This window comes from Falsiroseomonas sp. E2-1-a4, assembly GCF_051433165.1.
Taxonomy (GTDB): Bacteria; Pseudomonadota; Alphaproteobacteria; order Acetobacterales; family Acetobacteraceae; genus Falsiroseomonas.
In genome coordinates, this window is record NZ_JBHMFS010000027.1 from 1 (window position 1) to 54,975 (window position 54,975).

The 54,975-nt window shown below is 70.6% G+C and carries 47 protein-coding genes and 1 pseudogene; 21 read left to right on the forward strand and 27 right to left on the reverse strand.

Translation table 11 applies throughout. The features are described from left to right. The 6 genes from ACFHNC_RS21635 to ACFHNC_RS21660 all read right to left on the reverse strand — a co-directional run. A partial coding sequence (locus ACFHNC_RS21635; RefSeq protein WP_437171320.1) for a HAMP domain-containing protein occupies positions 1 to 1,216 on the reverse strand: 1,216 nt, incomplete at its 3' end. Positions 1,217 to 1,219: 3 nt separating this feature from the next. Then, positions 1,220 to 2,200, reverse strand: a complete 981-nt coding sequence (locus ACFHNC_RS21640) for an ABC transporter substrate binding protein (protein ID WP_437171321.1) — start codon at positions 2,198 to 2,200, stop codon at positions 1,220 to 1,222. Further along, positions 2,200 to 4,227, reverse strand: a complete 2,028-nt coding sequence (locus tag ACFHNC_RS21645) for an MFS transporter (protein WP_437171322.1) — start codon at positions 4,225 to 4,227, stop codon at positions 2,200 to 2,202. Before ACFHNC_RS21645 ends, ACFHNC_RS21640 begins: the two co-directional genes overlap by 1 nt. Then, complete coding sequence (locus tag ACFHNC_RS21650; protein ID WP_437171323.1) at positions 4,224 to 5,003, reverse strand: hypothetical protein; 780 nt, start codon at positions 5,001 to 5,003, stop codon at positions 4,224 to 4,226. Before ACFHNC_RS21650 ends, ACFHNC_RS21645 begins: the two co-directional genes overlap by 4 nt. Continuing rightward, complete coding sequence (locus ACFHNC_RS21655; protein WP_437171324.1) at positions 5,000 to 5,788, reverse strand: formyltransferase family protein; 789 nt, start codon at positions 5,786 to 5,788, stop codon at positions 5,000 to 5,002. Before ACFHNC_RS21655 ends, ACFHNC_RS21650 begins: the two co-directional genes overlap by 4 nt. A 130-nt stretch (positions 5,789 to 5,918) precedes the next feature. Next, complete coding sequence (locus ACFHNC_RS21660; RefSeq protein ID WP_437171325.1) at positions 5,919 to 7,163, reverse strand: amidohydrolase family protein; 1,245 nt, start codon at positions 7,161 to 7,163, stop codon at positions 5,919 to 5,921. A 126-nt stretch (positions 7,164 to 7,289) separates the two neighbouring features. Between ACFHNC_RS21660 and ACFHNC_RS21665 the strand changes: the two genes are divergently transcribed. Further along, positions 7,290 to 8,279: a Bug family tripartite tricarboxylate transporter substrate binding protein gene (locus ACFHNC_RS21665; RefSeq protein ID WP_437171326.1), complete on the forward strand. Its 990-nt coding sequence runs from the start codon at positions 7,290 to 7,292 to the stop codon at positions 8,277 to 8,279. On the opposite strand, the gene ACFHNC_RS21670 is transcribed toward ACFHNC_RS21665, so the two are convergent. Together ACFHNC_RS21670 and ACFHNC_RS21675 are read right to left on the reverse strand one after the other, a co-directional pair. Further along, positions 8,276 to 9,460, reverse strand: a complete 1,185-nt coding sequence (locus ACFHNC_RS21670) for a CaiB/BaiF CoA transferase family protein (protein WP_437171327.1) — start codon at positions 9,458 to 9,460, stop codon at positions 8,276 to 8,278. The two genes, ACFHNC_RS21665 and ACFHNC_RS21670, sit on opposite strands and share 4 nt — an antisense overlap. Next, positions 9,457 to 10,362 (reverse strand): SMP-30/gluconolactonase/LRE family protein, encoded by a 906-nt coding sequence (locus ACFHNC_RS21675; protein ID WP_437171328.1) that lies wholly within the window; start codon positions 10,360 to 10,362, stop codon positions 9,457 to 9,459. The genes ACFHNC_RS21670 and ACFHNC_RS21675 overlap by 4 nt, the downstream gene beginning before the upstream one ends. Positions 10,363 to 10,417: 55 nt before the next feature. On the opposite strand from ACFHNC_RS21675, the gene leuC reads away from it, so the two are divergent. From leuC to ACFHNC_RS21700, 5 genes are all read left to right on the forward strand, one after another. Beyond that, complete coding sequence (gene leuC / locus ACFHNC_RS21680; RefSeq protein ID WP_437171329.1) at positions 10,418 to 11,788, forward strand: 3-isopropylmalate dehydratase large subunit; 1,371 nt, start codon at positions 10,418 to 10,420, stop codon at positions 11,786 to 11,788. Next, the gene (leuD, locus tag ACFHNC_RS21685; RefSeq protein ID WP_437171330.1) at positions 11,788 to 12,381 is read left to right on the forward strand and encodes a 3-isopropylmalate dehydratase small subunit; all 594 of its coding nucleotides are present in this window, start codon (positions 11,788 to 11,790) and stop codon (positions 12,379 to 12,381) included. Before leuC ends, leuD begins: the two co-directional genes overlap by 1 nt. Positions 12,382 to 12,451: 70 nt before the next feature. Further along, on the forward strand, positions 12,452 to 13,639 hold the full coding sequence (locus ACFHNC_RS21690; protein ID WP_437171331.1) for an efflux RND transporter periplasmic adaptor subunit: 1,188 nt from the start codon (positions 12,452 to 12,454) through the stop codon (positions 13,637 to 13,639). A 6-nt stretch (positions 13,640 to 13,645) separates the two neighbouring features. Continuing rightward, complete coding sequence (locus ACFHNC_RS21695; RefSeq protein ID WP_437171332.1) at positions 13,646 to 16,801, forward strand: efflux RND transporter permease subunit; 3,156 nt, start codon at positions 13,646 to 13,648, stop codon at positions 16,799 to 16,801. A 73-nt stretch (positions 16,802 to 16,874) separates the two neighbouring features. Beyond that, positions 16,875 to 19,196 (forward strand): xanthine dehydrogenase family protein molybdopterin-binding subunit, encoded by a 2,322-nt coding sequence (locus tag ACFHNC_RS21700; protein ID WP_437171333.1) that lies wholly within the window; start codon positions 16,875 to 16,877, stop codon positions 19,194 to 19,196. Between the two features lie 28 nt (positions 19,197 to 19,224). Here the strand turns inward: ACFHNC_RS21700 and ACFHNC_RS21705 are convergent, their stop codons facing one another. From ACFHNC_RS21705 to ACFHNC_RS21715, 3 genes are all read right to left on the reverse strand, one after another. Continuing rightward, a complete protein-coding gene (locus tag ACFHNC_RS21705; RefSeq protein WP_437171334.1) occupies positions 19,225 to 20,001 on the reverse strand; it encodes an FkbM family methyltransferase in 777 nt (258 codons plus the stop codon). A gap of 37 nt (positions 20,002 to 20,038) precedes the next feature. Further along, complete coding sequence (locus tag ACFHNC_RS21710; RefSeq protein ID WP_437171335.1) at positions 20,039 to 20,707, reverse strand: hypothetical protein; 669 nt, start codon at positions 20,705 to 20,707, stop codon at positions 20,039 to 20,041. 72 nt (positions 20,708 to 20,779) lie between these two features. Further along, positions 20,780 to 21,520: a Crp/Fnr family transcriptional regulator gene (locus tag ACFHNC_RS21715; protein WP_437171336.1), complete on the reverse strand. Its 741-nt coding sequence runs from the start codon at positions 21,518 to 21,520 to the stop codon at positions 20,780 to 20,782. Positions 21,521 to 21,699: 179 nt separating this feature from the next. Here ACFHNC_RS21715 and ACFHNC_RS21720 point away from each other — a divergent pair, with 179 nt between their 5' ends. Genes ACFHNC_RS21720 through ACFHNC_RS21730 form a run of 3 tightly spaced genes read left to right on the forward strand, consistent with a single transcriptional unit; the run spans position 21,700 to position 24,520 of the window. Continuing rightward, positions 21,700 to 22,686: an MBL fold metallo-hydrolase gene (locus ACFHNC_RS21720; RefSeq protein WP_437171337.1), complete on the forward strand. Its 987-nt coding sequence runs from the start codon at positions 21,700 to 21,702 to the stop codon at positions 22,684 to 22,686. A gap of 5 nt (positions 22,687 to 22,691) precedes the next feature. Further along, positions 22,692 to 24,314, forward strand: coding sequence for an FAD-dependent oxidoreductase (locus tag ACFHNC_RS21725; protein ID WP_437171338.1), 1,623 nt, complete (start codon positions 22,692 to 22,694; stop codon positions 24,312 to 24,314). Further along, positions 24,311 to 24,520 carry a DUF2783 domain-containing protein gene (locus tag ACFHNC_RS21730; protein ID WP_437171339.1) on the forward strand — a complete coding sequence of 70 codons (210 nt, stop codon included), beginning with the start codon at positions 24,311 to 24,313 and terminating at the stop codon, positions 24,518 to 24,520. The genes ACFHNC_RS21725 and ACFHNC_RS21730 overlap by 4 nt, the downstream gene beginning before the upstream one ends. Here the strand turns inward: ACFHNC_RS21730 and ACFHNC_RS21735 are convergent. The 11 genes from ACFHNC_RS21735 to ACFHNC_RS21785 all read right to left on the reverse strand — a co-directional run bounded on the left by ACFHNC_RS21735 (position 24,512) and on the right by ACFHNC_RS21785 (position 35,431). Then, on the reverse strand, positions 24,512 to 25,195 hold the full coding sequence (locus tag ACFHNC_RS21735; protein ID WP_437171340.1) for a DUF2939 domain-containing protein: 684 nt from the start codon (positions 25,193 to 25,195) through the stop codon (positions 24,512 to 24,514). The genes ACFHNC_RS21730 and ACFHNC_RS21735 overlap by 9 nt on opposite strands. Before the next feature lie 446 nt (positions 25,196 to 25,641). After that, a complete protein-coding gene (locus ACFHNC_RS21740) occupies positions 25,642 to 26,244 on the reverse strand; it encodes an ABC-type transport auxiliary lipoprotein family protein (protein WP_437171341.1) in 603 nt (200 codons plus the stop codon). After that, positions 26,241 to 27,257: an MlaD family protein gene (locus ACFHNC_RS21745; RefSeq protein WP_437171342.1), complete on the reverse strand. Its 1,017-nt coding sequence runs from the start codon at positions 27,255 to 27,257 to the stop codon at positions 26,241 to 26,243. The genes ACFHNC_RS21740 and ACFHNC_RS21745 overlap by 4 nt, the downstream gene beginning before the upstream one ends. After that, entirely contained in the window at positions 27,257 to 28,042 is a 786-nt protein-coding gene (locus ACFHNC_RS21750; protein ID WP_437171343.1) for an ABC transporter ATP-binding protein, read from the reverse strand. The genes ACFHNC_RS21745 and ACFHNC_RS21750 overlap by 1 nt, the downstream gene beginning before the upstream one ends. Then, positions 28,039 to 29,124 (reverse strand): ABC transporter permease, encoded by a 1,086-nt coding sequence (locus ACFHNC_RS21755; protein ID WP_437171344.1) that lies wholly within the window; start codon positions 29,122 to 29,124, stop codon positions 28,039 to 28,041. The genes ACFHNC_RS21750 and ACFHNC_RS21755 overlap by 4 nt, the downstream gene beginning before the upstream one ends. Positions 29,125 to 29,170: 46 nt before the next feature. Next, on the reverse strand, positions 29,171 to 30,421 hold the full coding sequence (locus tag ACFHNC_RS21760; RefSeq protein ID WP_437171345.1) for a flavin monoamine oxidase family protein: 1,251 nt from the start codon (positions 30,419 to 30,421) through the stop codon (positions 29,171 to 29,173). Between the two features lie 15 nt (positions 30,422 to 30,436). After that, entirely contained in the window at positions 30,437 to 31,183 is a 747-nt protein-coding gene (locus ACFHNC_RS21765) for a TrmH family RNA methyltransferase (RefSeq protein ID WP_437171346.1), read from the reverse strand. A gap of 44 nt (positions 31,184 to 31,227) precedes the next feature. Then, the gene (locus ACFHNC_RS21770) at positions 31,228 to 32,379 is read right to left on the reverse strand and encodes a 2OG-Fe(II) oxygenase (protein WP_437171347.1); all 1,152 of its coding nucleotides are present in this window, start codon (positions 32,377 to 32,379) and stop codon (positions 31,228 to 31,230) included. Between the two features lie 46 nt (positions 32,380 to 32,425). Beyond that, positions 32,426 to 33,445 carry an Ldh family oxidoreductase gene (locus ACFHNC_RS21775; protein ID WP_437171348.1) on the reverse strand — a complete coding sequence of 340 codons (1,020 nt, stop codon included), beginning with the start codon at positions 33,443 to 33,445 and terminating at the stop codon, positions 32,426 to 32,428. A gap of 23 nt (positions 33,446 to 33,468) precedes the next feature. Further along, complete coding sequence (locus tag ACFHNC_RS21780) at positions 33,469 to 34,449, reverse strand: Bug family tripartite tricarboxylate transporter substrate binding protein (protein WP_437171349.1); 981 nt, start codon at positions 34,447 to 34,449, stop codon at positions 33,469 to 33,471. A 79-nt stretch (positions 34,450 to 34,528) separates the two neighbouring features. Continuing rightward, complete coding sequence (locus tag ACFHNC_RS21785; protein WP_437171350.1) at positions 34,529 to 35,431, reverse strand: methyltransferase domain-containing protein; 903 nt, start codon at positions 35,429 to 35,431, stop codon at positions 34,529 to 34,531. Between the two features lie 174 nt (positions 35,432 to 35,605). Between ACFHNC_RS21785 and ACFHNC_RS21790 the strand changes: the two genes are divergently transcribed. Next, entirely contained in the window at positions 35,606 to 37,495 is a 1,890-nt protein-coding gene (locus tag ACFHNC_RS21790; RefSeq protein WP_437171351.1) for an AI-2E family transporter, read from the forward strand. Between the two features lie 6 nt (positions 37,496 to 37,501). On the opposite strand, the gene ACFHNC_RS21795 is transcribed toward ACFHNC_RS21790, so the two are convergent. Continuing rightward, positions 37,502 to 38,539 carry a YeiH family protein gene (locus ACFHNC_RS21795; protein WP_437171352.1) on the reverse strand — a complete coding sequence of 346 codons (1,038 nt, stop codon included), beginning with the start codon at positions 38,537 to 38,539 and terminating at the stop codon, positions 37,502 to 37,504. A 180-nt stretch (positions 38,540 to 38,719) separates the two neighbouring features. Here ACFHNC_RS21795 and ACFHNC_RS21800 point away from each other — a divergent pair, with 180 nt between their 5' ends. Continuing rightward, a complete protein-coding gene (locus ACFHNC_RS21800) occupies positions 38,720 to 39,907 on the forward strand; it encodes an MFS transporter (RefSeq protein WP_437171353.1) in 1,188 nt (395 codons plus the stop codon). Here ACFHNC_RS21800 and ACFHNC_RS21805 read toward each other — a convergent pair. Continuing rightward, positions 39,897 to 40,772 carry a substrate-binding domain-containing protein gene (locus ACFHNC_RS21805; protein ID WP_437171354.1) on the reverse strand — a complete coding sequence of 292 codons (876 nt, stop codon included), beginning with the start codon at positions 40,770 to 40,772 and terminating at the stop codon, positions 39,897 to 39,899. The two genes, ACFHNC_RS21800 and ACFHNC_RS21805, sit on opposite strands and share 11 nt — an antisense overlap. An 85-nt stretch (positions 40,773 to 40,857) precedes the next feature. Here ACFHNC_RS21805 and ACFHNC_RS21810 point away from each other — a divergent pair, with 85 nt between their 5' ends. The 6 genes from ACFHNC_RS21810 (at position 40,858) to ACFHNC_RS21835 (ending at position 45,172) form a co-directional block, all read left to right on the forward strand. Next, positions 40,858 to 41,559, forward strand: coding sequence for an ABC transporter permease (locus ACFHNC_RS21810; protein WP_437171355.1), 702 nt, complete (start codon positions 40,858 to 40,860; stop codon positions 41,557 to 41,559). After that, on the forward strand, positions 41,559 to 42,281 hold the full coding sequence (locus tag ACFHNC_RS21815; protein ID WP_437171356.1) for an ATP-binding cassette domain-containing protein: 723 nt from the start codon (positions 41,559 to 41,561) through the stop codon (positions 42,279 to 42,281). Before ACFHNC_RS21810 ends, ACFHNC_RS21815 begins: the two co-directional genes overlap by 1 nt. Positions 42,282 to 42,297: 16 nt before the next feature. After that, positions 42,298 to 43,122: a substrate-binding domain-containing protein gene (locus tag ACFHNC_RS21820; protein ID WP_437171357.1), complete on the forward strand. Its 825-nt coding sequence runs from the start codon at positions 42,298 to 42,300 to the stop codon at positions 43,120 to 43,122. A gap of 37 nt (positions 43,123 to 43,159) precedes the next feature. Continuing rightward, a complete protein-coding gene (locus tag ACFHNC_RS21825) occupies positions 43,160 to 43,810 on the forward strand; it encodes an HAD family hydrolase (RefSeq protein ID WP_437171358.1) in 651 nt (216 codons plus the stop codon). 66 nt (positions 43,811 to 43,876) lie between these two features. Next, entirely contained in the window at positions 43,877 to 44,239 is a 363-nt protein-coding gene (locus ACFHNC_RS21830) for a DUF423 domain-containing protein (protein WP_305672293.1), read from the forward strand. Between the two features lie 9 nt (positions 44,240 to 44,248). Beyond that, complete coding sequence (locus ACFHNC_RS21835; RefSeq protein ID WP_437171359.1) at positions 44,249 to 45,172, forward strand: SAM-dependent methyltransferase; 924 nt, start codon at positions 44,249 to 44,251, stop codon at positions 45,170 to 45,172. Between the two features lie 99 nt (positions 45,173 to 45,271). Here the strand turns inward: ACFHNC_RS21835 and ACFHNC_RS21840 are convergent, their stop codons facing one another. Continuing rightward, entirely contained in the window at positions 45,272 to 46,708 is a 1,437-nt protein-coding gene (locus tag ACFHNC_RS21840) for a DHA2 family efflux MFS transporter permease subunit (RefSeq protein WP_437171360.1), read from the reverse strand. After that, positions 46,705 to 48,189: an AMP-binding protein gene (locus ACFHNC_RS21845; protein WP_437171361.1), complete on the reverse strand. Its 1,485-nt coding sequence runs from the start codon at positions 48,187 to 48,189 to the stop codon at positions 46,705 to 46,707. The genes ACFHNC_RS21840 and ACFHNC_RS21845 overlap by 4 nt, the downstream gene beginning before the upstream one ends. A 98-nt stretch (positions 48,190 to 48,287) precedes the next feature. Here ACFHNC_RS21845 and ACFHNC_RS21850 point away from each other — a divergent pair, with 98 nt between their 5' ends. The 4 genes from ACFHNC_RS21850 (at position 48,288) to ACFHNC_RS21865 (ending at position 54,840) form a co-directional block, all read left to right on the forward strand. Continuing rightward, positions 48,288 to 49,931: a hydantoinase B/oxoprolinase family protein gene (locus ACFHNC_RS21850; protein WP_437171362.1), complete on the forward strand. Its 1,644-nt coding sequence runs from the start codon at positions 48,288 to 48,290 to the stop codon at positions 49,929 to 49,931. A 140-nt stretch (positions 49,932 to 50,071) separates the two neighbouring features. Then, a complete protein-coding gene (locus tag ACFHNC_RS21855) occupies positions 50,072 to 52,126 on the forward strand; it encodes a hydantoinase/oxoprolinase family protein (protein ID WP_437171363.1) in 2,055 nt (684 codons plus the stop codon). 71 nt (positions 52,127 to 52,197) lie between these two features. Continuing rightward, positions 52,198 to 54,015 carry an ABC transporter ATP-binding protein/permease gene (locus tag ACFHNC_RS21860; protein WP_437171364.1) on the forward strand — a complete coding sequence of 606 codons (1,818 nt, stop codon included), beginning with the start codon at positions 52,198 to 52,200 and terminating at the stop codon, positions 54,013 to 54,015. 528 nt (positions 54,016 to 54,543) lie between these two features. Continuing rightward, positions 54,544 to 54,840 carry a helix-turn-helix domain-containing protein gene (locus ACFHNC_RS21865; RefSeq protein WP_437171365.1) on the forward strand — a complete coding sequence of 99 codons (297 nt, stop codon included), beginning with the start codon at positions 54,544 to 54,546 and terminating at the stop codon, positions 54,838 to 54,840. Here ACFHNC_RS21865 and ACFHNC_RS21870 read toward each other — a convergent pair. Further along, a pseudogene (locus ACFHNC_RS21870) lies at positions 54,834 to 54,917 on the reverse strand (hypothetical protein); the annotation flags it as partial. The gene ACFHNC_RS21865 and the pseudogene ACFHNC_RS21870 overlap by 7 nt on opposite strands. Positions 54,918 to 54,975: the final 58 nt, after the last annotated feature.

The following is a 54,975-nucleotide window of genomic DNA, read 5'->3' on the forward strand; positions in this document are numbered from 1 at the left end:
CCCGCGTGCGTTCCGCCAGCAGCTCCGCCATCGCGCGATGCTGCTGCACCACATGGCCGGACAGCCGCGCGAAGGCCGGGCCGAGCGTTGCGCCCTCGCCTTCCAGAAGCCCGAGAATCTCCCGCCGCGCCGGGCCTTCCAGCACCGCGGTCAGCCGCGCGATTTCCTGCGCGATCAGCGCGCGTTCGCGCAGGCCCGCCAGGCGGTTGCCGGTCTGCAACCGATCCAACGCCAGCGTGTTGCTACGCAGCGCCTCCAGCGCCTCCCCGATCGCGCCCACCTCATCGCCGCGGCGGCCGATGGCGGCGGAGGCGAAGATATCGCCGCCGGCCACCGCCTGAAGCGCGCGCGCCAGTTCCGTCAGCGGATCCAGCGCATCGCGGATCACGCCATACAGCGCGCGGCAGGTGACGGTGGCGGCGACCACCAGCAGCGCGAAGGCCACCAGCAGCAACAGGCGGCGGGACTGGATTTCCGCGGTAGCGTCCGCCAGCACGAGAATCTCACCAACCACCGCCCCCGCGGAATTTTCCGATTGTGTCGCCTCTAGCCGGAACAGGCGGCCACCCATCTCCACCGTCTCACCCGCCCGCAGCGCGCCGGCATCTGCCCGCAGCGCCGGCGTGCTGGCGAACAGGGTTGCGCCGCCGCGGTCGCGCATCAGCAGATCGGCGCCGAGATGCCGCGTGATCTGCCCCAGCGCCGCTTCCGCCGGCACGCCGAGCGACAGCAGGTCGCCCTGCGCCAGGCGCAGGCTGGCCACCAGCAGAACCTCGCCTTCCGCCGCTTCGAAGCCGGCATGCACCTGGCCCGGGACGAGGTCGCGCTGCAAGGCCGTGGCGCCACTGGCCAGCGGGTCCGCCGCCGCCGGCGCCGCCGCCAGAAGCTGTCCCTGCCCGCCCACCACATCCAGGCGCCCATCCAGGCCGAGCGAATCGCGCAAGGCCGCCAACCGCTGGCGCAGTGCGGATTCATCCTGCGCGGCGCGCGCCGCGACCAGCGCCTCATCCAATGCGGCACCGCGCAGCGCGGCAACCAGCGGCGCGGCGGCGCGGTCCACCGCCTCACGCAGCGTGGCGGAGTGCAGGCTGGCGCGCAGCGTCGCGGCGCGGTCCTGCCCATCGCGCAGCACCAGCCAGGCCGGCAGCGCGACGGAGGCGGCGACCAGCAACGTGGCCAGGGCGAACAGCAGCAGGATGCGGGATCGGAGGAGCATGGCTCAGACGGTCTCCGCAACGCGCAGCAGCCCGACGGGCGGAAAGATCTGCAGGCGCCGCGCGCTTTCCATGCGGATCAGGAAGGACAGGCGCGTCAGCGTCTCCACCGGAATGCTCTCCGGCGCGCGGCCGCCACGCAGGATCTGCTCGGCCTTGTAGCCGGTGAAGGCGCCGACGCTGTAGTAGCGGCTGACCAGCCCGGCGAGACCCTCGGCGAATTGCACGAAGCGCTCACTGGCGGAAAAGCAGGGCAGCCCTTCATCGAGCGCCGCGCGGGTCAGCACCGCGCGGTTGTTGTTCAGGAAGGTGTCGGGTGGAATGTAGAGCCATTCCGCACCCGCGCGCCGGGCCGCCGCCACCACGCCCGGGATCGACTCCGGCACGGGCCGCCGCGCCGCATCCAGCGCCACCGGCAATTCCACCACGCCATCGCTCAGCAGCGCGCGCATTTGCGCCACCACGGACAGCGAGTTGCGCTCATTCGGATTGAAGGTGGTCGCGACGCGGGTGAAGGCGCGGTAGCGCGCCATGGCCCGCACCTGCACCTCGACCGGCGCGATATACTCCGTGCCGGTCACCGCGCGGCCCGGGTCGGTGTGGGACCGGATGATGCGGTTGCCGACAGGATCCGTGATGATGTTGAACACCACCGGCACGCCGGTGATGTGCTTCGCCGGGTCCACCGCATCCCACGGCCCGAGGGCTGCCATCGCCAGCGAGGTGCCCCAGACATAGATGAGGTCCGGCTTCACCTGCCGCACCTCCTCCACCAGGTCCGGCACGCGGCGCAGATCCTGCGCGATGTCGCGCACGATCAGCTCCACCGGAATGCGGCGCGCGGCGAAATGGTCGCGGAAGCCGTCGCAGGCCTCCTCCCAGCCGCGGAACAGCAGCATCATGATCCGAAAAGGCCGCGCCTGAGCCGTGGCGGGGCGCGCCGCCAGCAGCGCAGGCGCCGCCAGGAGATGTCGGCGTTGCAGCATCACGCTGGCTCCTTCTGCTGGGATCGTTGGAAGGCCAGCGACAGCGCGTAGCCGAGTGCGGTGGCGAGCGAGAGCACGCCGAGCGCCAGCATCGTCTCCTGCCCCGTGCCGAGCGCCAGCAGCGCCGCCGCGGCGGGTGGGCCGATGACGCTGCCGAACCGCTCACCCAGCCGCAGGAAGCTGAGCATGGCGGCGGAGCTTGGCGCGCCACGCATCAGGCTCAGCCCGGGGATGATCGCCAGCATCGGCGCCGCGGCCAGCCCCTGCGCCAGGCCGGTGCCGATGATCGCCAGCGGCAGCGCCACCTCCCGCTCCAGCCACAGCGGCAGCAGCAGCGCCACGCCGTTGATCACGCCGGCCACCGCGATGACTAGGCCGCCGCGCCCCGTACGATCCGTCAGCCAGGCGCCGACCAGGATGGCGGGCAGCATGCAAAGCCCATACAGCATCACGTTGCGACCGATCGCGGCCTGGCTCAGCCCCAGCTCCCGCAATTCCAGCGGGGCGAGGAAGAAGATGAAGCCGCCGAGCAGTACCTTGGCCGGGATCGCCGCGAACAGCACCAGCAGCGCGAAGCGCGGCTCCGCGAAGGCGGCTCGCGCGCTTTGCCACACGCCCACCGGCTTCTGCTCGCTGGCGCCACCGGCGGCAAAGGCGCGCCAGACCAGCAGGGCGGTGCCGGCCACCAGCAGCATGGAGAAGACCAGCGTGAAGCGGAAGCCGACACGATCCGCCAGCACCGCACCGATGGCCGTGCCGCAGACCGCGCCCGTCATCACCGCCGCCGTGAAGCCCCCCAGGCTGCGCGCCACACGCCCCTGCGGTGCTTCCTGCGCCAGATGCACCTGGCAGGCGATGGTGACGATGGCATAGCCGGCGCCGCAGACGGCACGCGCAATGGCGAAGGTGGTGAGGTCCGTGGCGAGCGCCGCGCCGACATGGCCGATTGCCGCTGGCAGCAGCCCGATCAGCAGCGCATTCCGCGGCCCGTGCCGCGCCACCACGCCGCCGCCAAACGGTGTGAACAGTGCCACCGCCGCGACGAAGGCCACGATCGGCAGCGCCGCGCCCATGATGCCGCCCTGCCCGCCCGCCAGTTCCAGCGCGAAGATCGGGTTGAAGGAGGTGGAGAGCTGTTCGGCGAAGACGAACAGGAACAGCGGCAGCCGGGCCGAGGCTGCACCCGCGCCCAACCCTTCCTGCACCGCGGCCACGCCGAAGCGCAGGCGTTCGCGCACATCATCCAGCACGGCGCCGGCCCGCTGCGCGGCGCCCGACTGCGCCGCCATCCAGCACAGCCGGTCCCAGCGGTCATTCATCCGGCGCACCAGCACATTCAGGTGCCGCGCCACGCGCCCAGCCTCCGCGCCAATGTCGCCCGGCGCGCGCAGCGTCCAATCGCCGCCGGCCAGCCGCGACTGCAGGCGCATCACCATGCCGATAGGCGCGGAGACAGTGCGGGACAGGACGAAGCGCAGGAATTCGGTGGTTGCCAGCAGCACCACCAGCAGCACGATCAGGACGTCCCAGCGCATGTCATCCAGCGCGGTGTCCAGCCGCGCGCGAGCGATGCCGACATGCAGCCAACCCACCACCTGGCCGGCCTCCAGCACCGGCAGCGCGGCATCGTAGCTGCCGCCGAGCAGGCGCATCAGCGCGCCGCGTTCCGGCGCCGTGGTGCCGGCGGGCAGGCCGGCGAAATCCTCAGATCCCTCACCCGCGCCGGCGATACGCTGCCCCGCCGCATCGGTCAGCTGGACATAGGCCAGGCCCTGCTGCGCGGCGAGCAGGCTGGTGAGATACTCCTCCAACCCTGACAGGCTGGCGAAGGGCACGCCGAGATCGACGGCGCGTTGCAGCGTGCGCGCGCCGATGCTGCCGACGACGGTGGCCTCCCGCTCCAGCTCCGGCCGCAGTTCAGCCTCGAAGCTGCGCAATGCGGTGTGGGAGACGAAGCCAACCGCCATGGTTAGCAGCAGCACGGCGACCGCGACAACGCGGCTGACCAGGCGACGATCCGGCGTCATGGCGCGGTGGCCTCCATCTGCTGCGGCGCGGCTTCGGGCAATTGCGCCGCGATTTGTTCGAGCTTCGCCTCGGCCTCGGTCAGCACGGCGTCGGTATCCGCGATCGCCACCTGCAATCCTGCCGCCAGCGCGGCGGGCTGCGCACCGGGCTGCATCGCTTCCTGCATCGCCGCGAACCAGCGGCGCGTGTGCCGCGTGACCAGGTGCAGGCCGAGCGCACCGGCCGGGATCGCGATAGCAAGCGCCAAGAGCGTGGCCTGCATCATCGCCAGCAGCGCGGCGGCCAGGCGTTCATCCACGGCGGTGCGTTCGTAGCGCAGCAGGATGGCGCCTTCCGGCTGGCCGAAGCCGTTGATGATCGGCGTGCCGATGCCGTAGCGCGGCCCGTCTCGGAAGCGCCAGGATGCCACGGGGCCCGCCGCCGCCAATTGGTCTCGCGGCAGCGTGCCGCCCATGTTCTGGCGATCCGTGTCGAACAGCACCACCTGGTCCGCATCCGCGATGGTCAGCCCCGCGATCAGTGGTTCCGCGGCGCGCGACCGTTCCAGCAGCGCCTGCGCGCCCGGCACGCCGGCCAGCCGCACGCCGAGCGCCAGGCTGTTCTCCACCGTGCTGCCCAGCTCGCCGGCCAGGATTTCCAGCACGCGCGCCTGCTGTTCCATCAGCATGCGTTCGAATTTCAGGTAGTTCAGCCCAGCCGCCAGGCCGCAGCCCAGCAGCAGCATGGTCGCCAGCACGCCGGTCAGGCGCGTGGCGAAGGAAAGCTCGCCCCTCACGCCGCCTGCCTCTGCGGCAGGCCCGGCGCGAGCGGCGCGAAGGCATCCCCCAGCACCTGCGCGTAATCCCGCGCGCTGACGATCGGCACAGGCAGCGCGGCAAAATCCGCCGCGGCGGGAAAGCGGAAATAGGCGCCGCCCGCGGGCTGGGGCACGCTGTCCGGCCGGCCGCCGCGCCCCAGCGTGGTGGCGGCCGTGGCGGCGATGGCGACGCCGCCGCGATACAGCCCGGCGGTGTGCCACATCAGCGACCGCGTCGCATCGAAGGGCACCCGCGCGACGCCCAGAATCGGGCCGGTATCGATGCCCTTGTCCACCATATGCACGGTGCAGCCCAACTCCCGCTCCCCGCGCAGCACCTGCCAGAAGGGCGCGAACAGGCCGCGGTAGCCAGGCAGCGCGCCGGGATGGACATTGATGATGCCGCGCGGCACCGCCTCGATCACGCGCTGCGGGAAGATCAGGCTGAAGCGCGCGGAGATGACGATGTCCGGGCGAAAATCCAGCAGCGTCGCGGCCCCGCCATCGGCGCGCAAATCATGCAGTTCCACCCAATCTTCCGGTCGCGGCAGGCCGGGTGACGGCGGCTCGATCATCGCCAGCGTGTCGATGGCGACGTCGCGTTCCAGCAGCTTCATCAGCCGCAGCGCCGGAACGTCAGCCTCCGCCTGCCTCGTCTTCACGCTGCAGAAGAAGCGAAGCTCCGCGAAGCCGAGCCGCGCGGCGAGCATGCGCGCCGCGAGAAGGCCGTGGATGTCCTTCTTGACGCAGATCGCGATCCTCATGCCGTGCCCCTGTGGCTGCGCGGCGCGACGGCCAGACCGTCGCTTCGCGTTGCGTGTCGGGGCCTTCTGCCCGCTGTGACAGGAGCTTACCGACGACAGGTTGAGGCATGGCTAACGACGGGCGGTAGGCTCAGCCCGGCCGGTGCAACTCCGCCGGCTGTCGTGTCACGGTGCGGCGGCCGCGCTTGAAGGCGGCCAGTACCGGGGCGATGCCGCGCAGCGCCGCCACCTCATCCGGCGCATCCACCACCACGAGGTCGGCCGGGGCGCCGACCGTGATGCCGTAATCCTGCTGCCGCAGGATGCGGGCGGAACCATCCGTGATCATGCTCCACATCGCCCGCACATCGGCGTCGTTGCCGCGCTGGATGACGGTGCCATAGAGATTCGCCTGCCGGATCAACTGCCCGTCGCCGAACGGCGTGAACGGGTTCTGGATGTTGTTCGAGGAGAGCGAGCACACCACGCCCGCCGCCACCAGCCGGTTCGCATCCACCACGCTGCGCGGCACATCGGCATCCTTGTGCCGGCCGCCAAGGTAGAGGTCCGTCGCCGGCAGTACCGTCAGCGCCACGCCGGCATCGGCCATGCGCTTCGCCACCGCATCCACCTCCGCCGGTTTCATGGTGGACAGCTTGGTGACATGGCCGATGGCGACCCGGCCACCCCAGCCATACTGGTCCGTCAGGTCACAGACCAGGCGCGTATCGAGATCGGACCCGCTGGTGCCGCTATCCAGATGCATGTCGATGTCCACGTCGAATTCGCGCGCCATCTCGAACACCCGGCGGATTTGCGCGGCGCGGTCGCTGTCGTAGTTCGGCGCGGCGCCGACCACCTTGGCGCCGTTGCGAAGCGCGGCCACCATCAGCTCATCCGTGCCGGGATTGTTGGTCATGCCTTCCTGCGGCATCACGCAGATCTCGACATCGATGGCCCAGGCGTAGCTGTCGATCAGCGCCTTCACACCCTCGAAGAATCGCAGGCCGATGCGCGGGTCCACCTCCACATGGGTGCGCATGCGGGTGCAGCCATGCAGCACGCACATCTCCAAGGTGCGGCTGGCGCGCTGTGTCACATCCTCCACCGTGATGTCCGGCTTGATGGCGGAGACACGCTCCATCGCCAGATGCGGGAAACGCGTGGTCTCGCATTCGCAGCGGTTGAACAGGCAGGATTTGTCGAGGTGGATGTGCGTCTCCACGAAGCCGGCGCAGACCAGCCGGCCCTTGCCCTGCACCTGCTCCCGCGCCTCACCTTCCAGACGCGGCGCGATTGCGGCGATGCGGCCATGCTGCACGCCGATGTCCATCAACGGGTCAGATGCCGCCGAATTGGGCAGACGCATCCCGCACAGGATCAGGTCGAATTCCATGCAATGCTCCTGGATACCGGTGGTGTCGCAGGCCAGCGAAACATGCAGGGTTGGTTTCGTCTACGGCATCGATGTTGCTTCGGCCTGCGGCGACCGGAACACCGGATCACAGGGGGAGAATTCCGCATGCCCGATTCCGCCAACCCGACCCGCCGCCTGCTGCTCGGCGGCCTTGCCGTGGCGTTGGCCGCACCTGCCGTGGCCCGCGCGCAAGCCACCTGGCCAGAGCGGCCAATCCGCTGGATCGTGAACTTCCCGCCGGGCGGTGCCGCAGACATCCTCTCCCGCATCCTGGCCGAATGGTTCGGCACGAAGCTTGGCCAGCCCATCGTGGTGGAGAACCGGCCCGGCGCCGGCGGCATGGTGGGCAGCGACCTGCTGGCCAAAGCGCGCGGCGACCAGCACATGGTGATGATCTCGAACGCCGCCTCGCACGGCATCGGGCCGGTGCTGTATGCCAATGTGCCCTATGATCCGGTGGCGGATTTCACCCATATCCACCTGGTCGGCACTTTCCCCAGCGTGCTCGCCGTGGGGCCGGGCGTGGCGGCGCCGGACCTCGCCGCCTTCCTGGCGCTGGCGCGGGCGAAGCCGGGGGAGATGACCTACGGCTCCGGCGGCAATGGCACGATGAACCACCTGATCGGGCAGTTGCTGGCCCGCGCCGCGGGGGTCGAACTCACGCATGTGCCCTATCGCGGATCGGCCCCGGCGATGACGGATGTGATGGGCGGGCAGATCCCGGCGCTGATGGAAAGCCTGCCCACCGCCCTGCCCAACCTCCGCGCCGGCCGTATGCGCCCGATCGCGACCAGTGAGGCCGAACGCTCCCCCGCCTTGCCGGATGTGCCGACCTTCGCCGAGGCCGGCTTCCCCGCCGTGGCGTCCACCAACTGGTTCGGCTTCTCCGCCGCCGCCGGCATCCCCGCCGCGGTGAAGGCGCGGTGGGAGGAGGAAATGGCGAAGGCCATGGCCTCCCCCGAAATCGCCGAGCGCTTCGGCCGCATCGGCGTGCGGCCGGGCACGTTGGGCGCCGAGGCCTATACCGCGATGATCCGCAGCGAGCTGGACAGGTGGCGGGAGGTGATTCGCGTCGGCAACATCAAGGTGGATTAGCCGGTCAGTGCACCGCTCGCCCGCAGCGCGGCGATCTCGGCCAAGGAGTAGCCCAATTCCGCCGCGATCGCCGCGCCATCGGCGCCCGGTGGGCGTAGATCGCCGGTGCCGCCCGGCCGCGCGCCATCGATCGAGACCGGCAGCGCCGGCAGGTCGATCGGCGTGCCATCCGGTAGGGTCAGCGGCACCAGGCCGCCGCTGCCCAGCAGATGCGGATCCTCGAACAAATCGGCCGGCTTGCCGATGGGGGCGAAGGGCAGGCCCAGCGCCTCGCACTTCGCCATCAGCTCGGGCTTGGTATAGGCCAGCAGCGCCTGGGCGATGCGCGGAATGGTGCGGTCGCGCGCATCGGCGCGCTGCTGCTTGTTGCTCAGCGTCGGGTCGCTGGCGAGGTCATCCAGCCCGAAGGCCACGCAAAAGGCCGGCCACTGCGTATCCGTCACCACGCCAACGAAAACCTGCCCGCCATCGGAGGTGCCGAAGATGTCGTAGACCGGCCAGGCGGGGCGGCGGACGGACATGGGCGGCGGCGCCTGGCCGGTGATTTTCGTCTGCGCCATGTGCTGCGCCATCAGCAGCGCCACCGTCTCGAACAACCCGGCCTGGATTTCCCCGCCCTGCCCCGTGCGCTGGCGCTCGCCGAGTGCGGCCAGGATGCCGATCACGGCGGACAGCCCACCCATGATGTCGATGACGGAGGACCCGGCGCGCAGCGGGCGGCCTTCCAGCCCGGTCATGTAGGCCAGGCCGCCCATCATCTGCACCACTTCGTCCAGCGCGGTGCGGTGCTCATAGGGGCCGGGCAGGAAGCCCTTGCAGGAGCAATAGACCAGGCCGGGGTTGGTGGCCGATAGCTGCGCAAAGCCAAGGCCGAGCTTGGCCATGGCGCCGGCCCGAAAATTCTCCACCACCACATCCGCGCGCGCCGCCAGCTTCTGCACCAGCGCCAGGCCTTCCGGCTGCTTCAAATCCACGCACAGGCTGCGGCGGCCGCGGCCGAAGGCGGCGTAGAAGCCGGTGCCGGAGCCGGTGAGGCGCCGCGTGCTGTCGCCTTCCGGCGCCGGCTCCACCTTGATGACCTCTGCGCCGAGATCGGCCAGCGTCATGCCCACGGTCGGGCCCATCACCATATGCGTGAATTCGAGAACGCGTATCCCGGAGAGCGGGGTCGGGCTGGTCATGCGGATGCTCCGGTGCGCGGCGCGGGGATTTCGGCGGCCAGCAGGCTGCCGGACTGGCTTTCGGTGATCACCAGCGTGCGGCCATCCGGCGCGAAGGTGCAGTTGGTCGGCATGCGGCCGAAGCCGGTGCAATCCACCCGATGCGTCGTCACCCCATGCGGGTCCACCACCCAGACCTGGCCATGGCCGGGGTTCGCCACGAAAAGCCGGTCATGTGCGTCCACCGCCATGCCGTCGGGGCCGGAGGTGCCGGCGGGGATGCGGAAGAACAGGTTGGCCTTGGCCACCACCGCATCCGCCCGCAGCGCGAAGCGCCATATTTCGCAGGACCGGGTCATCGCCACCAGCAGATGCGTGCCGGCGCGGTTCAGCGCCAGGCCGTTGGGGCTGGGTCCGTTGGAGATCAACCGGTCCATCCGCCCCTCCGGGTGCAGCCGCCAGACCCGGCCGGTGGGGTCCTGGAGGCCCGTCTGGCCCTGGTCGGTCAGCAGGATCGATCCATCCGGGTGCAGGATCAGGTCGTTGATCCCGCGAAACCCCTCGCTGTTGATGTTCTCCGCCACCGCCGTCATGGCGCCGGTCCGCGGGTCCAGGGTCAGCACACCATGGCGGTAATCGGCCACCAGCAGTTCATCCTCCCGCGCCGCCAGGCCGTTCGGCCAGCCTTCGTATTCCGCCACCGCCTCCCACTGGCTGCCGGAGATGCGGAAGACGCGGCCGTGCGGGATATCCGTGCAGAACAGATTGCCGCCGGCATCGAAGCAGGGGCCTTCGAGGAAGCTGTCCACCGGTGCGCCGGCGCGGTTGGCATCCGCCCAGGCGCTGCGGCGCGGCCGGCGCAGCGCGTCCGGCAGACGGGAGAGCAGGGTGGGGGCGATGACGGCGGGGGGCGTGTTCCACATGGCCTGAACCTGCCCGGGTCTTGCCTGGCCGCCAAGCCGGCGCCAGTGTCATGCCATGGGACAAACGCTATTTCAAAAAATCTGGGACGCGCATGTGGTGCAGGCCCGCGATGACGGGCTGGCCCTGCTGTATGTGGACCGCCATTATTTCCACGAGGGCAGTTTCCATGCCTTCAACATCCTGAAGGCGCGCGGCCTGAAGGTGCGCCGGCCCGATCTCAGCTTCGGCTTCGGCGACCACTACGCCCCAACCGTGGGCCGCAGCACCCCGGACGTTGCGGACCCGGAAATCCGCGGCATCATCGAGACGTTTGAAGAAAACGCCCGCGCCAACCGCATCCGCGCCTTCGAGCTGGCGGACCCGGACCAGGGCATCGTCCATGTCGCCGGGCCGGAGCAGGGGCTGACCCTGCCGGGCATGACGGTGGTCTGCGGCGACAGCCACACCTCCACCCATGGCGCGCTCGGTGCCCTGGCCTTCGGCATCGGCGCGTCCGAGGTGGCGCATGTGCTGGCGACGCAGACCATCTGGCAGTCCCCGCCGAAGCAGATCCGCTGCCATTTCGAGGGCGCCCTGCCCGCCGGCAGCACCGCCAAGGACATGGCGCTGGCGCTGATCGCCCAGATCGGCACCGGCGGCGGGCTGGGTGGCGCCATCGAATTCGCCGGCCCCGCGGTGCGGGCGCTGTCCATCGAGGCCCGCCTGACGCTCTGCAACATGGCGATCGAGGCCGGCGCCCGCACCGGCATGGTGGCGCCCGATGCGGTGACGCGCGCCTGGCTCACCGGCCGCCCCTATGCGCCCGCCGAGCCGGACCCCGCCTGGGACCGGCTGTTCAGCGACCCCGGCGCCCGCTTCGAGTCCGAGGTGACGATCGACGCCACCGCGATCCGCCCCATGGCCACCTGGGGCACCAGCCCGGAGGAAGCCGTGCCGCTTTCCGGCCGCGTCCCCCGCCTGGATGACGCACCGGACGAAGCCCGGAAAAAGGCCTGGGCCCGCAGCCTGGACTACATGGGGCTGAAGGGCGGGGAGGCGATGGCGGATGTGGCGCTGGACCGCGTCTTCCTCGGCTCCTGCACCAATGCGCGTATCGAGGATCTGCGGGATGCCGCTGCCGTACTGCGCGGCAAGCGCATCGCCGTGCCCATGCTGGTCTCGCCCGGTTCCTCCCGCGTCAAGCGCGCGGCGGAGGCGGAGGGGCTGGACCGGGTGTTCAAGGAAGCCGGCGCGCGGTGGGAGGAAAGCTCCTGCGCGCTGTGTGTCTCCATGCATGGGGAGACGGTGGGCGAGGGCGAACGCTGCGCCTCCACCTCCAACCGCAATTTTGCCGGAAGGCAGGGGCGCGGGGCGCGGACGCATCTGGTCTCCCCGGCCTCGGCGGCCGCCTCCGCCGTGGCGGGCCGGCTGGTGAGTGCGAACTGATGGAACCCTTCATCCGCTACACCGCCATCGCCGCGCCGCTCGACCTGGCCAATGTGGATACCGACCAGATCATGCCCGCCCGCTTCATGCGGCGCCCGCGGGATGAGCGCTATGTGAGCTACGGCTTCCACGACCAGCGCTTCACGCCGGATGGCGCCAGGCGGCCGGACTTCATCCTGAACCAGCCTCCCTTCGATACCGCCGGCATCCTGGTGGCCGGGCGGAATTTCGGCGTCGGTTCCTCGCGGGAGGCAGCGGTCTATGCCCTGGCGGCGATGGGCTATCGCTGCGTCGTCGCGGCTAGCTTTGGCGATATCTTCTTTTCTAACGCCCTGAAGAACGGCCTGCTGCCCGTGAAGCTGCCGGAATCCACGGTGAATGCGCTGCGCCAAGCCATCGTGACCGCACCGGGCGTGACAATTTCGATTGATCTCGAGGCGCAAATCCTGACGGCACCGGACGGTTCCACGCATCAATTCGCCATTCCCGGCTTCGCCCGCGACTGTCTGCTGCGCGGCCTGGATGAAATCGGCCTGACCCTGACACTGGAACCGGACATCACGGCCTTCGAGAGGCGCCGCAACGGGGGGTAGCAACAGCCAGGAAACTTGACGCGGCTGGTTGTGATCGGTTTGGCTACCTGCCAAATCCTGGATCGCTTCCATGCCGACGAAGACCCCGGCCGCGCTCCGCGCGGCTTTTTCCGGTTTAGCAGCCCTGCTCGGCCTTGGCCTGCTCTCCGGCCCCGCCCAGGCGCAGTTCGGCCCGCAAGGGCCGCCCGCGGTCGGCGTGGTGGCGGTGGAACGTCGCCCGGTGACGGAACGCACCGAATTCGTCGGCCGGGTGGAGGCGCAGAACCGCGTTGACCTTCGCGCGCGGATCACCGGCTTCCTTCAGGAACGCACCTTCCGGGAAGGCCAGGAGGTCACCGAGGGCCAGGTGCTGTTCCGCCTGGAACGCCCGCCCTTCGAGGCCGAGGTGGCCCGCGCCCGCGCTGCCGTCGCCTCCGCCGAGGCCGAGTTGCAGAACGCCAACAGCGCGCTCGCCCGCGCTCGGGACCTGGTGCGCAGCCAGGCCGGCACGCAGGTGCGGGTGGAGGAAGCCACCGCCGCGCAGCGCACCGCGCAGGCCAATGTGCTGGCGGCCCAGGCGCAGCTTCGGGTGGCGGAGATCAACCTCGGCTATGCCGAGATCACCGCGCCCTTCGCCGGCAAGATCGGCCGCTCCACCTTCTCCGTCGGCGCCGTGGTCGGGCCGACCAGTGAGCCGCTCGCCACCGTGGTCAGCCAGGACCCGATGCGAATCTCCTTCCCCGTCAACCTGCGCACCGGGACCGAGCTGCGGGACCGCTATGCCGGGCGCGGCGGGGCGGATGCCACGCGGGTGCGGATCCGCCTGGTGACCGGCGAGACCTACAACCAGGCCGGGCGGATCGAATTCATCGACCCGCAGGTGGACCGCAACACGGATACGGTGCTGGTCCGCGCACTGATCCCGAACCCGCCGCGCGGCCCGGGGCATGAGGGGGAGGCCGACCGCGCGCTGATCGACGGCATGTTCGTGAACGTGTTCGTCGAGGGGGCGGAGCCGGTGCAGGCCGTGGTCATCCCGCGCAGCGCGGTGCTGCAGGACCAGGGCGGCAATTATGTCTGGGTGCTGGATGCCGAGAACCGCCCGGCGCGACGGCCGCTGACGCTCGGGCGCAGCATCGCCGACCAGGTGGTGGTGGAATCCGGGCTGGAAGCCGGGGAGCGCGTGGTGGTGGAGGGTGTGCAGCGCGTCCGCCCCGGCCAGCCTGTGCAGCCCGGACCGGCCTCGGCCCCGATCCGAGCACCCGGCCAGCAGGGCTGACCGGACATGATCTCCGCCGTCTTCGTCGATCGCCCGCGGCTGGCGATCGTGCTGTCCATCCTGCTGACGCTGGCGGGTGCGCTGGCCATGCTGCGCATTCCGGTCGCGCAATTCCCGGACATCGTGCCGCCGCAGGTCTCCGTCACCACCAATTACGGCGGTGCCTCCGCCGCCGTGGTGGAATCGACCGTGGCGCAGGTAATCGAAAGCGCGGTGAACGGGGTGGAGGGCATGATCTACATGTCCTCCAACAGCGCCAATGACGGCAGCTACACGCTGTCCGTCTCCTTCGCACTGGGCACCGACCCGGACATCGCCACCGTCAACGTCAACAACCGCGTGCAATCGGCCCTGGCCAGATTGCCGACGGAGGTGCAGCGCGCCGGCGTGACGGTGCGGAAGCAATCCTCCGCCGTGCTGCAATTCATCACCATCACCTCGGACAATCCCGAGCATGATGCGCTGTTCCTGTCGAACTACGTCACCATCAACATGCTGGACCGCCTGGCGCGCACGCCCGGCATCGGATCGGCGCAGATCTTCGGCGCGCTCGACTATTCCATGCGGATCTGGTTCGAGCTGGACCGGCTGATCAGCCTGAACCTGACGCCGGCGGACGTGATCGCGGCGATCCAGGCGCAGAACGTGCAGGCCGCCGTGGGCCGCATCGGCGCGCAGCCGATCTCGGATGACCAGCAATACCAGATCAACCTCCAGACCCAGGGCCGCCTGACCACGCCGGAGGAATTCGGCGCCATCGTCATCCGCGCCAATGCGGAGGGGTCTCTGCTGCGGTTGCGCGACGTGGCGCGGGTGGAATTGGGTGCGGCGCGGATCGACACGGAAAGCCGCCTGAACGGCCGCCCAGCCATCACGCTGGCGACCTATCTTTCGCCCGGCGCCAATGCAGTGACGGCCGCCGCCGGCCTGGCCGCGGTGCTGGAAGACATGTCCCGCCGCTTTCCGGAGGGCATGCAGACCTCGGTGTTCTACGACACCTCCACCTTCGTCGTGGACACGATCTACGAGGTCATCGTCACCCTGCTGGAAGCCTTCGTGCTGGTGGTGCTGGTGGTGCTGCTGTTCCTCGGCAGTTTTCGCGCCACCGTGATTCCCACCATCGCCGTGCCGGTCAGCCTGATCGGCACCTTCGCCGTGCTGCTGGTACTGGGCTATTCCGCCAACACCGTGACCCTGCTGGCGATGGTGCTGGCCATCGGCATCGTCGTCGACGACGCCATCGTGGTGGTGGAGAATGTCGAGCGGGTGATGTCCGAGAACCCCGAAATGTCGCCGGCGGACGCCACCAAGCAGGCGATGCGGGAAATCACGGCGCCGATCATCGCCATCACGCTGGTGCTGCTTTCGGTGTTCGTGCCGGTGGGCTTCATCCCCGGCCTGTCCGGCGTGTTGTTCAGCCAGTTCGCCATCACCGTCTCCGCCGCCATGGTGATTTCCGCCATCAACGCGCTGACCCTGTCGCCGGCGCTGTGTGCCCTGCTGCTACGGCCGCACCCGCCGGGGCATGGGCCGCGCCGCGGCTTCCTGGCCGCTGTGATGCGCGGCATCGACTGGGTGCGGGACCGCTACGGCAATATCGTCGCCCGGCTGGTGCGGTTTTCCGTCCTGTCCCTTGTGCTGGTGGCGGTCTCCGGTGCCGGCATCCTTCTGATCGGCAGCCGCACGCCGCAGGGCTTCCTGCCGGAGGAGGACCAGGGCGCCTTCTTCGTGCAGATGCAGTTGCCCGCCGGCGCCAGCCTGTCCCGCACCCGCGCGGCGGTGGAACAGGTGGAGGCGATCATCGCCCCGGTGCCGGGGGTGGACCGCGTGCTGTCCATCGTCGGCTTCAGCCTGATCGACGGCGGCGCGCAATCCAACGCCGCCTTCATCGTGGTGCGGATGAAGCCCTTCGAGGATCGCGGATCGGCACAGGAAAGCGTCTTCGCCGCCATCGGCACGGTGTTCGGCGCGACGCAGCAGGTGCGCTCGGCCAATACCTTCGCCTTCAACATCCCGGCGATCATCGGGCTGGGCACCGGCGGCGGCTTCGAATACCAGATGCAGAACCTGGAAGGTCGCCCGCCGGAGGAGATGTTCGCCGCCATGCAGGGCCTGGCGGCGGCGGCCAACCAGGACCCGCGGCTGACCGCGGTCTTCTCCACCTTCACCGCCAATACCCCGTCCCTGTTCCTGGATGTGGACCGCGACAAGGCACAGGCGCTCGGCATCCGCATCAGCGACATCTTCAGCGCGCTGCAGACCACGCTGGGCGGCTTCTATGTCAACGACTTCAACCTGTTCGGCCGATCCTGGCAGGTGAATATCCAGGCCGAGGCGACGGACCGCGACGACATTCCGGACCTCTGGCGCATCCATGTGCGAAACAATGTCGGGGAGATGGTGCCGCTTCGCTCCATCGCCGATGTCCGCATCGTGCTGGGGCCGCAGACCATCAACCGCTACAACAATGTCCGCTCCGTCCGCATCGGCGGGTCGCCGGCGCCGGGGGTTTCCTCGGGCGATGCGCTGGCGGCGATGGAGGCATTGTCGGAGACCGCGCTGCCCGCCGGCTATGGCTATGAATGGACCGGCACCGCCTTCCAGGAAAAGCAGGCCAGCGGCCAGACCGGCATCATCATGGCGCTGGCGCTGCTGTTCGCCTACCTGTTCCTCGTCGCGCTGTATGAAAGCTGGGTGATCCCGATCCCGGTGCTGCTGTCGATCTCGGTCGGCGCGCTGGGGTCCTTCGGGGCCATCATGCTGGCCGGCATGTCACTGGACGTCTACGCGCAGGTCGGGCTGGTGGTGCTGATCGCGCTCGCCGCCAAGAACGGCATCCTGATCGTCGAATTCGCCAAGGAGCGCCGGGAAGCGGGCATGCCGATCCGGGAGGCGGCGGTGATGGGCGCGCGGCTGCGTTTTCGGGCCGTCATCATGACCTCCGTGGCCTTCATCCTGGGGCTGGTGCCGCTGGTGATCGCCTCGGGTGCCGCCAGTGCGTCGCGCCGTGCGGTGGGCACGCCGGTGTTTGGCGGCATGCTGGCGGCGGCGCTGATCGGCATCTTCATCATCCCGATGCTCTACGTGGTGTTCCAGACGATGCGAGAGGGGGTGAAGCGGCGCTTCGGAGGCGGTGTCACCAAGCCGGCACCGGCCGAATAGGGCGCGCGGGGGGTCTTCACGGACGCCCCCGGGACAGCAGATACTCACCTGAACCAAGCGGGGATGTGACGCCATGGCAAAATTCGGATTGAGCCAGTCGGTACGCCGGGTCGAGGATCCGCGGCTGCTGACCGGTCGCGGTGCCTATACGGATGACCTGGCCATGGCCGGCCAGGCGCATGGCATCGTGCTGCGCAGCCCGCAGGCGCATGCCACCATCACCCGCATCGACACCACCGCGGCGCTCGCCCTGCCCGGCGTGCTGGCGGTGCTGACCGCCGCCGACCTGAAGGCCGCCGGCATTGGCGACCTGCCCTGCCTGATCCCGCTGAAGAACCGCGACGGCACCCCCCGCGGCGATACCCCTCGCCCGGCCCTGGCCGATGGCCTCGTGCGCCATGTCGGCGACCCGGTCGCCTTCATCGTCGCCGAGACCGCCCAGGCCGCCCGCGACGGCGCCGAGGCGGTGGAGGTGGAATATGATGCGCTGCCGGCCGTGACCGACCTCGCCGTGGCCTTCGAGCCGGGCCAGCCCGCCATCTGGCCGGGCATCGCCAATAATGTGGTGTTTGACTGGGAGGCCGGCGACAAGGCCAAGGCCGACGCCGCCTTCGCCCGCGCCGCCCATGTCACTCGCCTGACCGTGGTGAACAACCGCGTCGTCGTCGCCAGCATGGAAGCCCGCGCCGCGGTCGCCGCCTGGGAAGATGGCAAGCTGACCCTGCACACCAACACCCAGGGCTCCTGGCTGCTGAAGAACATCCTGTCGGGCAACATCTTCAACATCCCGGCCGACAATGTCCGCGTGGTCACGCCGGATGTGGGCGGCGGCTTCGGGATGAAGCTGTTCCTGTACCCCGAGCATGTCCTGGTCGCCGCCGCCTCCCGCCAGGTCGGCCGCCCCGTCCGCTGGGCCAGCGATCGCAGCGAAGCCTTCCTGTCCGACACGCATGGCCGCGACAACATCACCCTCGGCGAGCTGGCCACGGATGCCGACGGCAAATTCCTGGCGCTGCGGACCCGCAACTATGCCGGCATGGGCGCCTACCTCTCCACCTTCGCGCCCTTCATCCCGACCGGCGCCGGCACCAAGGTGCTGGCCAGCGTCTATGGGTTCGAGGCGATCCACGCGCATGTCATCGGCGTGCTGACCAACACCGTGCCGGTGGACGCCTATCGCGGCGCCGGCCGGCCCGAGAGCAACTACCTGGTGGAGCGCCTGATCGACGCCACGGCGCGCGAGATCGGCATTGACCGGATCGAGCTGCGCCGCCGCAACATGGTGAAGCAGAGCGCCATGCCCTGGGTCTCCGCCATGGGCCAGCGCTATGACAGCGGCGATTTCGGGCAGCTCATGGACGCCGCGCTCGCCAAGATCGACTGGGACGGCTTCCCCACCCGGCGCGCGGAAGCGGCGCGCCGCGGCAAGCAGCGGGGCATTGGCCTCGCCTACTATCTGGAGGCCACCGGCGGCGCGGCCACCGAGAACGCCAAGGTCGTCTTCGCCGATGACGGTTTCGTCGATCTGTATGTTGGCACGCAATCGACCGGCCAGGGTCATGAGACCGCCTATGCCATGATGACCAGCCATGAGCTGGGCATTCCGATCGACAAGATCCGGGTCCGGCAGGGCGACAGCGAAAGCCTGCCGTCGGGCGGCGGCACCGGCGGCGCGCGCAGCCTGTATTCCGAAGGCCAAGCCATCCTGGTGACCACGGCGAGCGTGGTGGAGAAGGGCAAGCAGGCGGCGGCCGAGCAGCTCGAAACCTCGGTCGTCGACATCGAATTCACCGGTGGCCGCTTCGCCGTCGCCGGCACCGACCGCGGCGTGGACATCCTCGACCTGGCGGCGGTGCAGCGGAAGCGCGTGGCGGCGGGCGAATCCGCCATCCTGCTGGACGCGATGGAAACCGCGAATATCGACGCCCACACCTTCCCCAATGGCTGCCATGTGGCGGAGGTGGAGGTGGACCCGGAAACGGGCATCGTCACCGTGCCACGCTACATCGTGGTGGATGATGTAGGCCACGCGCTGAACCCGCTGATCGTGCGCGGCCAGGTGCATGGCGGCGTGGCGCAGGGCATCGGCCAGGCGCTGCATGAGCGGACCAGCTACGACAATGGCTCCGGCCAGCTTCTGTCCGCCTCCTTCATGGACTACGCCCTGCCGCGGGCGGAGGACCTGCCGGATATCGATGTCGACCTCATCGAGGTGACCTGCGAGACCAACCCGATGGGCGTGAAGGGCGCCGGTGAGGCCGGGGCCGTCGGCTCCCCGCCCGCCGCGATCAACGCGCTGGTGGATGCGCTGTCGGGTTCCGGCGTGAAGCACATCGACATGCCGGCGACGCCGGAGACGGTGTGGAAAGCGCTGGCGGCGGCGAAGGCCGCCTGACAGGCAAAAGGGGGGGCAGCGCGCCCCCTCAGTCGATCAGGAGTTGCTGCGCCCAGGCCTGGCGGCGGGCCAGCACATTCTCCTCCGGCACCGCCAGGAAGTCCCACAGGCCGGGGGTGCGATCCGCCTCCAGGAACAGCTCGCGGCTCGGCAGCGGCGTGCCGATGATGTCGAACAGCATGTAGCGGCGCGTGGCGAACCAGTCGAAGACCTCGGCCGGCTTCACGCCATAGGCGCCATAGGACCGCACGCCGAATTCGAAGCTGATCGCCGGGCGCAGCCGTTCCACCAGCCCGACGCCGCCGCGCAGCGCATCGAATTCGCCCCCCTCGATGTCGATCTTGATGAAGGCCAGCGCCGGCAGGTGGCCCAGCAGCGTGTCCAGCTTCACGGTGCGGACGGTGATGTGTTCCGTCCGCATGTCGGGCTGGTCGTATTCGCGCTGCTGCAGGCCGCTATAGCCGGGGCTGTCCACGGCGACGACGTAGGTGGCTTCCCCATCCGCAGCGCCGACGGCGCATTCATGCAGCGTCACATGTTCCCGCCCCGGCCGGGCCAGCACCGGGCGCAGCGCGGCGGCCATCGCGGGATTCGCCTCGAAGGCATGCAGCGCGGCGCCGGGGCCGCGGATGGCATCCGCCATCGGCACGGCATGGGTGGCCTTGAAGCAGCCGATATCCAGCGCGATGTCGCCCGGCTTCAGCAGGCCACCGTAGAATTTCCGCAGCAGCGCCTCGAAATCCACCGGCTTGCCCGCCTTCCGGCCTGCCCGCAGCCGTGCGTAGGTCTCGGCGATCGTCGGCATGCAAACTTCCCGCAGATTGTGGCCGTGCCCGGCGTTGCTACGGAAAGACTAGGTTCACCAGGCCGCAGGTGTCGATGCGCCGCCGTTCCTCGCCGCGGCCATCCATCCAGACAATCCGCACATCATTCACACAATCGCCGGAGGGCAGCCGCACCACCAGATGCCTTCCCGGCGGCAACACCTGCTGGCCCAGCCGGTCCTCGCCCCAGTTGTCGGTCCGGACGGAGGAGACATAGACCTCCCGGATCACGGCGCTGCCATGGTTGACCAGGTTGAAGGACGGGTTGGCGCTCGCCTGGGGTCCCGCACCGGGCCGGGTCCGGCCGCCAGTGACCGGCCCGGCCCCGCTGCCGAAGACCATCTGCACGATCCGGCAGGTATCCTGCCTCCGCCGCTCCTCCGGCTGGCCATCAAGATAAACCACCCGCACATCCTGAAGGCAGCCGGCCGCGGGGGCGATCCGCAGCGGGAAGCTGCCGCCATCCGGCAACAGATCGGCTTCCAGCAGGTCATGCCCCCAGTAGCGATCTTCGCTGGGGGAGACATAGATCTCCCGGATCGGCTGGCCGCTGCGGTTCACCAGGTTGAAGGACGGGTCGCGCTGGGCCTGGGCGGGAGAGGCCATGGCCGCGGCGCATAGCAGCAGCAGGCTGCCCAGCATCTGGGCGAGGCGCGGGGCCAGAAGGCGCGGTGGAAGTGGGCGCATCGGCGTCGGGTCCGTTCCGGGTCTGGCCGAAAGCTACAGCCTCAACACGTCCCGTCCAAGCCGACCGGGCGTTCAGCCAGCTCTGGTCTGTGGTGCCAGGGTGGTGCCGGCGGGGCTGTGGCCGGCCCAGCCGGCCATGTCTTCCAGCTCCCGCCGGTTCAGAATCTCCAGCCGGCCCTTGTTCAACGTGGCGATGTTGTCCTTGCGCAAAGCGGCCAGCGCCCGGTTGGCGTGTTCTACTGAAAGCCCGAGCGCATCCGCCAGATGCGCCTGTTTCAACGGCACGGCCGCACCGCGCGCATCCCCGCCGCCGCGGCGCAGCAGCCGGCCATGCAGTTCCAGCAGCAGATGCGCCACCCGCCCGGCCGCATCGCGGCGGCCGAGGCTGGTCAGCCTTTCGCGCATCCGCGCGCGGTCCCGCGTCAGCCCCTCTACATATGACAGCGCCAGGCCGGGATCATTGCCCATGAAGGCGCAGAGCCGTTCCTTGGACAGGATGCAGAAGGAGGAATCGGTCAGCGCCTCGACCTCCGCCGCATCCTCGGTGCGCTCCACCAGGTCGCCGGGCAGGTGGAAATCCAGGATCTGGCGGCGGCCGTCATTGGTGGCGGTCCAGGTGAAGGCCCAGCCGGCATACATGGTGAAGACGCCATCCATGATGGCGTCCCCCGCCCGCACCAGCCGCACGCCAGACCGGATGCGCGCAATCTCGCCCACCCGTGCCTGCGGAATGACCCGGAACAGCGCGAAAGGCCGCACCGTGCAGGCGGCACAGCTTCCGGGCAGGGGGGTCAGGTTGGCGTTGCGGGTCATCGGGATGATTCCTGGCAGTGCGCGACTGCCGTCCAAGACTTGCAACCTACGCTGTCGCATCGGCGCTGTGAACATCGAAACCTTGCATGTCCGGGATACCTGGCCGCGCGGCGCGAATGCCGCTTGCCGCTGCGGCCCCTGCCGGTGGAACCTGCGGGCAAACAGGGGAGCCAGCGCAGATGTCCGGATTCGCCTCCGCCCATGATCTGGCCGAGAAAACCATCTCCTTCGACGAACTCGGCCCGGGCCTGTTCGCCTATACGGCGGAGGGCGACCCGAATTCCGGCATCATCATCGGCCCGGATGGCGTGGTGGTGGTGGATGCCCAGGCGACCCCCGCCATGGCGCAGGATGTCATGGCCCGCATCGCCACCGTCACCCCGCGCCATGTCGGCCAGGTGGTGCTGACGCATTACCACGCGGTGCGGGTGCTCGGCGCCAGCGGCTACTTCTCGCCTGGGGGCAACCCCGTGGTCCTGGCCAGCGCGGCGACGCGCGACCTAATCGTGGAGCGTGGCCGCCAGGACATGGACAGCGAGATCGGCCGTTTTCCTCGGTTGTTCCGCGGGAAGGAGAGCATCCCCGGCCTGACCTGGCCGACCCATACCTTCGAAAAACGCATGACGCTGTGGTTGGGAGAGCGGGAGGCGCAGATCATCCATGTCGGCCGCAGCCATACGGCGGGCGACACGGTGGTCTGGCTGCCCAAGGAGAAGGTGCTGTTCGCCGGCGACACGGTGGAATTCGGCGCCACCCCCTATTGCGGCGACGCCCATTTCGCCGACTGGGCCGCGACGCTGGATGCCGTGGCGGCGCTGGGGGCGGAAAAACTGGTGCCCGGCCGCGGCCGCGCCCTGCTGACCAAGGCCGATTGCGCCGAGGCGATCGAGGGCACGCGGTCCTTCACCACGGATCTTTTCAGCCGGGTGCGGGACGGCGTGGCGAAGGGCTGGGACCTGAAGGCGGTCTATGACGACACCATGGGCTTCATGCGGCCAGTATACGGGTCCTGGGTGATCTTTGAACACTGTATGCCGTTCAACGTCACCCGCGCCTTCGACGAGGCGCAGGGCCTCTCCCATCCTCGCATCTGGACGGCAGAACGCGACGTGGCGATGTGGCAGGCGCTGGAACATGGCACGGCGATGAAGTCCGCCGAGGCCTGAGCCCCGTGCCGCATGCCAACCCCCGCTACGCCGCCGGGCCGCCGCCTGCCTCCGGCCAGGATCATCGCCGCGTGGTGGTCGTGGGCGGCGGGCTGGTCGGACTGACTCTCGCGCTGGATCTCGCGCGCCACGGCGTGGCGGTGACGCTGCTGGATGCGGAAGACAGCGTCGCCACCGGCAGCCGCGCCATCTGCTTCGCCAAGCGCACGCTGGAGATCTACGCACGCCTCGGCCTGGGCGAACGCCTGCTCGCCAAGGGGGTCACCTGGAAGACCGGCCGCGTCTTCCACAAAGACCGCCAGGCCTATGAATTCGACCTGCTGCCGGAGGAAGGCCACCGCCACCCGGCCTTCGTCAACATCCAGCAATACCATGTCGAGGCCTGGCTGGTAGAAGCCTGCGCCGAGGCCGGGGTCGACCTGCGCTGGCGCCATGAGGTCACCGGCCTCGCCAGCGATGCGACAGGCGCGACGCTGGACGTTGCCACGCCCGGCGGCGCCTACACCCTCCGCGCCGACTGGCTGCTGGCCTGCGACGGCGCCCGCAGCTTCATCCGCCGCAGCCTGGGCCTGCCCTTCCAGGGGCAAATCTTCCAGGACCGCTTCCTGATCGCCGATGTGGTGATCCGCGGCGCCGTCGCCTTCCCCGCCGAGCGCTGGTTCTGGTTCGACCCGCCCTTCCACCCCGGCCAATCCGTGCTGCTGCACAAGCAGCCGGACGACCTCTGGCGCATCGACTTCCAGCTTGGCCCCAAGGCGGAGCCGGAGGCCGATCCGGAGGTGGAATTGCAGCCCGATCGGGTGCGCGCCCGCGTCGCCGCCATGCTGGGGCCGGATGTGCCCTTCGATCTCGAATGGGTCAGTCTTTATACCTTCCGCTGCCGCCGCCTCGATCGCTTCGTGCAGGACCGGGTGATCTTCGCCGGCGATTCGGCGCATCAGGTCAGCCCCTTCGGCGCCCGCGGCGGCAATGGCGGCGTGCAGGATGCCGACAACCTCGCCTGGAAGCTGGCCGCCATCCTGAAGGGCCAGGCCGGGCCGGCGCTGCTCGGCAGCTATGAGGCGGAGCGGATCGCGGCGGCGGAGGAGAACATCCTGCACTCGACGCGCGCGACCGACTTCATCTCACCGAAATCGGATGCGGCGCGGGCCTATCGGGATGCGGTGCTGGACCTGGCGGAGGGCCACGCATTCGCCCGCGCCCTGGTCAATTCCGGCCGCCTGTCCCGCCCCGCGCTGCTGGCAACCAGCCCCCTGAACGCGCCCGATGACGGGAACTGGCCGGGCGGTGCCGCACCGGGCAGCCCGGCGCCAGATGCGCCGGTGCAGCGGGATGGCACGCCGGATTGGCTGCTGTGCCATCTGGGTGGCGACTTCGCCCTGCTGGTCTTCGATGCCGTCTGGACCCCGGTGCCGGGCCTGCGCGCCGTCTTCATCACGGCGGAGGAAACACCCGGCGCGCTGTGGGACCACAGCGGCCTGGCCGCCGCGCGCTTCGGCGCGCCGCCGGGCGGGGCGGTGCTGATCCGCCCGGACCAGCACATCGCCGCCCGCTTCGCCGCGCCCCGCGCCGGCGCCGTGCGCGCCGCGCTGGCCCGCGCCCTGGGCCAGTTGGAGCACGCCGCATGAAGCTGGACACAACGCCCCGGCTGGCCGACCCGGATGCGATCTTCGCGCTGCTGGTGGAGGCGCATCGCGGTCTGGATGCGGCGGCCTCGCGCCGGCTGGATGCCAGGCTGGTGCTGATCCTGGCCAACCATATCGGCGAGGATGCGGTGCTGCGGCAGGCGATCGCCCTGGCGCAGAACCCGGTCACGCCAACCGGATCAGCGTAGGGCGCTGAGCCGCAGCGGCGGCAGGGTGGCCAGCGGCTCGCGGTTTTCCATCCGCACGCCGGTCACCTGCCAGCGTGGCGCCGGCGCCGCCCCGGTCAGCTCGATCTGCAGGCGGATGGGCGCGACGCTGCCCTCCAGCGCCATCTCGAAGCGGGTCAGGCCGGTCGGCACGGTGCCACGCAGCGCCTGCACCGCCGCGCCGGCCGGCACGCCGCGGGCCCGCACAACCTCGGCCAGGGCGGTGGGGCTGGCCCAGGCCGCGGCAATCTCCTCCGCCATGCCGGCGAGAAAGGCGCGCGCTTCCGGCGTGCGGTCGCCCGTGGCGGCATGCGGCATCAGGCTTTCGCGCAGCGCGGCCTGCACCGCAGGCACATCCAGGTGCCGGGACATTTCCGCGCTGTCGCGTGTCTCCAGCGCCTGCGCCAGGCTCCATGCCGTAGCATAGGGGCTGCCCATCCAACCGAGGGCGAGCAGCGGCAGCACCGCCAGGGTGGCCCAGGCACTGCGCGACCGGCTTGCCCGGCGGCCCGCCTCACGGCCCCGGGCCGACGGCGGCGCGGTGATCTCGGGCCGTGGCGGGGTCTGCCGCACCGGCGCGGGCGCCGGATGGCGCGAATCATACTCCGCCCAGACTTCGTCCCAGCACATCGCCAAGCCCGCGTCACGTGTGCCCACAATCGCCTCACCAGCTAAAAATTGTGCCGCTTTGCGGCCAAGCAGGAAAGACAACCTTAAGTTGCAAGACAACTTGTGAGACGCTCTATCGAAGGTCGCACCACATCCCCGCTCTTGCAGGGCTGCCGCCTCTCTCTGACAGAGACGAAACAGGTTCGCTCTCCGCTTCCCGAGAATGCGACCCGAATGGTGGGAAAAGGATTAACGGGATATGCGGTGCTGTCTTTTTTCTGGGATGGATCGCATTATCCCATCCGAATCCCAGAATGGGCGGGTAAGGCCGCGCAATGACAAACCCCTTCAACAGCCCGTGACATGCGCCGCCGCGCACCGCCTCAGGCAGAAGGTCGCGCCCGGCGCCGGCTGAGGGCCGACCAACGGAGCGCAGCAGCAAGGACCGCCCTGCTGCTTCGCGGCCTCGCCTGGGCCCTGCGCCGCGCTTGAATTTACCGCGCCAGCGGTGCCAGCCGTGTCTCCAGGCTTGCGATCGCCACACCCAGCGCCTGCGTCATGGCCAGCGCCATTGCTGGCGCCTCCGCATCCGGCGCCAGCGGCGCCTCCCCCGTCACCGCCAGCGTGTCGACGACGCGGGACGCCAGGCGTTCCTCCCGCAGCAGCACGCCGGACAGGCCAGCCCGGGCGCGGCCCCAGGCGGGCATCGCCTCCAGCGCCGTCAGCTGCAATTCCAGCACCAGGCTGGCATCCGCCCGGCTGCCCTGCGGCACCACGGCGGAAAACAGGCCGGAGGCCTGCAGCCAGGCCCGCAGCGCCGCATCGACCATCCCAGCCGGCGGCGCGATCCATTCCTCATAGACCAGGATCTCGTAGGACCCGTCTGGCAGCACCCGGCGCAGGCCGAGGTCCTGCAACCCCGGCACGGCCCGCACCAGCCGCACCAGCAGCACCGGCGCCCCGGGCCGCGCCCCCTGCAGGGAACTCCGCATCGGCGAAAGCGGGTAGCGCCGGACCGGCACATAGGGCCGGTCCGGAAAGATCGAACAGCCCGCGGCCAGCAGCGGCAGGGCGGTGATCAGGGCGCGTCGGTTCATCGGCGGCGATCCGGGGTCGGCGGCGCGCCGAACAGCATCTGCGAGGGGGCGCGTCGCAACTGTTCGGCGGTGGCCCGCAGGTTGGCGGTGGTGGCGCGCAGGTCGATCAGGATTGGCAGCAGTTCGGCCTGTACATCCACCGTGGTCTCCCGCGCCGCGCGCATGGTGCGCTCCATGCCCTCCACCGCGCCGGGCAGGGTCTGCGCCGCGCGGCGGAGTTCGGCCGCCGCGCCAGCCGCATTGACCATGGCGCCGCGAAGCTCCGGGCCGGCGATGAGGGCGCGGGCATCGGTGGCGGCGGCACGGAATTCGCCCACCGCGCCGGCCAGGTCGCCACCCTCCACCGCCGTGCGCAGCAGCGCCATGGTGGTGGCGGCCTCACGCAGCACCTGCGCCAGGTCGCCATCGCTGGTCTGCCGGTTCAGGTTGGACAGCAGCCCGGCGATGTCGTTCGAGATCTGGTCCACTGGCAGGTCCGCCAGCCGCTGGATCAGCAGCTCCGCCGCATTGGTCACCTGCGCGACGGTGGAGGGTACGCCCGGGATCACCGGATATTGCGGCTGCCAGGGCTGGGCCGTGACGGGGAAGCGCTGCGGGCTGACGAAATCCAGTTCCAGGTAGTTCACCCCGGTGATGCCCTGCGCCGTGATGCGCGCGCGCAGTCCAAGCCGCACCGCCTCGCTGATATCGGGTGTTTCCCCCACCTGCCGCAGATCCAGGCCGAAGCGCAGGAAGACGCGCTGGAAGCCGGCGGAATAGGCCACGCCGGCCGGGCGCGGGTATTCGGCCGTGACCAGCCCGATCTGCGTCACCCGCCCCACCGCCACGCCGCGGTAGCGCACCGGTGCCCCGACATCGAGGCCCTGGACCGATTCCTCGAAATAGGTCTCGAACATCTGCGTGGCCTGCAGCCCCCGCCCGCCGGCCAGGAACAGCACGAAGGCGACGGCCAGCACGATGCCGACCAGCACCAGCGCGCCGACGCGCGCGTAAAGCGCCTTGCCCGATCCCATCACGCCACCTTTCGCAGGAAGAAGGCCTGCACGGTCGGGTGGGGGCTGTGGTCGCGCAGGTCGCGCGGGTTGCCTTCGGCAATCATCCCCTTGGCTTCCTTGTCCAGCATGATGCAGCGGTCGCCGATGGCCAGGATCGAGGCCAGTTCATGCGTCACCACCACGAAAGTCGTCCCCAGTGAACGCGACAGGTCGCTGATCAGCGCATCCAGCCCGGCGGAAGTGACCGGATCCAGCCCGGCGGAGGGTTCGTCCAGGAACAATATGGGCGGGTCCAGCGCCAGCGCGCGGGCGATTCCGGCCCGTTTCAGCATGCCGCCCGAAATCTCCGACGGCAGCTGGTTCGCCGCCGCCGACAGCCCGACCAGCCCGAGCTTCGCCCGCGCCACCTCCCGCCGTGCCTCCGGCGGCAGGGTGGTGTGCTCGGCCAGCGGCATTTCCACATTCTCCAGCAGGGTCTGGGACCCGAACAGCGCGCCCTGCTGCCACATCACGCCGATGCGCTTCAGCAGGCCGAGCCGCGCCGCCCCCTCCGTCGTCCAGACATCGGTGCCGAGGATGTCCACCGTGCCCGCGGCCGGCGGCACCAGGCCGATCATCAGCTTCAGCAGGGTGGATTTGCCGCAGCCGGACCCGCCCAGGATGACGAAGACCTCACCGCGCCGCACATCGAAGGTGACGTGGCGGAACAACACGTTGCTGCCGAAGGCGGCGGACAGGTCCCGCGCCTCGATCACCGCGGGCACCTCGGGGCCCGGCGCGTTCTGGTCCAGCGCCTCGCTCACAGGCCCAGCCTTTCGTACAGGACCGCGAAGATGCCATCGAGCACGACGATGGCGACGATGCCGCCGACCACCGCCGAGGTCGCCGCATCGCCCACCGCCCGCGGCCCGCGCCCGGCGCCAAGGCCGGCGCGGCAGCCGACCACGGCAATCGCCAGTCCGAACACCGCCGCCTTGAACAGCCCGCCCAGCAGATCCTTCAGGGTGACGAAATTGTTCAATTGCTGTGCCACCGTGTTCATCGTGAAGCCGAGCAGCGACATCACGAAGGCCATGCCGACCAGCCCCGCCACCGTCAGCACCAGCGACAGCACCGGCATCACCAGCACCCCCGCCAGCACCCGCGGCAGCACCAGCAGCGCCATCGGGTCGATGCCCATGATGCGCAGCGCCGCCACTTCCTCATTCACCGTCATGGTGCCGAGCTCGGCCGCGTAGGCGGAGCCGGTACGCCCGGCCAGCACCACGCCGGCCATCAGCGGCCCCAATTCCCGCAGCAGGGAGATGCCGACCAGGCTGGGCACGAAGACCTCGGCGCCGAATTGGCGCAGGGGAATCGCCGATTGGAAAGCCAGGATCACCCCGAGCAGGGACCCCAGCAGCGTCGCCAGCCCGAAGGCCCGGGTGCCCGCCTCATCCAGATGGCGCAGCAATTCCCGCGCCCGCAGCCGGCCGGGGCGGATCAGCGTGCCGAGGCCGACGACCAGCAATTCCCCCAGGAAGGCCATCCACGCCACGACGCCACGCAGCGCGTTCATCACGCGGCGGCCGACGCCCGAAAGCGGGGAGAATCGGTAGGGCACAACCTGTGGCCGCGGTGCGGCCAGCGCGTCCCGCACCCGGTCCAGCACCGCCACCACGCCGGGGCTGGCCCCCTCGATCCGCCCGCCCTCGGCGGCCGACTGCGCGGTCAGCAGCAGGGTGGCGCCGGTGGTGTCCACCGCCTCCACCGCCGCCAGATCCAGTACCAGCGGCGCGCCCGGCTTGCGCGCCTCCGCCATCAACTCAGTCCACAGCGAGGCCGCTGCCGGCGTGTCCAGGCGGCCGGACAGGCTGACCACACGACCGTCCTGTGCCTCCCGCACCTGCAAGCTGTCCGCCAGTATCCCGCTCCTCGATTCGCACCCGAGCTTACCGCAACGCGGCAAGTGCCGTTTCGGCTGCAACCAGGCCGGATTGCCAGGCGCCGCCGACCGTGCCGGCCAGCCTGGCATGGCAGGCCTCTCCCGCCAGGCAGAGGCGCCCACCGGCCAGGGGTTGCGCCAGGACGCCGCGCGCTGCGCTGCGACCTGGGCGGGCATAGCTGTACACGCCCCGGGACCAAGGGTCCCGCTGCCAGTTTGTCACGATTGGTTTTGCCGCCAGGGTGCGGGCGGCCTGCTGGCCGAAGCGGCGGGCAACCTCCGCCCGCATGAAGGCCTCCAGTGCCGCATCGCCCTCCGCCTCCAGCGCCGCCGCGGCGTCGCCGCCGACATGGCAGGCCAGCAGGTCGCGGCCGAAGGGCCGGGCGCTCATCGCCACCAACGCCTTGCCCGGCGCCACCTGCCGGTCGATCGAGCAGAATGCCGGCAGGCCGAGCGCCTCCACGCCACGAAAGCCGACCTTGGCCACCTGGCCCAATGGCAGGTCCTGGGCTGCCTGAAGCACCGCAGCCGGCAGGGGCGGGTCGAAGCGGATCGCCTCCGCCGCGATCAGGCTGCTGGGCAGGGTGGCGATGACGGCGCGGGCGCGAATGCTGCCGAAGGCGCCCCGCGCCACCGCCCAAGCCCCACCCCAGTCCAGGCTCTCCACCACCGCCGAGAGCCGGATCGGCAACCCCTCCCCCAGCCTTGCGAACAGGGTGCCGATGCCGGCTTCCACCATCATGTTGCGGCCATCGAGGGCGGTGGCGGCGAAATCCGCCAGGCTGAGACGGTCCAGCGGCGCGGAGGCGATGATATCGCCCTGCCAGGCGGCGACCGTCGCATCCCACGGCCCGCCTTGCGGCACCGCCGCTGCCACGCTGCAATCCGGCCCGCCAGCGGCGGCGCGCGCCAGCACCGCGGCCTGGAAGGCATTCCAGGCGGAATCGTAAGCCGCGAGTTCGGCCGGCGAGGCCGGGCGATCCCCCACCAGGGTGCGTTCGTGCCGCAGCGCGTCCGAATCGGCCAGGGCCAGGCCCAGTTCGTGCGCCAGCGGCACCAGCGGATTATCCTCCGCATTGTGCAGCCAGGCGGCGCCGAGGTCGAAGGGCAGGCCGAGGCGGTGGTCCGTCACCGCCCGCCCGCCGACGCGGTCACGCGCCTCCAGCACCAGCACGCTGCGCCCGGCCGCCTGCACCGCCCGCGCGGCGGCGATGCCGGCCGCGCCGGCGCCGATCACCAGCACATCCGGCTCCGTCATGCGCTTAGGCCGCGCTCAGGCCGACATGGCATGCAGCAGCACGGCGGCGGCGACGCCGACATTCAGGCTTTCCACCTTGCCGCTGCCCGGCAGCGTCACCCGATGGGTGCAGGCGGCGGCGGTCAGGCCGGGCAGGCCGATCTCCTCATTGCCCAGCGCCAGCACGAAGGGCTTGCCGCGCGGCAGCGCCTCGGGCGGCATTCCGCCGGCGGCCACGGCGGCGACGGTGGTGAATTTCGGCGCCAGCGCCCGCAGCCCCACGGCCGGGTCCGGCAGGCGCAGCACCTCCAGATACTCCAACCCGCCCTCCGCGATGCGGTAGGCGGCATCCGAAAGCCCGGCCTGGCGCGGGTCGCCCGACAGCAGCATGCCGGTGCAGCCGAAAAAGGCAGCCGACCGCGCGATGGCGCCCAGGTTGTGCGGATTGCCGATGCCATCCAGCAGCGGCAGCACCGGCGCCGTCAGCAGCGCGGCGGGGAACGGGCCGACGCCGATCTCGGCAATGGTGCGCGGCACGGCGATGGCGACGACACCGCCATGATGCTCGGTGCCGGCGATGCGGACCAACTCCTCCGCCGTCACTTCGCGGTAGGGGCGGCGGTTGCGCGCCATCAGGGCACAGAGCGGCCCGACCTCCCGCCGCCGGCCTTCCACATAGAACATCCGCAGCACCGCATCCGGGCGCACGGCGAAGGCCGCGGCAGCGGCCGCAGGCCCGCAGATCCGGTCCAGGTCCGAATCCCGCCAGCCGCGCACCGGCACCTGGCCGGGCTCGACCGGCGGGCGCGGGTTGGAGGAAGGCCGGTTCAGGCCGCGCCGGTCGTCTCCGCCCGCATCGGCTGGGGGGCCTCCGCCGAATCCGCCGCGGAAGCCGCCTCTTTCTGGTCCAGGAATCTTGCACCCTCCTCGCGAATGGCCGCGGCCGCATCATCATACAGGAACGGCAGGAAGGCGTATCGCCGACCGCGCGTCACCGGGCGGGCCTCATGCAACAGCGAACAGGAAAACACCACAGCCCCGCCGGCTGGGGCCTTGTAGGTCTGCGGCCCGAATTCGGGGAAATTCAGCTCCCCGCCCTCATATCCGCCGGTGTTGAGGTTCATCGTCACGGCGAAGCGGCGATGCGCGGTGGCCTTGGTGGTGTTGTCCCGGTGCGCCCGGAAGAAGCCCTGGTCGGCGGCATCGTAGCAGGCGACCACATAGCGTTCGAGCCGGGTGACATTGTACTGAAAGGCTCGACGGATTTCCGGCACCAGGCGGGCGTTCAGCCGGGCGCGGATCTGCGCGCGCAGGGCTTCATCCGTGATGAAGGCGTCCTTCCGGCGCTTATGGCTGGGGTCCATCACGCCCACGGTGCGACCGCCCTCATCCCGCATGAAGCCGCTTTCGCCGCCGCCAACCGCCTCATACTCCGCGATCAGGCGGCGGCAGAATTCCGGCTCGAAGATGCGCGGCAGCACCAGGATGGGGGCGTGGGCGGGCACGCCGGCATGGTCCTCAGGCGGCGGCAGCGCGGCCAGGGTCGCCATGGCCTCCGCCCCCTGCTCCAGGCCCCAGACGCCGAACACCCGCAGCATCGGGTCCAGCAGCACCCAGCCGGGGCGCAGGGTGCCGTCTGGTTCCATGGCGCGGAAGGCACGGCGAGCGCTGCCGTCATCGTCCCACAGCACGCGGCGGCCCGTGCCATCGGTCATGCGGCCGGCGCGCTCATCCTCCGCGTCGGTGCCGATCACCAGCAGATAGGCATGATCCACCCGCAGCACGCTGGCATGCGGCGTGATGGCGGCCGCCAGGCGCTGCCCCAGGCCGGGCTGCGCCAGCGAGCCGGGGATCAGCACCATCAGCCAGCGGCCGGCGGTGGTGTCGAAGGCGAAGCGGGGGTTCCCGGCGGCGCGGGCATGGAAGGCGGGGATCGGCTCGCCCGACGTCAGGCCTGGCATCTGGCTGGAAATCGGCATGGCGGCGGTTCCGTCCTGCAAGGGTTACCGTCGGAGCACACCCCCGTCATGCCATCGGTGCGGCTTGTTGCGCCAGGGTATGAAGCTGTGCAAGCAACGCATCGGGCACCTCCAGCCCCTCCGTCGCCGCATGGGCGGCAAGGCCGGCGCGGCGGCTGCCGGGCAGGCGCACGCCGGGGTCGCCCTGCATGGCGGCGAGCAGGAATTCGATGCGCTCGGCGAAGCTGGCCTCTCCGGCCATGGCGCCGGGGTCGATCGCCAGCAGCGTGTGGCCGAGGCGGGGGCGATTGCCCTCCGTGGTGAAGAAGCTGTCCGCCTCGAAGCCGAAGGCGGCGCCGGTCAGGGCGCAGCACAGCAATTCCACCACCAGCGCCAGCAGCGCCCCCTTGCTGCCGCCCATCGCCAGCATGGCGCCGGCCAGCGCCGCATCCGGGTCCGTGGTGGGGTTGCCATCGGCATCCAGCGCCCAGCCGAGCGGGATCTTCTTCCCCGCCTTGGAGGCCAGCATGATCTTGCCGCGCGCCACCTCCGACAGCGCCATGTCGATTACCAGCGGCGCCGCATCCCGGCGCGGGAAGGCGGCGGCCACGGGGTTGGTGCCCATCAGCGGCCGCCTGCCGCCCGGCACCGGCATGGCCGCCGGCGAATTGGTGAAGGCGAGCGCGACAAACCCCTGCCGCGCCAGCGCCGCCACCGGCAGCCCCATGGCGCCGGCATGGTGGCTGTTGGTGATGCCAAGGCAGGCGACGCCATGTGCCTTCGCCCGCGCCGCCGCCTCCCGCACCGCCAGATCCAGTGCCGGATAGGCCAGGCCGTGCCGCGCATCGATCAGCGCCGCGCCGCCGCGCTCCGCCACCACCGCCGGCACCGCCGCGCCATCCGCCCGGCCATTGGCCAGGAAGGCGGCGTATTGCGGCACGCGGGACAGGCCATGGCCGCCCTGCCCTTCCGCCTCCCCGGCCACCAGGGCGCGGGCGGTCAGGGCCGCCATGGCGGGGTTGGCGCCGGCGGCGGCAAGGGCGGCGGTGGCCAGGGCTTCGGCTTCGGCAAGGGTCAGGCGCGGCATCGGTTTGGGCTCATCCGGCTGTTTCACACATCCGGTCTGATCCCGGCCTCCGTGACAAGGGAGGCCCAGCGATCCGTCTCCGCCCGCACGAAGTCGGCCGACCGCGCGCTGTCCCAGCCCAGCACCTGGAAGCCGCCCTCCTGCGCCCGCCGGGTGGTCTCCGGGTGGTGGATGGCGGCCAGCACGTCCCGCTCCAGCCGCGCCTTGATGGCCTCCGGCACCGCGGCGTTGGTCAGCACGGCGGTCCAGTTGGTGATCTCAAGCTCCGGCAGCCCGGCTTCCCGCACGGTCGGCACTTCCGGCACCAGCGGGTGACGTTCCGCGCTGGTCACGGCCAGCGCCCGCAGCCTGCCACCGCGAATCTGCGCCAGGCATTCCGGCAGGTTGGAGACCATCAGGTCCAGATTGCCGCCCGCCAGATCGGTGACCGACGGTGCGCCGCCGCGATAGGGCACATGCACGATATTGTCCCCGGCCCGCGTCACCCGGCGGAACAGTTCCAGCCCCAGATGCGGCGGAGACCCGGTGCCGGAGGTCCCGCCATTCAGCGACCGGCTCCGCGCCAGCTCGGCCAACCCCGCCAGATCCCGCGCCGGGCTGCGTTCCGCATTCACCACCACCGCCAGCGGCAGCGAGCCGAGCACGGAGACCACATGAAAGGCGCGGCGGAAATCATAGGGTGCGTTGGGAAACAGTGTGGCGTTCACCGCATGGGTCAGGGTAATGGCCAGCAGCGTATGCCCATCCGGCTCCGCCTTCGCCGCCAGATCCGCGCCGATCAAGGCGTTGCCGCCGGCGCGGTTGTCGATCACCACCGGGCGGCCCCAGGCCTCGCCCAGCCGCTGGCCGACCAGGCGCGCCATGATGTCGGTCAGCCCGCCGGGCGGGAAGGGCACGATGTAGCGCGGGTTGCGCACGGGGAATCCCTGGGCGCGGGCGCCCAGTGGCAGAAGGGCGGCGGCGAGGCCGAGGCCAAGCCCAAGGGCAGAACGGCGGCGAAACATCAAACCTCCCATTGCGTCTTGATGCGCTGCCGGAGCGTGGCAGCAGCGACGTCCTGCCTGGAAGGAAAATCCGCGCGCCTCAGGCCGGCCGCACCTCCAGCGCCGCGTGGCAGATACGGTCATCCTCCGGCGCCCGGCCAATATCGGGATGCGCCCCGCCCGGCGGCAGTTGCGGCAGCGGCCAGACCAGCCGGTGGCTGGCGCGGGCGGAAAAGCCGGCGGCGGCGAAGGCGGCCAGGAATTGCGACAGGCCAAGCTGGTTGCAGTACAGCCCGGCGCGCGCCACCGCCCGCCCATCCCAGAATGACGGCCCGAAGCGCAGATGCCGCAGCCGGCCGCCGAGATGGTCGTGGAAATCCACCGCATGCAGGCCGAGGCCGCCCGGCGCCGTCACGCGCCGCAGTGCCGCCAGCAGCGGGGCCAGCGCGTCACGCCGCACATGCTCCAGCGCCACCTCGGAGAACACCAGGTCCACCGACCCGGCCGGCACCGCCGCCAGTTCCTGCGCCCCGCCGACCAGCAGGCGGGCGTTGCAGGCGGCCAGTACATCGGCGCGGCTGGTACAGCCGGAGAGATCAGGCGGCACCAGCCCGGCCTGGCGCGCGGCCTCGGCCGCGATGCGATAGGGGGCGAGGTCGCGCGGCGCGGAATCCTCCACATCCAGGTACCAGACCGGGCCTAGGCCCAGGGCCGCGGCGATCGGCGCGCGCAGCACCATGGCGCCCGGCCCCACCTCCAGCACCGCGCGCGGGGCGCGGCCCGCCACCTCCTGGAACCGCCGGACGCGCCAGGCCAGCGGCTCCACCAGCCTTTCGGGGTCGAGCGCGCCGAAGGAATGCCGCCGCAGGCCGATGGCGCGCCAGGCGCCGGCCGGCACCGGCAGCGACCCGAGCACCAGCTTGACGCTGAGCTTCACCCACCAGGGGGCGGGGGCGCCGGCGGCATAGCCGGCCGGCACGGCCTCATCCACCGGCGCTTCCATCGGCGCTTCCACTGGGTTTTTCTGGTTCGGGCCTGGCGGTCCGGACTCGGTCTGGGCAGGAATCATCAACGCCCAGGGTAGCGCAATGCGGCGGCACGGAAAGCAGCCCGGCGCAATGAACCAGAACGGTGCGACGGCGTTCCGGCTGCGGACAGACCCAGGACCGCCCCTCGCATGCCCGATTTCCCGCCCGCCGCCGATCGTGGGGTCCGCGCCGCAGGCGTGCCGCAGAATGGCGCGACCATTGCCCAGGCGGCGCTGGTTGTGGTGGCCGTGCTATATTTTGCCCGCGACCTGCTGGTGCCGCTGGCGCTGACGGTCCTGCTCGCCTTCGTGCTGGCACCGATCTCCCGGGCGCTGCGCCGCATCGGCATTCCGAGGGTCGCCGCGGTCCTGGCGGCCGTGCTGGCGGCGGTCGCCTTCATCGGCATGCTCGGCCTGATCATGGGTCGCCAACTGGCGGAGCTGGGGGGCGACATTTATCTGTATCAGTGGGAGCTGACCCGCAAGCTCAACACCATCAATGCCAGCGGCGGGCTGGTCGAGCGCGCGCAGGACATGCTGCGCGGCCTGGCCGCGCAGGCCGAACGCGCGGTGCCGGAGCCGCAGCCCTCGCTGGATGCGAATGTCGTGCAGCCACTGCCGGTGGAAGTCCGACCGCCGGTTCCGAAGCCATTCGAACTGCTGCAGAGCGTGCTGGCGCCGCTGATCTACCCGCTGGCCACCTTCGGCATCGTCGTGGTGCTGGTGATCTTCGTGCTGCTGTATCGCGAGGATCTGCGCGACCGGGTGATCCGCCTCGTCGGCGCACGCGACCTGCACCGCACCATGGCGGCGATGGATGACGCGGCCTATCGCCTGTCGCGCTACTTCCTGGCGCTGACCGCGATGAATGCGGCCTATGGCGTGTTCATCAGCGGTGCACTGCTGCTGATCGGCGTGCCGCAGCCGATCCTTTGGGGCATCGTCGCCGGGCTGATGCGCTACGTGCCCTTCGTCGGCACCATCGTCGCCGTCGCCTTCCCGCTGCTGCTGGCGCTGGCGGTGGAGCCAGGCTGGACCATGCCGGTGCTGGTGCTGGTGCTGTTCGCCTTGGGCGAGGGCCTGATGGGCCAGGTGCTGGAGCCGCTGGTGCTCGGCCGCTCCACCGGCATCTCGCCGATCGCCGTGATTGCGGCCGCCACCTTCTGGACCTGGCTGTGGGGGCCGATCGGGTTGATCGTCGCGGTGCCGCTGACCGTCTGCCTGGTGGTGCTGGGCCGGCATGTGGAGAGGTTCGAATTCCTCGACGTCGCACTGGGCGACCGGCCACCGCTCGACCCGCCGGAGACCTTCTACCAGCGCGCGCTCGCCGGCGATGGCGATGCACTGACCGAACAGGCGGAGGATCTGCTGCGTGAGAGGCGGCTTTCCACCTATTACGACGAGGTCGCGCTGCCGGCGCTGGCCCTGGCGCAGGCGGATGCGCTGCGCGGCAGCTTCGCGCCCGAGCGCCTGACCGCGCTGCGCGCCCGCATCGCCGCGCTGATCGAGGATCTGGAGGAGGAGGTCGAGGATGACCAGCCGCGCGAGCCGGCGCTGACCGAGGAGGCGAAGGAGGCGCCCGCCAGCACCGCGGAGGCCCAGCCCCCACCAGCGGTGCTGGTCCCGCCGGGCGCCGTGATGTGCGTGGCCGGCCGCGGCCCCTTCGATGAGAGCGCGGCAGCGATGCTGGCGCAGATGCTGCGCAAGCGCGGCATCGGTGCGGTCGCCGCCCCGGTGGAATTGCTGCGTGGCGGCGACCTGACGGGCCTCGATGCCGGGTTGGTGCGCCAGGCCTGGTTCTGCACGGTGGAGGGTGGTGCCTCCGTCGCTGCCTCCCGCTACCTGCTGCGGCGCATGAAGCGCCGCTTCCCGGAGGCGCAGCTCGCGGCGTTCGTGGTGCGCGGCAGCACCGATGACCGGCTGCCGAACACGCTGCGGACGGAGGGGGTGCTGGCGGTGGAAGGTTCGCTGGGCGATGTCGGGCGCGTGGCGCTGCGGCTGGCGACCGCGCCGAAGGCGGCCGCCAACGCGACGCAGTAGCGGGCGCTAGACGCCGATCATCTTGACGCCGACGAGAGCGATCGCGGCGATCAACAGGCTGAGCGCGATGCCGAGCGCCAGCGGCGCCAGCCCGCGCGCACGCAGCGCCTTCAAATCCGTGGACAGGCCCAATGCCGCGACGCTCGCCGCCATCAGCAGCGGCACCAGGAAGCGGGAGGCCTCGATGGCGATGCCGGGCACCAGCCCGGTGGAAACCACGCCCACCATCACCAGGAACCACACGGCGAACCACGGCACCTGCACCTTGGCCGTGCCGCCGCCCGCCGACGCCGCGCCGCGCGCCACCCACCAGCCGAGCGCCATGATGGCGGGTGCCAGCAGCATCACGCGCGCCAGCTTCATCACGGTGCCGGATTGCGCCGCCTCCGGCCCGCCTGCCGCCGCGGCACCCACCGCCTGCACCACCTCATGCAGGGAGGCACCGGCCCACAGCCCATAGGCGAGCGCGGACATCCCCAGCGGTTCCGCCAGCAATGGCAGCAGCACCAGGCCGGCCGTGCCGCACAGGGTGATGACCGCCAGCGCGTAGGTCACGTCCTCATCCTTCGCGCGCACCACCTGGTTGGTGGCGACGATGGCGGAGGCGCCGCAGATGCCGGTGCCCATGCCGAGCAGCGCGGCGAGGCCCGGCTGCACGCCGAACAGCCGGCCAAGCCAGATCGCCGCCGGCACCGTGACGCCCACCACCACCACGGCCAGCGCCAGCGCGCCCGGGCCGAGGGCCAGCACCTCCGTCGCCGTCACCTGCAGGCCGAGGATCACGATGGCAAAGCGCAGCAGCGGCCGGATGGAAAAGGACAGGCCCGCATCCAGCACCGGCTGCCGGCCCTTGGCGGAGCGCCAGGCCAGCCCGACCAGCAGCGCGATCACCACCGGGTTCAGCGCCGCGATGCCCGAGGCATTGCGCAGCCAGACGGAGGCAATGGCGATCACCAGACACACCAGCAGGCCGGGTGCCAATTTGCGCAGCTTCGCCACGCGGCCGGAAGGGCCGCCCTGTCCACCGGATGCGACCGCTGCCATGCCGAAAACTCCAACTCCGATCCGGCATCCGACAGCAGGATCATGTCGCGAAACCGGCCCCAAGCGGTCGGCCCGTTCGGTATAGGCGCGGCCTTCCGCACGGCCAACCCGCCCCCGGTGGACAGCGCGGCGCATTCCCGGCATGGCGGAGGCACCGCAATCGCAGGACTTGCCTTGGCCATGACGGACCCGCATGCCGATGCCACCCTGCTGCCCGCCGCGGTGGGGGTGACGCTGGGGGCGCAGGCGCTGGTGGTGCTGGCCTCCCTGGTGCTGCCAGTGACGGCGGCGCTGGTGCTGCCGGCCGCAGGGCTGCCGCAGGCGGCCGTCGGCTGGTATGCGGCGCTGCTGTTCGCCTCCGGCGCGGTATCCACGCTGTTCACGCCGCAGTTGGTCGCCGCCCTTGGCCCGGTGCGGTTGCACCAGGCGATGCTGGCCAGCGCGGCGGGCGGGGTGCTGGCCCTGGCGATGGCCTCGCCGGCGGCGCTGGCGGTCAGCGCGCTGCTGGTGGGGGTGGCCTATGGCCCGGCCAACCCGGCGAGTTCGGCGCTGCTGGCACGGCTGGCGCCGGCGCGGCTGCGGAACCGGGTGTTCTCGATCAAGCAGGTGGCGGTGCCGGTGGGCGGTGCCACGGCGGGGCTGCTGGTGCCGGTGCTGGCGGCGGGTTTTGGCTGGCAGGTGGCCTGCCTGGCACTGGCCGCCGCGATGGGGCTGGCGATGCTGGCGGTGCAGCCCTGGCGCTGGCGGCTGGATGCGGGATCGCTCGCGCCACGCGGGGGTGGGCTGGGGTTTTCGGCGCCGTTTGCCGCGGTGCTGGCCGGCGGGCCAACGCTGCGGCTGGGGCTGGCCGCGTTGTGCTTCGCCTGCGTGCAGTTCAGCTTCTCCGCCTTCCTGGTGACGGTGCTGGTGACGGTGGCCGGCTGGAGCATCGCCGCCGCCGGGCTGACGCTGACGGTGGGGCTGCTGGTGTCCATCGCCGCAAGGCTGGTGCTCGGCTGGGTGGCGGACCGAGTGGCGCCGGCGCGGGTGCTGGGCGGGCTGGGGGTGCTGATCGCGGTCGCCTGCCTCGCCTGCCTGGGGCTGGGGCCGGCGACGCCGGTCTGGCTGGTCTGGCTGGTGGCGGGGCTGTTCGGCTTCGCCGCCTTCGGCTGGAACGGCATCTGCCTGGCGGAGACGGCACGGCTGGCGGCACCGGGGCGGGTGGCGGCGGCGACATCGGGCATCATGATGATGATCTATGTCGGCGCCTGCCTCGGACCCGCGCTGTTCGGTGCGCTGTTTTCGGCGACGGGCGGGCCGGAGGCGGGCTTTCTCATGTTGGCGGGGCTGGCGCTAGCGCCGTTGGGGTGGCTCAGGCTCAGGGGTTGAAGGCGACCTGCCCGGTCTCCGTGATGTCGTAGCCGCCCATCCGCGCGGCGCGAGCGGCGAAGCCGGCGCCGCGAGTGAAGCGGAACAGCGCCTGGAGGGGCGGCTCGAAATAGGCGCGGCGGCGCATCACCAGGTCGAAGCGCTCCCGCACCAGGGGCGCGAAATCCAGGCCGCGGGCGGCCGCCTCCGCGCGGATGCCAAAGCCGGCATCGGCGCGGCCTTCGGCCACGGCGGCGGCGACCTCGTCCTCCGCCAAGGCCGGTTCGGGCAGGAAGCCGATCGCGTCCAGACGCAGGCCGGCTTCGGCCAGCAGGTGCATCAGCAGCACATGGCTGCCGGCGCGGGGCTGCCGGCCGATGATGCGCAGGCCCGGCCGTGCCAAGTCCTGCACCTGGTGGATGGCGGAGGGGTTGCCGGGCGCCAGCAGCAGCCCCTGTTCGCGCCAGGCCCAGGTGATGCCGACCACGCCGCGTCCGGCCAGCAGGTCCCGCACCGCGGGCTCGTTGAAGGCGCCACTATCCGGGTCCAGCAGATGCGTGCCGGCGGCCAGCGCCGCATCCTCGGCCAGCGCCGCCAGCCCATCCAGGCTGCCGCCGGCCCGCAGCGCCAGGCCGCAGCCGGATTGCCGCACCGCCCAATCCAGCAACGGGTCGTGGCTGCCGGCCAGGATCGGCGGCGGCGCGGCGGCCACCTCCCCGGCCTCGGCCTGTTCGGCCAGCCAGCGGACCAGGCGGGCGCGGGGGAACAGCCATTTGCCGCTGATCTGCGCCGCCGGCAGGCGCCGGGCGCGGGCGAGGTCATACAGCGCGCGTTCGGACAGGCGCAGCCAGGCGGCCGCCTCCTTCAGGGTCAGGATATCCGGCATATGGCGGCAGATTCCGGCAGGTGGTGGCGGCAGCAGGCCAGGGGATGCGATTGACGTCAAGCGTTGCCATAGCCAGCTTGCCCGCATGGAAGACTTGCAAGCTGCCGTCTCCCAGGCGATCGGCCTGGTGGTCGCGGGCGACCCCACCTTGGCGCAGATCGTGCTGCTGTCGCTGCGGGTCAGCCTGACGGCGGTGCTGCTGGCCGCACTGGTTGGCCTGCCGCTCGGCGCGCTGCTGGCGGTGGCGCGATTTCCCGGGCGCGCGGCTGTGGTGACCTTCCTCAATGCGCTGATGGGGCTGCCGCCGGTCGTCGCGGGGCTGCTGATCTACCTGCTGCTGTCCCGCGCCGGGCCGCTCGGGTCGCTCGGGCTGCTGTTCACGCCGACCGCCATGATCATCGCCCAGGCGGTGCTGGTCGCGCCGATCCTGGCCGCGCTGACCCGTCAGGTGATGGAAGGGCTGTGGGAGGAATATGCCGAACAGCTCCGCAGCTTCGGCGCCGGCCCCGCCCGCGCCGTGCCCACCCTGCTGTGGGATGGCCGCTTCGCGCTGCTGACCGTGCTGCTGGCCGGCTTCGGCCGGGCGAGCGCGGAGGTCGGCGCGGTGATGATCGTCGGCGGCAATATCGAGGGTTTCACCCGGGTGATGACCACCGCCATCGCGCTGGAGACCAGCAAGGGCGACCTGCCCTTGGCGCTGGCGCTCGGCCTGGTGCTGATGACGATCGTGCTGGCGGTGAATGCGCTGGCCCAGGGGCTGCGGGACCGCGGCATGCGGCTGGCCTGATGCGCGCGCCGGACGCGATCCTGCCGCTGCGGGCGGAGGGGCTGGGTTTTGCAGCCGGTGGCGTGGCGGTGCTGCTTGATGTGTCGCTGACCATCGCGGCGGGTCCGCCCCTGCTGATCCTCGGCCCGAACGGCGCCGGCAAGAGCGTGCTGCTGCGCCTGCTGCATGGGCTTCTGGCGCCGAGCGCGGGCGCGGTGCGCTGCGATGGGCCGGCCGCCGACCCGCGCCGCCACCAGGCCATGGTGTTCCAGCGCCCGGTGCTGCTGCGCCGTTCGGTCCTGGCAAACCTTCGCTACCCCCTGGCCTTGGCCGGGCTGGACCGTGCCGAACAGGATGCCCGCGCGGCGGAGGCGCTGGCACTGGTCGGACTCCAGGCGCTGGCCGACCGCCCCGCGCGACAACTTTCGGGCGGGGAACAGCAGCGCCTGGCCCTGGCCCGCGCCGCGGCGCTGCGGCCGGAGGTGCTGTTCCTCGACGAGCCCTGCGCCAGCCTCGACCCCGCCGCGACCGGCGCGGTGGAGCAGATCATCCAGGCGCTCGCCGCGCGCGGCACCAAGCTGGTGATGACGACGCATGACCTCGGCCAGGCGCGCCGCCTGGCCGGGGAGATCGCCTTCCTGCATCGCGGCCGCCTGCTGGAACACACGCCGGCCGCGCGCTTCTTCACCGCCCCCGCGACGGCGGAGGCCGCGGCCTTCCTGCGCGGCGAGCTGATCTGGTAGCCGGAGGATTCTCGGCATGTTCCGTCGCCTGCTGCTTCTTGCCTTGCTCGCCCTGCCCCTGCCGCTCGCGGCGCAGGACCGGCACATCACGGTCGCCAGCACCACCAGCACTGAGCAATCCGGGCTGTTCGGCCATATCCTGCCGATCTTCACGCGGGAGACGGGCATTGCGGTGCGCGTGGTGGCGCTCGGCACCGGCCAGGCGCTGGATGTCGGCCGTCGTGGCGATGCGGATGTGGTCTTGGTGCATGACCGGGTGGCGGAACAGCGCTTTGTCGCCGAAGGCCACGGCGTGCAGCGCCAGTCTGTGATGTTCAACGACTTCGTCATCGTCGGGCCGGAAGCCGACCCCGCCGGCATCGCCGGGTCAAGCGACACCGCCGCCGCGCTGAAGCGCATCTCCGAGGCAGGCGCGCCCTTCATCTCCCGCGGCGATCGCTCCGGCACCCATGCGGCGGAGCGGCGGCTGTGGCAGCAGGCCGGCGTCGATCCCGTTGCCGGTCGCGGCACCTGGTACCGGGAGATCGGCCAGGGCATGGGGCCTGCGCTGAACACCGCCGCGGCGCAGGCGGCCTATGCGCTGACGGATCGCGCCACCTGGCTGTCCTTCCGCAACCGCCAGGGCCTTCGCATCCTGGTCGAGGGTGATGCGCGTCTGTTCAACCAGTACGGCGTCATGCTGGTGAACCCGCAGCGCCACCGCCATGTGAAGCAGGCGGAGGGCCAGCGCTTCATCGACTGGATCATCTCCCCCGCCGGCCAGGCCGCCATCGCCGGCTACAGCATCAACGGCGCGCAACTGTTCTTCCCGAATGCGGCGCAGGACGAACCGGGCGGCTGAATTTGCATGGCCGCCGCCAGCACGGCATAGGCCGCCCATGCGCGACCCTGCCCCTTGCGATGCCGTCATCTTCGACATGGACGGGCTGCTCTTCGACAGCGAGGTGCTGTCACGCGACGCCTTCCTCACCACGGCGCGGGAGCTGGGGCACAGCCTTGCCGTCACGGACTATCTGGAGCTGGTCGGCCGCCCCTGGGCGCTGAATCGCGTGACCTTGCAGCAGCATCTCGGGCCGGATGGCCTGGAGCCTTTCCGCGCCACCTGGCTGCGCCATTATCAGGGGATGCGCCCGATGCTGGCGCTGAAGCCCGGCGTGACGGAACTGCTGGACCGGCTGGATGCGTTGCGCCTGCCGCGCGCCATCTGCACCTCCTCCGCCCATGCGGATGTGGCGGAGAATCTGGCGCTGCACCGGCTGGAGGGGCGCTTTCAAGCCGTGGTGGCCGCCGGCGACTATGCCCACGGCAAGCCGGCGCCCGACCCCTTCCTGCGCGCAGCCGAGGTGCTGCGCGTGGCGCCCCGGAACTGCCTCGCGCTGGAGGATTCCCCCAATGGCGTGCGCGCCGCGGCCGCGGCCGGGATGCGGACCGTGATGGTGCCGGATCTGCTGCCGCCGACGCCGGAATTGCGCGCCCTGTGCCACCGCATCGCCGCGGACCTGCATGAGGTGCGGGCGCTGCTCGGCTGATCGGGCCGGGCTGGCACGGCTGCGTTGAGGCTGGCGAACCGCGCTGCCGCGGCGTAGATCGGGCCGATGGCACGTTTGTGGATGGTTCTGGGCGCCCTGTCAGGGCTGATCGCGGTCGGCATGGCCGCCTATGCAAGCCATGGGCTGCCGCCGGAGACTGCCGCTCTCGCGAATACCGGCGCATCGCTGCAGGTCTGGCACGCGCTGGCGCTGCTCGGCTGCGGCATGCTGGCGGAACGCCGGCGCGGCCCGTTGGTGCATCTGGCGGCGGGCTGCTTCGTGGTGGGCACGCTGGGCTTTGCCGGCGGGGTCTATGTGCGGGTGCTGACGGAGACCTCGCTCGGGCCGGTCACGCCAATGGGCGGCATGGTGCTGCTGGTGGGCTGGGGCATCCTGGCCGCCGCCGCGGCGCTCGCGCCAGAGAAGTGATCGCCAGAAATGATCGCCAGCGCCTATCTCGCCGCCGAAGGCTTTGAGCACGACCTGGCCGAGGAATTGTCCCGCGCCAAGCGTCGGATTTCAGCCTGGCATGGGCGGCTGGCCCTGTCGCCCGACCCGCCCGGCCCGGCCGCCTGGGCGCTGGAGGTCTGGACGGCGCCGCAGGAGATTCCCGTCGCCTCGGTCAAGCAGGCGGCCGATGCGCTGCGCGCCATCCAGCGCAACTGGGCCGGCTATGCCGCCGCGCATCACCGTCGCAGCGCGCTGATCTCGGAAAAACTGCCGCCGGTGAAGGCGCGGCCGCTGGCCTTCCCGGACCTCGCGCCGACCGGCCATCTCGGTGGCTGGACGCTGCTGGCGCCGGACCGGCTGCTGGCCAGCCCGACCAAGACCAGCCCCTTCGTGAATGGGGAGGTCGCCTTCATCGAGGACCGCGAAGGCCCCCCCTCCCGCGCCTATCTCAAATTGTGGGAGGCGCTGACGCGGCTCGGGCGGTATCCCGGCCCCGGCGAGACCTGCCTCGACCTCGGCGCCGCACCAGGGGGGTGGACCTGGGTATTGGCAAAACTCGGCGCGCAGGTGGTGGCGGTGGACAAGGCGCCGCTGGATGCCGCCGTCGCCGCCATGCCCGGCGTGACCATGCGGGCCGAAAGCGCCTTCGGGCTGGAACCCCGGACGGAGCCGAAGGTGGATTGGCTGTTCAGCGACGTCATCTGCTACCCGTCCCGCCTGCTGGGCCTGGTGCAGCGCTGGATTGCCGCCGATGCGGCGCGCAACTTCGTGTGCACGCTGAAATTCCAGGGCGAGACGGACCACGCGACGGCGGAGGCCTTCGCCGCCATTCCCGGCGCCGTGGTCTTCCACGGCGCGCACAACAAGCACGAGCTGACCTTCGCCCGGCTGGACCCGAACCGGACAGGTTAGCGCATTTTAAAGCCGTGCGGCTTCGCAAGGCGACTCGGAAAATCCGCTGGAACAGAAAGCTGGAGCCGTTTCGCCGTCTTCACTTTCGGTGAAACGGCTTCAGGTCCCGCCCTTATGGCCGGAGACGCGCGCCGCCACGTCCCGCTTCAGCCGCAGCGCGCCCGGCAGCATCGCCAGCATCACCAGCCCCGCCACCACGAAGCCGGCCTGGAACTCCACCAGCCCCGGCACCGTGGTGCCCTGCCAATACATCCCGGCCGAAAGCGTCAGCGACCCCAGCACCACACCGAGCGCCACCGAAAACTGCTGGATCGTGCCGGTCATCGCCGTGGCCGCCGCCAGCTTGTTCTGCGGCACATCGGCAAACGCCATGGTCGCCATGGAGGTGAATTGCAGCGATCGCGAGAGCCCGCCCACCGCCAGCACCAGGAAGATGGCGATCGGCGGCCAAGACGGGTCGAACAGCGCACACACCGCCACCCCCGCCGCCGCCAGCACCGCATTCACTACCAGCACGTTGCGGAAGCCGAAGCGGCGCAGCACCGGGCGGATCAGCGGCTTCATCGCCAGCGCGCCCAGCGCCGTGGCGAAGGTGAGCAGACCGCTGCCGGCGGCCGAAAGTCCGAACACCAATTGCAGCGTCAGCGGCAGCAGGAAGGGCAGCGCGCCGGCGCCGATGCGGAACAGCGTGCCGCTCAGCATCGGCATGGCGAAGGTCGGGATCGACAGCAGCGAGAGGTCCACCGCCGGCCGCACCGCCTGCTTCGAATGCAGCACCGCCGCCACCGTCGCCGTCAGGCCCAGGCTCAATACGGTCAGCGGCACCCAGACCGGCGCCAGGTCGCGGCCGATCGTCTCCAGCCCCGAAACCAGCAGCGCCAGCGCCAGGCCCCACAGGATCAATCCCCGCGTATCCAGCGGCCCGGGGTCCTGCGGGTCCATCTCCGGGATGAAGCGCCAGACCAGCAGCAGGCCGAGGGCACCGACCGGGATGTTGATCCAGAACACGGCGCGCCAGGAAACCGCATCGGTCAGCAGGCCACCGATCGGCGGGCCGAAGATCGGGCCGAGCAAAGCGGGCATGGTCAGCCAGGTCATCGCGGTCAGCAATTCCTCCTTGCTGACACGGCGCAGCAGCAGCAGGCGGCCGACCGGCACCATCATCGCGCCGCCCAAGCCTTGCAGCACCCGCGCCGCCACCAGCGTGCCCAGGCCCTGTGACAGGCCCACCAGGGCGGAGGCGCCGGTGAAGACCAGGATCGCCCACATGAAGACTCGCCGCGGCCCGAACCGGTCCGCCACCCAGCCGGAGACCGGGATGAACACGCACAAAGCCACCAGGTAGGAGGTGATGGCGACGGAGAGATGCACCGGGTCCCGGTCCAGGTCCCGCGCCATGGCCGGCAGCGCGGTGGCGACCACGCTGCTGTCCAGATTCTGCATGAACAGGGCGCTGGCGACGATGGCCGCGATTATTCTCGGGTCGCGGGGCGCGACGGGGCGCGGGTCGCGCAGTTTGGGGGCCGTGCCGCTCACCCGGCCGCCATCTCCCGCAACCTGCTGCGCTGGATTTTCGGGCCGTTCGGGCCATCCACCACCGGGAAGGTTTCGAGCGCCACGATCCGCGCCGGGACCTTGAAGCGGGCGAGGCTTTTGCGCGATTCGGCCATCAGCGCCGCCTCGTCATAGCCGGGGCCGGGGATGATGAAGGCGATGGGCTTGCCCGCGGCCTCCACCACCTGCGCGGCGGTGACGCCGGGCTGGGATTGGAGAAAACCCTCGATTTCCTCGGGCGAGACCAGGAAGCCACCGATCCGCAGCGCATCGCCACGGCGGGTGAGGAAGCCGAAGCCGCCATCCGGCTGCGCCTCCGCCAGGTCACCGCTGCGGAACCAGCCATCCGGGGTGCGGGATTGCGCGGTCGCTTCCGGGTTGCCGAGGTAGCTGTCGAACAAAGACGGGCCACGCAACAGCAATTCGCCATCCTCGGCGATGCGCCACCCGGCTTCGGGGCTGACTGGCGCGCCGCCGCCAATGGCGCGATGCGGGCCGCGAGAATTCTGGCCGGCAAACAGCGCCTGGACCTCGGAACTGCCATAGACGCCGCGTACCGCGAGACCCAGCGCGTCGGAGGCCGCCATCACGCGGTCCGCCTGGCCATGGAAGCTGGCATAGCCGGTGAAATGGAAGGGGGCGTAGGGGCGGCCGGCGGCGGCATCCGCCAGCAGCAGCAGCCATTCATCGCCACCGACCATGTGGGTGATGGCCTCGGCGCGGATCAGCGCATCCGCCGCTGGCGCGTCCAGCTTTTCCATGCAGGCGATGCGCGCGCCGCCGGCCACCGCCGCCAGCGCCGCGCTCAGCCCGAAGGTGCCGCACAAGGGCACGGCGGCGAGCATCGCCGCCCCCGGCGCATCCGTGCCGATCGCCGCCGCGACATCCGCGGCATGGCCGGCGATGGAGGCCTGGCGGTGCAGCACCAGCTTCGGGCCGGCGGTGGTGCCGCTGGTGGTGAAGGTGAGGCACTCGGCCTCCGGCGTCGCCAGGTCCGGCGATTCCTCGGCATCCAGCAGCGTTTTTCGCGTGAGCACCGGCATGCCGGCGAGGTGGCCCTCCGCGAACCCATCCATGCCCAGCACCATCCGCAGCGACCCCGGCGGGTCCGGCAGCACGGCGGCGGCGTCCACGGCCGCAAAATCCCTCGCGACGGCGATCGCCTTGGGCTGGGCGCGGGCCAGCAGGTTGCCGACCTCCAGCGCCCGGAACCGCGTGTTTAGCAACACCGCGCAGGCGCCGCGCCGGGCCAGGGCGAACAACAGCAGCAGAAAATCCGGCCGGTTCGGCAGGAAGATCGCCACCCGGTCGCCCGGCCCAATTCCCGCCGCGGCCAGCCCGCCCGCCAGGCGGCGCACCTGCGCCTCGGCCTGCGCCCAGGTCAGGGCCGGGAAGGCGGGGGCATCGGGATGCGTGCTGGCGGTGTGCGCCAGGAGGTCGGTGAGGGTGCCAGGACGTTCCATTGTCCCGCATGATGCGACCGCTTCGCCGCGCCCGCCATACCACCTGCCGCAACCCTGCCCGGCTTGACGCGCCGCACGTCCGGCAGGACCGTTGCACCATGCCGACACCTGATCCCGTGACCCTCGCTGTCCTCGAGAACCGCTTCCGCGCCGTGGTGGAGGAGATGGGGGAGGCGCTGCTGCGCACCGCAACCTCCCAGATCCTCAACTCCTCCCGCGATTTTTCCATCGCGCTGTGCGATGCGCGCGGGCGGCTGGTGGCGCAGGCGGATCATATCCCGGTGCATGTCGGTGCCATGCCCTTCGCGGCAGAGGCGGTGCTGGAGGCGTTTCCCGGCCAGATGCGGCCCGGCGACTGCTTTCTTCTCAACGATCCCTGGCATGGCGGCAGCCATCTGCCGGATCTGACCATTGTGTTGCCCGTCTTCGACGGGGGTAACCTCGTATTTCTCTGCGTCGTCCGCGCCCACCAATCCGACATCGGCGGCGCCACCCATGGCGGCTACAACCCCTCCGCCACCGAGATCTGGCAGGAGGGCATCCGCATCCCGCCGATCCGGCTAGGTGAGGGCGATACGCTGCGCGAGGACCTCGTGCACATGCTGGCGCTCAACACCCGCATCGCGCGGGACTTCCGCGGGGACCTGATGGCGATGTGGGGATCCGCCCGGCTTGGCGCGAAACGGCTGGAGGCGCTGCTCGCGACCCATGGCGCGGCGAAGCTGAACGCGGCGACCGACGCCATCCTGGACCTGGCCGAGGCCCATGCCCGCCGCATCATCGGCACCTGGGCCGATGGTACCTGGCAGGGGGAGGCGGTGCTGGATGATGACGGCCATGGCGCCGAGGACATCACCATCCGCGCCACCGTCACCAAGCAGGGCGGCGCGCTGACGGTCGATCTGACGGCGAGCGATCCGCAGACGCTGGGCTTCGTCAATTCCTCCTGGCCCAACACCGTCTCCGCCGTGCGGATGGCGCTCGCCTATCTGCTGGACCCGGAGGTGGCGAAGAATGACGGCGCCTTCCGGCCACTGACGGTGCTGGCGACGGAGGGCACCGTGGTGCGCGCGGCGGAGGGGGCGGCGGTGACGCTCTGCACCAGCCATTGCTCGAACGAGATCGTGGAGGCGGTGGTGAAGGCCCTGTCCAATGCCTGCCCGAACCGCGCCATGGGCGGCTGGGGGCGCCGATTCCGGATTGCCATCCAGGGGCAGGACCCGCGACGGGCGGGGCGCAAATTCGTCTGGCACCTGTTCCATGCGCGGCCTGGTGGCGGCGGCCACGCCACCGGCGATGGCTGGTCCGGCGCCGGGGAATGGCATTCCGCCGGCGGGTTGAAATTCGGCAGCGTCGAGATGGCGGAAGCCCGCTTCCCGCTGTTCTTCCGACGCCATGAATTTTTGGGCGGCTCGGCGGGGGATGGCCAGTACCGTGGCGGGCTGGGGGGCGAGCTGGAGCTGGTGGTGGAAACCGCCGGTCCGGCGCGGGCCAACACCGCCGGCGATGGCGCGCGCCATGGCGCGGCGGGCATGCTCGGCGGGGCCGATGGCGCGCCGCATCGCTACAGGCTGATCCCGCGGGAGGGCACGCCGCGCGACCTACGGACCAAGGAAACCGGCGTGCAGCTTGCGCCCGGCGATGTGCTGCATGTGCGGTCCGGCGGCGGCGGCGGATGGGGCGACCCGGCGCGGCGTGACCCAGCCGCGCGGGCGGCGGATGCGGCCGAGAGTTTGGTCTAGCAACTTCATCGACCTGCGCTGCCCCCCCTCACCCGCTGCGGCTAGGCGCTAGGCGCCAGCCTGCGCTGCCCTCTCCCCCCGACCGGGGGAGAGGGTTGGGTAAGGGGAGCCAGCCCAAGATGTAAACCGGAGTGACTCCCATGCGCCCCCCCTACCGGATCGGCTGCGACGTCGGCGGCACCTTCACCGATGTGGTCTGCATCGGCGCCGATGGCGCCACGCTTCTCGCCAAGGCGGCGACCACGCCGCAGGACCAGTCGATCGGCGTGCTGGATGGCCTCGGCGTGCTGGCCGGCATGCTCGGGCTGCCTTTGCCCGAATTGCTGGCCCAGACGGAGCGCCTGGTGCATGGCACCACCGTCGCCACCAACGCGCTGCTGGAACGCCGTACCGCCCGCATCGGCCTGCTGACCACCGAGGGCCATCGCGACGTCATCGAGATGCGGGAGGGGCTAAAGCCCGAGCGGTACGATCTGCGCCTTTCCCCCCCTGCCCCGCTCGTCCCCCGCCGCCTGCGCCTGCCGCTGCGCGAGCGCATCCGCGCCGATGGCCAGGTGGCGCAGGCGCTGGACGAGGCCTCGCTGACCGCCGCCATCGACGCGCTGCGCGCCGAGCAGGTGGAGGCGGTGGCCATATGCCTGTTCCATTCCTGGCGCGACCCGTCGCATGAGGAGGCGGCAGGCGCCGCCGTCACCGCCGCCCTGCCCGGCGTCTATGTGACCCTGTCATCGGACGTGCTGCCGCAGATCAAGGAATTCGAGCGGTTCTCGACCACCGTGGTGAATGCCGCGGTCGGTCCCATCGTCGCGCGCTATCTCCGGCGGCTGGAGACCCGCCTGGCGGAGGCCGGGTTCCGGCAATCGCTGTTCGTCATCCTCTCCCACGGGGGCGTCGCGCCCGTGGCGGAGGCGGCGCGGATCGCCGCCGGCACCGCGCTTTCCGGCCCCGCCGGCGGGGTGGCCGCCGGGCTGGCGCTGGCCCGCGCCGGGCTGGGGCAGGATCTGGTGACATTCGATGTCGGTGGCACCTCCACCGATGTGGCGCTGATCGAGGCTGGGGAAGCGGCGCTCGGGCGTGGCCGGCAGGTGGGCGGGGAGCGTATCGCGCTGGAAAGTCTGGATATCGTGACGCTCGGCGCCGGCGGTGGCTCCATCGCCTTTGTGGGCGCCGGCGGCATGATGCGGGTCGGGCCGCGCAGCGCCGGCGCCGTGCCCGGGCCGGCCTGCTACGGTGCCGGCGGGACGGAGCCGGCGGTGACGGACGCGAATCTGGTGCTCGGCTACCTGGACGGGTCGCGCTTCCTCGGCGGACGGCGGTCGCTGGATCTGGCGGCGGCGCAGGGGGCAGTGGAAGGGCTGGGCGCGCAGCTTGGCCTTGGGCTGATGGAATGTGCGGCGGGCATCCATGCGCTGGCCAATATCGCCATGGCGGATGGCATCCGCGTCGCGACCGTGCGCCGTGGCGTCGATCCGCGCGGCTTCTGCCTGCTGGCCTTCGGTGGCGCGGCGGGCTTGCATGCCAGCGCGGTGGCGCGGGACCTCGGCATGGCGCGCGTCGCCGTGCCGCTGCTGGCGGCGGGCCTGTCCGCCTGGGGCATGTTGCAGACCGATCTGCGCTACGAAGTCTCCCGCAGCCTGATCGGCGCCACCGGCCTGCCGGATGAGCCCGCCATCCGCGCGCTGTTCGCCGAGCTGGAGGCGGCCGCCCGCGCCCGCATGGCGGAATGGATGGACGCCCCGCCCGCCATCCGACGCAGCGCCGATATGCGCTATGGCGAACAAGTCTTCGAAATTGGCGTCCCGCTGGATGCGGTGGATTGGGACGCCGCCGCCCTGCCAGCCCGCATCGCGGAAAGCTTTCACGCGCGGCATGAGGCGCTGTTCACCTACGCCCTGCGGGGGGAGGAAGTGGTGCTGGTCACGGCCCGTGTCGCCGCCATCGGCCGCCTGCCTGCCTTGCCGGTCCAACCGCTACCGGATCAGCCCGCGGCCACGCCGGTGGCGCAGCGCCTCGCCTTTGTTGCGGGCACGATGCAGGATTTGCCGGTCTATGCTTTCACCGCCCTGGCGCCCGGCCAGAATCTGCCCGGCCCGGCCATCGTGGAAAGCGACACCACCACGGTGCTGCTGCTGCCGGGCGACACCGCTTGGCTGGATGCGCGGGGCTGGCTTGAGGTGGCGGTTGGCGCGGGCTGAGAAAGGCGCCGCTTCCGTTTCGGGAAATCCCGGTCCAGCCTGTGCGGATTCGCCCATCCGTGCAGGGGGCCATGAACCGAATCGCCGAACCCGGTCACACGAAGCGCTTCTTCTATGATTTCATCAGGCTCGCCGGCCCCTACTGGACGGAGCGAAGGTGCTGGCGGCCACGGCTGCTGGGCTTGACGCTGGCCCTGCTTGTCGTGGCCCAGGTCACGCTGGTGATCCGGCTGAATATCTGGACCGCTGACCTGTTCGACGCGTTGGAACGACGCTCGACGGACCGCGCCATGGACCAGATCGGGATCTTCGTCCTCATCCTGCTGGGCACCATGGCGACCAACACGGCGCATCTGATGGTCCGCCGGTGGCTGCAATTCGACTGGCGACGCTGGCTGACGGCGCGGGTCATAGGCGACTGGATGAAGGATGCGCGGCATTACCAGGCCGACCGCATCCCGGGCGACCATGCCAATCCGGACGGCCGCATTGCCGAGGATATCCGGATTGCGACCGAGTCCGCGGTCGATCTCGTCAGCACCCTGTTCTATTGCATGCTGCTGTTGGTGGCATTCGTCGGCATCCTGTGGTCCCTCTCGGGCTGGGTTCGCGTCGCGGGGGTGGACGTGCCCGGCCACCTCGTGGTCCTGGCGTTCGCATATGCCGGTGCAGGCGCGGTTGTCGCCTTCATGCTGGGCCGGCCGCTGGTGCGCGCGACCGATGTGCGCCAGACAAGAGAGGCCGAGTTCCGCTTCAGCCTGGTGCGGTCCCATGAAAGCGGCGAGCCAATCGCGGTTGCCCGCGGTGAACCTCTGGAACGCGAACGGCTCAGGACCGCGTACGAAACCATCGCAGAATCCTGGCGGGACCAGTCCCTGGGGCTGGCGCGGCTGCTGACATTCTCCTCGGGCTACATCGTGCTCGCCAGCGTGCTGCCCATCCTGGTGGGCGTGCCACGGTTCCTCGAGAACACACTGTCCCTTGGTCGACTGGTACAATCGGGGCAGGCGTTCCAGCAGGTTACGGCAGCCTTGTCTTGGCCCGTCGACAACCTGGCCGTGATCGCCGGATGGCGGGCCTCGGTGGAACGAGTCCTGTTGCTCGAAGGGGCGGTCCGTACCGCCGCTGCGGAGGCCGCGCGCAAAGGGGAGGTTTCGATCGAGCTGGATCGCGCACCGGCCTCGCAGCTCCGCGTGCAGAATCTGTGGGTGACGGCGGCCGACGGGACAGCGACGTTGTCCGACCTCTCGCTGACGGTGGAGCCGGGTGAGCGGGTCCTGGTCGATGGTGACCATGAAGCGGCGAGCGCGCTGTTCCGTGTCCTGGCCGGCATCTGGCCCTGGGGGCGCGGCCGCGTGGAATTGCCGGCCGATGACGCCCTGATGGCCATCGGCCCGTGGCCGTTCCTGCCGCAGGGATCATTGCGTCAGGCGCTTGCATTTCCAGACGCGACCGACTGTCACGATGATGCGATGCTGCGGGACACGCTCTCCGGCGTAGGACTCGCATATCTCGCATCCCGGTTGGACGAAGCGGCCGACTGGACGCAGATTCTCACCCCGGCGGAGGTACAACGTTTGTCCTTCGCGCGGATCATTCTGTCGCGTCCGCGCTGGATCGTGCTCGGCAATGCGACGGATACGCTCGACTCAGCCTCGGCCGACACCATGCTACGCTTGGTCGTCGACCGGCTGCCGGAAGCCTGTCTCCTGCTCATCGGGCAGCATCCAGGATCGCGCGATATCTTCCACCGGCAGCTCATGCTGGAGCGCGCATCCGGTGGCGAAATCATTCTCCATGAACTTCATGCGCGTCGCCAGGCAGCAAAGCTGCCGCGATCCAGGCCACTCAGCGTGATCGATCGACTGCGAAAGGGGTACGGCGACTGACCCTCATCGGCTGCGGCCGGCGGCCTGCTTCTCATCTGGACGGCACCGGCCGCCACCATCATCGCAAAACCCGACAGGCTCGATGCGCATCCGTATGAGATTATTCTACTGAAAAATCCAAATTGCTCCGAGAACAGCGGCGATCCACGCCGCCGCGGGCGCGGCAATCAACAGCAATATGATGCTGCGGCGCGAAAAATATCCAGAGTCCCGCCATGGCTTATCCACCGCGATACGCTTCCATGGGTAAGCCAGCTTTCGGCACAACAAATTCATTCTGCAGCCTATAATGGTTAAGCCGCCCGTGTTATTTATACGTTTTTACGAAGATCTAGTGGTTAGATCGCCGTTGATGATTCCCCTGCTGGCCTAGACCTGCGTGTCTGGGCGCATGAGGGAAGGCATTGAGGTCCGGCTTCGGCTGGGCGACCGGGAGCGGCTTGAAGGCGTGGTCACGGACCGCAAGAGCCCGCAGCACCACGTCTGGCGGGCGCGGATCGTGCTGCTGACCGCGGGGGCGCGGGCACGATGGCGATCCGGGCGGCGACAGGCAAAGGCAAGCCGACGATCTGGCGCTGGCAGGCGCGCTACATGCAGGACGGCGCAGACGGGCTGTTCCGGGACACCCCGCGTGGCCACGCCTTCGCCGCCGCCTCGCCCGAGCAGATCGCCGCGGTAGTCGAGCGTACCCTGCACGAGGACCCGCCCGCGGCGACGCACTGGACGCTGCGCTCGATGGCGAAGGCGAGCGCAGCGTCCACCATCCACCGCATCTGGCCTCCGTCACCATTGAAGACATCCTGTCCCGCACCGCCAATGAGGTAGTCGTCACCCGGGCCACCATCGAGGATGTCGTCGCCCAGGCCGCCGCGAAGCAGGTCGTTGCCGTCCTCGCCGAGGATTAGGTCCGCTCCTGCACCGCCCTCGGCTGTGTCGTCGCCCGCTTCGAGATAAAGCCGG

Coding starts and splice junctions, on each gene's coding strand:
- ACFHNC_RS21795 (WP_437171352.1), bottom strand. CDS start 38,539: ATGGCAGCGGTCGCATCCGGTGGACAGGGCGGCCCTTCCGGCCGCGTG.
- ACFHNC_RS21770 (WP_437171347.1), bottom strand. CDS start 32,379: ATGCCGATTTCCAGCCAGATGCCAGGCCTGACGTCGGGCGAGCCGATC.
- ACFHNC_RS21830 (WP_305672293.1), top strand. CDS start 43,877: ATGGCACGTTTGTGGATGGTTCTGGGCGCCCTGTCAGGGCTGATCGCG.
- ACFHNC_RS21775 (WP_437171348.1), bottom strand. CDS start 33,445: ATGCCGCGCCTGACCCTTGCCGAAGCCGAAGCCCTGGCCACCGCCGCC.
- ACFHNC_RS21790 (WP_437171351.1), top strand. CDS start 35,606: ATGCCCGATTTCCCGCCCGCCGCCGATCGTGGGGTCCGCGCCGCAGGC.
- ACFHNC_RS21640 (WP_437171321.1), bottom strand. CDS start 2,200: ATGCTGCAACGCCGACATCTCCTGGCGGCGCCTGCGCTGCTGGCGGCG.
- ACFHNC_RS21740 (WP_437171341.1), bottom strand. CDS start 26,244: ATGAACCGACGCGCCCTGATCACCGCCCTGCCGCTGCTGGCCGCGGGC.
- ACFHNC_RS21675 (WP_437171328.1), bottom strand. CDS start 10,362: ATGTGGAACACGCCCCCCGCCGTCATCGCCCCCACCCTGCTCTCCCGT.
- ACFHNC_RS21780 (WP_437171349.1), bottom strand. CDS start 34,449: ATGTTTCGCCGCCGTTCTGCCCTTGGGCTTGGCCTCGGCCTCGCCGCC.
- ACFHNC_RS21645 (WP_437171322.1), bottom strand. CDS start 4,227: ATGACGCCGGATCGTCGCCTGGTCAGCCGCGTTGTCGCGGTCGCCGTG.
- ACFHNC_RS21690 (WP_437171331.1), top strand. CDS start 12,452: ATGCCGACGAAGACCCCGGCCGCGCTCCGCGCGGCTTTTTCCGGTTTA.
- leuD (WP_437171330.1), top strand. CDS start 11,788: ATGGAACCCTTCATCCGCTACACCGCCATCGCCGCGCCGCTCGACCTG.
- ACFHNC_RS21845 (WP_437171361.1), bottom strand. CDS start 48,189: ATGGAACGTCCTGGCACCCTCACCGACCTCCTGGCGCACACCGCCAGC.
- ACFHNC_RS21730 (WP_437171339.1), top strand. CDS start 24,311: ATGAAGCTGGACACAACGCCCCGGCTGGCCGACCCGGATGCGATCTTC.
- leuC (WP_437171329.1), top strand. CDS start 10,418: ATGGGACAAACGCTATTTCAAAAAATCTGGGACGCGCATGTGGTGCAG.
- ACFHNC_RS21855 (WP_437171363.1), top strand. CDS start 50,072: ATGCGCCCCCCCTACCGGATCGGCTGCGACGTCGGCGGCACCTTCACC.
- ACFHNC_RS21695 (WP_437171332.1), top strand. CDS start 13,646: ATGATCTCCGCCGTCTTCGTCGATCGCCCGCGGCTGGCGATCGTGCTG.
- ACFHNC_RS21820 (WP_437171357.1), top strand. CDS start 42,298: ATGTTCCGTCGCCTGCTGCTTCTTGCCTTGCTCGCCCTGCCCCTGCCG.
- ACFHNC_RS21785 (WP_437171350.1), bottom strand. CDS start 35,431: ATGGAAGCGCCGGTGGATGAGGCCGTGCCGGCCGGCTATGCCGCCGGC.
- ACFHNC_RS21800 (WP_437171353.1), top strand. CDS start 38,720: ATGACGGACCCGCATGCCGATGCCACCCTGCTGCCCGCCGCGGTGGGG.
- ACFHNC_RS21760 (WP_437171345.1), bottom strand. CDS start 30,421: ATGACGGAGCCGGATGTGCTGGTGATCGGCGCCGGCGCGGCCGGCATC.
- ACFHNC_RS21745 (WP_437171342.1), bottom strand. CDS start 27,257: ATGGGATCGGGCAAGGCGCTTTACGCGCGCGTCGGCGCGCTGGTGCTG.
- ACFHNC_RS21815 (WP_437171356.1), top strand. CDS start 41,559: ATGCGCGCGCCGGACGCGATCCTGCCGCTGCGGGCGGAGGGGCTGGGT.
- ACFHNC_RS21860 (WP_437171364.1), top strand. CDS start 52,198: ATGAACCGAATCGCCGAACCCGGTCACACGAAGCGCTTCTTCTATGAT.
- ACFHNC_RS21655 (WP_437171324.1), bottom strand. CDS start 5,788: ATGAGGATCGCGATCTGCGTCAAGAAGGACATCCACGGCCTTCTCGCG.
- ACFHNC_RS21700 (WP_437171333.1), top strand. CDS start 16,875: ATGGCAAAATTCGGATTGAGCCAGTCGGTACGCCGGGTCGAGGATCCG.
- ACFHNC_RS21670 (WP_437171327.1), bottom strand. CDS start 9,460: ATGACCAGCCCGACCCCGCTCTCCGGGATACGCGTTCTCGAATTCACG.
- ACFHNC_RS21710 (WP_437171335.1), bottom strand. CDS start 20,707: ATGCGCCCACTTCCACCGCGCCTTCTGGCCCCGCGCCTCGCCCAGATG.
- ACFHNC_RS21720 (WP_437171337.1), top strand. CDS start 21,700: ATGTCCGGATTCGCCTCCGCCCATGATCTGGCCGAGAAAACCATCTCC.
- ACFHNC_RS21705 (WP_437171334.1), bottom strand. CDS start 20,001: ATGCCGACGATCGCCGAGACCTACGCACGGCTGCGGGCAGGCCGGAAG.
- ACFHNC_RS21805 (WP_437171354.1), bottom strand. CDS start 40,772: ATGCCGGATATCCTGACCCTGAAGGAGGCGGCCGCCTGGCTGCGCCTG.
- ACFHNC_RS21865 (WP_437171365.1), top strand. CDS start 54,544: ATGGCGATCCGGGCGGCGACAGGCAAAGGCAAGCCGACGATCTGGCGC.
- ACFHNC_RS21825 (WP_437171358.1), top strand. CDS start 43,160: ATGCGCGACCCTGCCCCTTGCGATGCCGTCATCTTCGACATGGACGGG.
- ACFHNC_RS21835 (WP_437171359.1), top strand. CDS start 44,249: ATGATCGCCAGCGCCTATCTCGCCGCCGAAGGCTTTGAGCACGACCTG.
- ACFHNC_RS21810 (WP_437171355.1), top strand. CDS start 40,858: ATGGAAGACTTGCAAGCTGCCGTCTCCCAGGCGATCGGCCTGGTGGTC.
- ACFHNC_RS21665 (WP_437171326.1), top strand. CDS start 7,290: ATGCCCGATTCCGCCAACCCGACCCGCCGCCTGCTGCTCGGCGGCCTT.
- ACFHNC_RS21850 (WP_437171362.1), top strand. CDS start 48,288: ATGCCGACACCTGATCCCGTGACCCTCGCTGTCCTCGAGAACCGCTTC.
- ACFHNC_RS21660 (WP_437171325.1), bottom strand. CDS start 7,163: ATGGAATTCGACCTGATCCTGTGCGGGATGCGTCTGCCCAATTCGGCG.
- ACFHNC_RS21715 (WP_437171336.1), bottom strand. CDS start 21,520: ATGACCCGCAACGCCAACCTGACCCCCCTGCCCGGAAGCTGTGCCGCC.